Origin of the sequence: Streptomyces tateyamensis (genome assembly GCF_003205575.1) — a bacterium.
Lineage (GTDB): Bacteria > Actinomycetota > Actinomycetes > Streptomycetales > Streptomycetaceae > Kitasatospora > Kitasatospora tateyamensis.
This window is the reverse complement of sequence record NZ_PYBW01000045.1, coordinates 1-56,259: the sequence shown is the minus strand read 5'-3', so window position 1 is coordinate 56,259 and position 56,259 is coordinate 1. Positions and strand designations below refer to the sequence as shown.

At 73.1% G+C, this 56,259-nt stretch carries 51 protein-coding genes and 5 tRNA genes; 11 read left to right on the top strand and 45 right to left on the bottom strand.

The window, feature by feature from the left end; translation table 11 throughout:
- Positions 1 to 75: 75 nt before the first annotated feature.
- The 6 genes from trmD to proS form a co-directional block, all read right to left on the bottom strand.
- On the bottom strand, positions 76 to 906 hold the full coding sequence (trmD, locus tag C7C46_RS14890; RefSeq protein ID WP_110669756.1) for a tRNA (guanosine(37)-N1)-methyltransferase TrmD: 831 nt from the start codon (positions 904 to 906) through the stop codon (positions 76 to 78).
- Positions 903 to 1,451, bottom strand: a complete 549-nt coding sequence (rimM, locus tag C7C46_RS14885) for a ribosome maturation factor RimM (RefSeq protein WP_110669754.1) — start codon at positions 1,449 to 1,451, stop codon at positions 903 to 905. The genes trmD and rimM overlap by 4 nt, the downstream gene beginning before the upstream one ends.
- Before the next feature lie 94 nt (positions 1,452 to 1,545).
- Positions 1,546 to 1,785: an RNA-binding protein gene (locus tag C7C46_RS14880; protein WP_110669752.1), complete on the bottom strand. Its 240-nt coding sequence runs from the start codon at positions 1,783 to 1,785 to the stop codon at positions 1,546 to 1,548.
- Positions 1,786 to 1,787: 2 nt separating this feature from the next.
- On the bottom strand, positions 1,788 to 2,219 hold the full coding sequence (gene rpsP / locus C7C46_RS14875) for a 30S ribosomal protein S16 (RefSeq protein WP_110669750.1): 432 nt from the start codon (positions 2,217 to 2,219) through the stop codon (positions 1,788 to 1,790).
- A gap of 201 nt (positions 2,220 to 2,420) precedes the next feature.
- Positions 2,421 to 3,008, bottom strand: coding sequence for a hypothetical protein (locus C7C46_RS14870; protein WP_110669748.1), 588 nt, complete (start codon positions 3,006 to 3,008; stop codon positions 2,421 to 2,423).
- A gap of 339 nt (positions 3,009 to 3,347) precedes the next feature.
- Positions 3,348 to 4,760 carry a proline--tRNA ligase gene (gene proS, locus C7C46_RS14865; RefSeq protein ID WP_110669746.1) on the bottom strand — a complete coding sequence of 471 codons (1,413 nt, stop codon included), beginning with the start codon at positions 4,758 to 4,760 and terminating at the stop codon, positions 3,348 to 3,350.
- 192 nt (positions 4,761 to 4,952) lie between these two features.
- On the opposite strand from proS, the gene C7C46_RS14860 reads away from it, so the two are divergent.
- The gene (locus C7C46_RS14860; RefSeq protein WP_110669744.1) at positions 4,953 to 5,735 is read left to right on the top strand and encodes a class I SAM-dependent methyltransferase; all 783 of its coding nucleotides are present in this window, start codon (positions 4,953 to 4,955) and stop codon (positions 5,733 to 5,735) included.
- A gap of 31 nt (positions 5,736 to 5,766) precedes the next feature.
- Here the strand turns inward: C7C46_RS14860 and C7C46_RS14855 are convergent, their stop codons facing one another.
- The 6 genes from C7C46_RS14855 to nsdA form a co-directional block, all read right to left on the bottom strand.
- The gene (locus tag C7C46_RS14855) at positions 5,767 to 6,288 is read right to left on the bottom strand and encodes a GNAT family N-acetyltransferase (RefSeq protein WP_110669742.1); all 522 of its coding nucleotides are present in this window, start codon (positions 6,286 to 6,288) and stop codon (positions 5,767 to 5,769) included.
- 84 nt (positions 6,289 to 6,372) lie between these two features.
- Positions 6,373 to 7,926 carry a signal recognition particle protein gene (gene ffh, locus C7C46_RS14850; RefSeq protein ID WP_110669740.1) on the bottom strand — a complete coding sequence of 518 codons (1,554 nt, stop codon included), beginning with the start codon at positions 7,924 to 7,926 and terminating at the stop codon, positions 6,373 to 6,375.
- A gap of 88 nt (positions 7,927 to 8,014) precedes the next feature.
- Positions 8,015 to 10,447 (bottom strand): [protein-PII] uridylyltransferase, encoded by a 2,433-nt coding sequence (locus C7C46_RS14845; protein WP_110669739.1) that lies wholly within the window; start codon positions 10,445 to 10,447, stop codon positions 8,015 to 8,017.
- A gap of 98 nt (positions 10,448 to 10,545) precedes the next feature.
- Complete coding sequence (locus tag C7C46_RS14840) at positions 10,546 to 10,884, bottom strand: P-II family nitrogen regulator (RefSeq protein WP_110669737.1); 339 nt, start codon at positions 10,882 to 10,884, stop codon at positions 10,546 to 10,548.
- Positions 10,884 to 12,218: an ammonium transporter gene (locus C7C46_RS14835; RefSeq protein ID WP_110669735.1), complete on the bottom strand. Its 1,335-nt coding sequence runs from the start codon at positions 12,216 to 12,218 to the stop codon at positions 10,884 to 10,886. The genes C7C46_RS14840 and C7C46_RS14835 overlap by 1 nt, the downstream gene beginning before the upstream one ends.
- A gap of 258 nt (positions 12,219 to 12,476) precedes the next feature.
- Complete coding sequence (gene nsdA, locus C7C46_RS14830; RefSeq protein WP_110669734.1) at positions 12,477 to 13,934, bottom strand: transcriptional repressor NsdA; 1,458 nt, start codon at positions 13,932 to 13,934, stop codon at positions 12,477 to 12,479.
- 320 nt (positions 13,935 to 14,254) lie between these two features.
- Here nsdA and C7C46_RS14825 point away from each other — a divergent pair, with 320 nt between their 5' ends.
- Positions 14,255 to 14,950 (top strand): bifunctional DNA primase/polymerase, encoded by a 696-nt coding sequence (locus C7C46_RS14825; protein WP_110669732.1) that lies wholly within the window; start codon positions 14,255 to 14,257, stop codon positions 14,948 to 14,950.
- Between the two features lie 63 nt (positions 14,951 to 15,013).
- Here C7C46_RS14825 and ftsY read toward each other — a convergent pair whose 3' ends face one another.
- The 5 genes from ftsY to C7C46_RS14800 all read right to left on the bottom strand — a co-directional run bounded on the left by ftsY (position 15,014) and on the right by C7C46_RS14800 (position 22,578).
- Positions 15,014 to 16,183: a signal recognition particle-docking protein FtsY gene (ftsY, locus tag C7C46_RS14820; protein ID WP_110669731.1), complete on the bottom strand. Its 1,170-nt coding sequence runs from the start codon at positions 16,181 to 16,183 to the stop codon at positions 15,014 to 15,016.
- Between the two features lie 238 nt (positions 16,184 to 16,421).
- On the bottom strand, positions 16,422 to 20,042 hold the full coding sequence (smc, locus tag C7C46_RS14815; RefSeq protein ID WP_110669729.1) for a chromosome segregation protein SMC: 3,621 nt from the start codon (positions 20,040 to 20,042) through the stop codon (positions 16,422 to 16,424).
- Between the two features lie 192 nt (positions 20,043 to 20,234).
- Positions 20,235 to 20,438 carry a hypothetical protein gene (locus tag C7C46_RS14810; RefSeq protein ID WP_110669727.1) on the bottom strand — a complete coding sequence of 68 codons (204 nt, stop codon included), beginning with the start codon at positions 20,436 to 20,438 and terminating at the stop codon, positions 20,235 to 20,237.
- 387 nt (positions 20,439 to 20,825) lie between these two features.
- Positions 20,826 to 21,104, bottom strand: coding sequence for an acylphosphatase (locus C7C46_RS14805; RefSeq protein ID WP_110669725.1), 279 nt, complete (start codon positions 21,102 to 21,104; stop codon positions 20,826 to 20,828).
- A gap of 76 nt (positions 21,105 to 21,180) precedes the next feature.
- A complete protein-coding gene (locus C7C46_RS14800) occupies positions 21,181 to 22,578 on the bottom strand; it encodes a transmembrane domain-containing protein (protein ID WP_110669723.1) in 1,398 nt (465 codons plus the stop codon).
- Positions 22,579 to 22,876: 298 nt separating this feature from the next.
- Between C7C46_RS14800 and C7C46_RS14795 the strand changes: the two genes are divergently transcribed.
- The 3 genes from C7C46_RS14795 (at position 22,877) to C7C46_RS14785 (ending at position 26,025) form a co-directional block, all read left to right on the top strand.
- Positions 22,877 to 23,434 carry a DUF6542 domain-containing protein gene (locus tag C7C46_RS14795; RefSeq protein ID WP_110669719.1) on the top strand — a complete coding sequence of 186 codons (558 nt, stop codon included), beginning with the start codon at positions 22,877 to 22,879 and terminating at the stop codon, positions 23,432 to 23,434.
- Entirely contained in the window at positions 23,427 to 25,028 is a 1,602-nt protein-coding gene (locus tag C7C46_RS14790) for an LCP family protein (RefSeq protein ID WP_245984422.1), read from the top strand. The genes C7C46_RS14795 and C7C46_RS14790 overlap by 8 nt, the downstream gene beginning before the upstream one ends.
- Before the next feature lie 82 nt (positions 25,029 to 25,110).
- Entirely contained in the window at positions 25,111 to 26,025 is a 915-nt protein-coding gene (locus C7C46_RS14785; protein ID WP_110669717.1) for a hypothetical protein, read from the top strand.
- A 60-nt stretch (positions 26,026 to 26,085) separates the two neighbouring features.
- Here C7C46_RS14785 and mutM read toward each other — a convergent pair whose 3' ends face one another.
- The 10 genes from mutM to C7C46_RS14735 form a co-directional block, all read right to left on the bottom strand.
- Positions 26,086 to 26,958: a bifunctional DNA-formamidopyrimidine glycosylase/DNA-(apurinic or apyrimidinic site) lyase gene (mutM, locus tag C7C46_RS14780; RefSeq protein ID WP_110669714.1), complete on the bottom strand. Its 873-nt coding sequence runs from the start codon at positions 26,956 to 26,958 to the stop codon at positions 26,086 to 26,088.
- Between the two features lie 11 nt (positions 26,959 to 26,969).
- Entirely contained in the window at positions 26,970 to 27,752 is a 783-nt protein-coding gene (rnc, locus tag C7C46_RS14775) for a ribonuclease III (protein ID WP_110669712.1), read from the bottom strand.
- A 19-nt stretch (positions 27,753 to 27,771) separates the two neighbouring features.
- Positions 27,772 to 27,945: a 50S ribosomal protein L32 gene (rpmF, locus tag C7C46_RS14770; protein WP_030275709.1), complete on the bottom strand. Its 174-nt coding sequence runs from the start codon at positions 27,943 to 27,945 to the stop codon at positions 27,772 to 27,774.
- Between the two features lie 2 nt (positions 27,946 to 27,947).
- Positions 27,948 to 28,685 (bottom strand): YceD family protein, encoded by a 738-nt coding sequence (locus C7C46_RS14765; protein WP_110669710.1) that lies wholly within the window; start codon positions 28,683 to 28,685, stop codon positions 27,948 to 27,950.
- Positions 28,686 to 28,871: 186 nt separating this feature from the next.
- Complete coding sequence (locus C7C46_RS14760) at positions 28,872 to 30,020, bottom strand: cell division initiation protein (RefSeq protein WP_110669708.1); 1,149 nt, start codon at positions 30,018 to 30,020, stop codon at positions 28,872 to 28,874.
- 75 nt (positions 30,021 to 30,095) lie between these two features.
- On the bottom strand, positions 30,096 to 30,584 hold the full coding sequence (gene coaD / locus C7C46_RS14755) for a pantetheine-phosphate adenylyltransferase (RefSeq protein WP_110669706.1): 489 nt from the start codon (positions 30,582 to 30,584) through the stop codon (positions 30,096 to 30,098).
- Positions 30,585 to 30,640: 56 nt separating this feature from the next.
- Positions 30,641 to 31,204, bottom strand: a complete 564-nt coding sequence (rsmD, locus tag C7C46_RS14750) for a 16S rRNA (guanine(966)-N(2))-methyltransferase RsmD (protein ID WP_110669704.1) — start codon at positions 31,202 to 31,204, stop codon at positions 30,641 to 30,643.
- 127 nt (positions 31,205 to 31,331) lie between these two features.
- Positions 31,332 to 31,841 carry a hypothetical protein gene (locus C7C46_RS14745; RefSeq protein WP_110669701.1) on the bottom strand — a complete coding sequence of 170 codons (510 nt, stop codon included), beginning with the start codon at positions 31,839 to 31,841 and terminating at the stop codon, positions 31,332 to 31,334.
- Between the two features lie 93 nt (positions 31,842 to 31,934).
- The gene (gene recG / locus C7C46_RS14740) at positions 31,935 to 34,157 is read right to left on the bottom strand and encodes an ATP-dependent DNA helicase RecG (protein ID WP_110669699.1); all 2,223 of its coding nucleotides are present in this window, start codon (positions 34,155 to 34,157) and stop codon (positions 31,935 to 31,937) included.
- A 51-nt stretch (positions 34,158 to 34,208) separates the two neighbouring features.
- Positions 34,209 to 35,828 carry a DAK2 domain-containing protein gene (locus C7C46_RS14735; protein ID WP_110669697.1) on the bottom strand — a complete coding sequence of 540 codons (1,620 nt, stop codon included), beginning with the start codon at positions 35,826 to 35,828 and terminating at the stop codon, positions 34,209 to 34,211.
- 283 nt (positions 35,829 to 36,111) lie between these two features.
- Here C7C46_RS14735 and rpmB point away from each other — a divergent pair, with 283 nt between their 5' ends.
- Positions 36,112 to 36,297, top strand: coding sequence for a 50S ribosomal protein L28 (rpmB, locus tag C7C46_RS14730; RefSeq protein WP_035846000.1), 186 nt, complete (start codon positions 36,112 to 36,114; stop codon positions 36,295 to 36,297).
- Between the two features lie 117 nt (positions 36,298 to 36,414).
- Here rpmB and thiD read toward each other — a convergent pair whose 3' ends face one another.
- From thiD to C7C46_RS14715, 3 genes are read right to left on the bottom strand one after another with little or no spacing between them, the layout of a single operon-like run.
- A complete protein-coding gene (gene thiD, locus C7C46_RS14725) occupies positions 36,415 to 37,215 on the bottom strand; it encodes a bifunctional hydroxymethylpyrimidine kinase/phosphomethylpyrimidine kinase (RefSeq protein ID WP_110669695.1) in 801 nt (266 codons plus the stop codon).
- Positions 37,216 to 37,238: 23 nt separating this feature from the next.
- Entirely contained in the window at positions 37,239 to 38,264 is a 1,026-nt protein-coding gene (locus C7C46_RS14720) for an ATP-dependent 6-phosphofructokinase (protein ID WP_110669692.1), read from the bottom strand.
- Positions 38,265 to 38,274: 10 nt separating this feature from the next.
- Complete coding sequence (locus C7C46_RS14715; protein WP_110669690.1) at positions 38,275 to 39,240, bottom strand: thiamine-phosphate kinase; 966 nt, start codon at positions 39,238 to 39,240, stop codon at positions 38,275 to 38,277.
- A gap of 233 nt (positions 39,241 to 39,473) precedes the next feature.
- On the opposite strand from C7C46_RS14715, the gene C7C46_RS14710 reads away from it, so the two are divergent.
- Positions 39,474 to 39,707 carry an Lrp/AsnC family transcriptional regulator gene (locus tag C7C46_RS14710; protein WP_110669688.1) on the top strand — a complete coding sequence of 78 codons (234 nt, stop codon included), beginning with the start codon at positions 39,474 to 39,476 and terminating at the stop codon, positions 39,705 to 39,707.
- Positions 39,708 to 39,767: 60 nt separating this feature from the next.
- Here C7C46_RS14710 and C7C46_RS14705 read toward each other — a convergent pair whose 3' ends face one another.
- From C7C46_RS14705 to C7C46_RS14695, 3 genes are all read right to left on the bottom strand, one after another.
- Positions 39,768 to 40,910, bottom strand: coding sequence for a D-alanine--D-alanine ligase family protein (locus C7C46_RS14705; RefSeq protein ID WP_110669686.1), 1,143 nt, complete (start codon positions 40,908 to 40,910; stop codon positions 39,768 to 39,770).
- Between the two features lie 70 nt (positions 40,911 to 40,980).
- Positions 40,981 to 41,982, bottom strand: a complete 1,002-nt coding sequence (locus C7C46_RS14700; protein WP_110669684.1) for an NAD(P)H-dependent glycerol-3-phosphate dehydrogenase — start codon at positions 41,980 to 41,982, stop codon at positions 40,981 to 40,983.
- Complete coding sequence (locus tag C7C46_RS14695; protein ID WP_110669682.1) at positions 41,979 to 42,773, bottom strand: lysophospholipid acyltransferase family protein; 795 nt, start codon at positions 42,771 to 42,773, stop codon at positions 41,979 to 41,981. The genes C7C46_RS14700 and C7C46_RS14695 overlap by 4 nt, the downstream gene beginning before the upstream one ends.
- A gap of 156 nt (positions 42,774 to 42,929) precedes the next feature.
- Between C7C46_RS14695 and cofC the strand changes: the two genes are divergently transcribed.
- Entirely contained in the window at positions 42,930 to 43,583 is a 654-nt protein-coding gene (gene cofC, locus C7C46_RS14690; protein WP_110669680.1) for a 2-phospho-L-lactate guanylyltransferase, read from the top strand.
- A 74-nt stretch (positions 43,584 to 43,657) separates the two neighbouring features.
- Entirely contained in the window at positions 43,658 to 43,879 is a 222-nt protein-coding gene (locus tag C7C46_RS14685; protein WP_110669679.1) for a hypothetical protein, read from the top strand.
- Positions 43,880 to 44,022: 143 nt separating this feature from the next.
- On the opposite strand, the gene C7C46_RS14680 is transcribed toward C7C46_RS14685, so the two are convergent.
- From C7C46_RS14680 to leuC, 4 genes are all read right to left on the bottom strand, one after another.
- On the bottom strand, positions 44,023 to 44,694 hold the full coding sequence (locus C7C46_RS14680) for an HU family DNA-binding protein (protein WP_110669677.1): 672 nt from the start codon (positions 44,692 to 44,694) through the stop codon (positions 44,023 to 44,025).
- Between the two features lie 133 nt (positions 44,695 to 44,827).
- Positions 44,828 to 45,103, bottom strand: coding sequence for an SCO5555 family protein (locus C7C46_RS14675; RefSeq protein ID WP_484421951.1), 276 nt, complete (start codon positions 45,101 to 45,103; stop codon positions 44,828 to 44,830).
- Positions 45,104 to 45,365: 262 nt separating this feature from the next.
- Positions 45,366 to 45,962, bottom strand: a complete 597-nt coding sequence (gene leuD, locus C7C46_RS14670; protein WP_110669810.1) for a 3-isopropylmalate dehydratase small subunit — start codon at positions 45,960 to 45,962, stop codon at positions 45,366 to 45,368.
- Positions 45,963 to 45,965: 3 nt separating this feature from the next.
- Positions 45,966 to 47,390: a 3-isopropylmalate dehydratase large subunit gene (gene leuC / locus C7C46_RS14665; protein WP_110669673.1), complete on the bottom strand. Its 1,425-nt coding sequence runs from the start codon at positions 47,388 to 47,390 to the stop codon at positions 45,966 to 45,968.
- A 152-nt stretch (positions 47,391 to 47,542) separates the two neighbouring features.
- Between leuC and ndgR the strand changes: the two genes are divergently transcribed.
- Complete coding sequence (gene ndgR / locus C7C46_RS14660) at positions 47,543 to 48,256, top strand: IclR family transcriptional regulator NdgR (RefSeq protein ID WP_110669672.1); 714 nt, start codon at positions 47,543 to 47,545, stop codon at positions 48,254 to 48,256.
- A 148-nt stretch (positions 48,257 to 48,404) separates the two neighbouring features.
- On the opposite strand, the gene C7C46_RS14655 is transcribed toward ndgR, so the two are convergent.
- From C7C46_RS14655 to C7C46_RS14620, 8 genes are all read right to left on the bottom strand, one after another.
- Positions 48,405 to 48,479, bottom strand: a tRNA-Gln gene (locus tag C7C46_RS14655).
- A gap of 53 nt (positions 48,480 to 48,532) precedes the next feature.
- Positions 48,533 to 48,605 (bottom strand) — tRNA-Glu (locus C7C46_RS14650).
- A gap of 66 nt (positions 48,606 to 48,671) precedes the next feature.
- A tRNA-Glu gene (locus tag C7C46_RS14645) sits at positions 48,672 to 48,747 on the bottom strand.
- A gap of 42 nt (positions 48,748 to 48,789) precedes the next feature.
- Positions 48,790 to 48,862 (bottom strand) — tRNA-Glu (locus tag C7C46_RS14640).
- 38 nt (positions 48,863 to 48,900) lie between these two features.
- Positions 48,901 to 48,972, bottom strand: a tRNA-Gln gene (locus C7C46_RS14635).
- A gap of 220 nt (positions 48,973 to 49,192) precedes the next feature.
- Entirely contained in the window at positions 49,193 to 50,716 is a 1,524-nt protein-coding gene (gltX, locus tag C7C46_RS14630; RefSeq protein WP_110669670.1) for a glutamate--tRNA ligase, read from the bottom strand.
- Entirely contained in the window at positions 50,709 to 51,506 is a 798-nt protein-coding gene (locus tag C7C46_RS14625) for a fumarylacetoacetate hydrolase family protein (protein ID WP_110669668.1), read from the bottom strand. The genes gltX and C7C46_RS14625 overlap by 8 nt, the downstream gene beginning before the upstream one ends.
- A 123-nt stretch (positions 51,507 to 51,629) precedes the next feature.
- Positions 51,630 to 51,854, bottom strand: a complete 225-nt coding sequence (locus C7C46_RS14620; RefSeq protein WP_110669666.1) for a hypothetical protein — start codon at positions 51,852 to 51,854, stop codon at positions 51,630 to 51,632.
- A gap of 664 nt (positions 51,855 to 52,518) precedes the next feature.
- On the opposite strand from C7C46_RS14620, the gene C7C46_RS37310 reads away from it, so the two are divergent.
- Entirely contained in the window at positions 52,519 to 56,211 is a 3,693-nt protein-coding gene (locus C7C46_RS37310) for a nitrate- and nitrite sensing domain-containing protein (protein WP_281278544.1), read from the top strand.
- Positions 56,212 to 56,259 lie beyond the last annotated feature (48 nt).

The following is a 56,259-nucleotide window of genomic DNA, read 5'->3' as shown; positions in this document are numbered from 1 at the left end:
GGGCGGCTCCCCCGTGGCGGGGACACCGGACCACCGGCTCCCACGGTGGGGAGCCCGGCGACAGACAACAGCCGCCTATTCTTCCACAGCACCGGCTGTCGGACGAAATCGGCCGGCCGCCTCGTCCCAGCTCAGCCCGAGCGCGGCCAGCGCCGCCCGCTCCTTCTTGTCGAAGCCGCCCAGCTGCCAGCGCCCGACCAGGTCGGGCCGGTTGGCCAGGGTGCGGGCGAAGGCCTGCTCGCGGCGCCAGCGGGCGATCAGCCCGTGGTTGCCGCTGAGCAGCACCTCGGGCACCTCGCGGCCGCGCCACTGGGCGGGCTTGGTGTACACCGGGCCCTCCAGCAGGTCGGCCATCGCCCCCGGTGCGAAGGAGTCGTCCCGGTGCGACTCGGCGTTGCCCAGCACCCCGGGCAGCAGCCGGGCGATCGCCTCCACCATCACCAGCACCGCGACCTCGCCGCCGGCCAGCACGTAGTCGCCGATCGAGGTCTCGACCACCGGCATCCGGGTGGCCGCCTCCTCGATCACCCGCCGGTCGATCCCCTCGTACCGGGCCGGCGCGAAGGCCAGCCACGGGCGGGCGGCCAGCTCCTGGGCCAGCTCCTGGGTGAACGGCACGCCGCTCGGGGTGGGCACCACCAGGGTGGGCACCTGGTCGGCGGGCCCGGCCGCGAGCACCGCGTCCAGCGCCTCGCCCCAGGGCTCCGGCTTCATCACCATGCCGGGGCCGCCACCGTAGGGGGTGTCGTCCACCGTGCGGTGCACGTCGTGGGTCCAGGAGCGCAGGTCGTGCAGGTGCACGTCGAGCCGGCCGCGGGCCCGGGCCTTGCCGACCAGCGAGACGTTCAGCGGCTCCAGGTACTCCGGGAAGATGGTGACGACGTCGATCCGCGTGCTCTCGGTCACCGGGGCTGCTCCGGACCGCCGTCGACCACCGCGTCGACCCCGTCCACCAGTCCGGGCGGCGGGGTGATCACGCAGCGCTGCTCGGCCAGGTCGATGGTCGGCACGATCTGCTCGACGAACGGGATCAGCACCTCGGTGCCGTCCGGCCTGGTCACGGTCAGCAGGTCCTGGTACGGCAGGTGGACCACCTCGGTCAGCTCGCCGACCGGAGTGCCGTCGGCCAGCACCACGTCCAGGCCGATCAGCTGGTGGTCGTAGTACTCGTCCTCTTCCTCGGGACGCTCGTCCGGGTCCACCTCGGCGATCAGCATGGTGTTGCGCAGCGCCTCGGCGGCGGTGCGGTCCTTGACCCCGGCGAACCGGATCAGCAGCCGGCCGCTGTGCACCTTGCCGGACTCCACGGTCAGCGGGCCGATCGCGGCCGGGTCGGTGGCCAGCACCGCACCGGGGCCGAGCCGCAGTTCCGGCTCGTCGGTGCGGACCTCCACGAAGACGTCCCCCCTGATGCCGTGGGCACGGCCGATCCGGCCGACGACGAGCTGCACGGTGCACTCCTGAGCACTAGTACGCGAAACGGGACCGGCCGGGACGCATCGAGGCGTCCCGGCCGGTCCACGAGCAGACGACGGTGATCGTTCGTCAGCGGATGTCGTCCACGTCGACCAGGTCGACGCGGACGTTGCGACCGCCGAGCGCTCCCACCACGGTGCGCAGCGCACGCGCGGTGCGGCCGCCACGGCCGATCACCTTGCCGAGGTCATCGGGGTGCACGCGCACCTCGATGGTGTTCCCGCGACGCAGGTTGCGCTGGCGCACCTGCACGTCGTCGGGGTGCTCGACGATGCCCTTCACCAGGTGATCGAGGGCGTCCTCGATCACGGTCAGGCCTCGGTGGAAGCGGCGTCGGCCTCAGCCTCGGCCTTGTCCGACTTCTTGGCCTTCGGGGTGATGGCGACACCGGTGGTGGCGTCCTCGAAGCCGGCGACGGCCTTGGCGAACAGGTGCGAGAAGTCCTCGACCTTGGGCTCGGCAACCAGCAGCGGCGCCGGGGCCGGCAGGCCCTTGAACTTCTGCCAGTCGCCGGTCAGCTTCAGGATCGCGAGCACCGGCTCGGTCGGCTGGGCGCCGACGGACAGCCAGTACTGGGCGCGCTCGCCGTCGACCTGGATCTTCGAGGGGTTGTAGGTCGGCTGGTAGATGCCGATCTCCTCGATGGCGCGACCGTCACGCTTGGTGCGCGAGTCGGCGACCACGATGCGGTAGTGCGGGGAGCGGATCTTGCCGAGACGCTTGAGCTTGATCTTGACTGCCACGGGAGTGGATTCTCCTGAGAGTTGACGTGGGTGAGCGGCCGTACGCCACGTGGGGTTGTGGGGTCGGCCGTTCCGGTGACACGCCAGCCAGGGGAGAGAGGGTCCACAGGCTGTCGGGTATCAGCCATCCATTGTGCCACAGACGCCGCGCTCCCCCCGACCTCGGGCCGGAGGGAGCGAGCGGGGGGACCGCCGGGGCGATCAGGCGATCTTGAAGGGCTGCTGGCAGGCTCCGCACACGATCGAAGCCTGGGCGAGCACCGAGGGGACCACCCGGACGTTGCGGCCGCAGCCGCAGACGGCCTTGACCCGCACGCCGCCGCCGGAGGAGCCGTGCCGGGCCGCCGGGCCGCGGAAGGTGCGCAGCACCCCGCCGTCCGCCGAGCCGGCCACCGCCTGCTGGTGGGCACCGAGCGCCCGCTCCAGACGCTCGATGGTGGCGGCGTACCGCTCCTGCGTCTCGCTGAGCATGGTCACCTGGGAGAAGCCGCTGCTGGCGTGCGGCTCGACCGGGTGGGCCAGCCCCAGCTCGGAGGCGAGCAGCAGGAAGCGGCGGTTGTGGTAGCGCCCCGCCCGGGAGGTGTCCCGGATGTCGCGGGCCGCGGCCAGGCCGTGGGCGGCCTCGTGCAGCAGCCGCTCGAAGCCGAGCCGGGTGCCGCAGGCCGAGGAGGACTCGCCGATCAGCGCCTCGGGAGAGGCGAGGTCGGGCAGGTCACTGTGATGGGCCTGGATGTCGCTCCAGGCGGCGGCCAGTTCGGCCGCGAGGACGAGGGGCTGTGTCGTGCTCACGCTATGCCAACGAGGGAGTCAGGGCCGATGTTCCAGTTCTGCGCGGTTCCCGGGCTTTCCCCGGAAACTCTCAGCAGGGCGTGACAACGCCCGCGCTGAGCAAGCGAATTCTGACGCAAGACCAACCCCCTCGGTGTCTGCACCCAACGATCCTCGCCGGGTCGGCCGATCTGTGGGCACGGCGGACCGCCATGCCGCTGTGTGCGGCCCGCGCCCCCTGTTTTGACAGGGCCACGGGCCGTACACCGTACCGCTACTCGGGCCGCACGGGGAGTTGACTGGCCAGTAGACGAGACGCTGTCACCTACTGGTTACTCAATTGGCGTGGGGCCATGCCAATCAGTACGCCCGCGCGACGATCGCGATGTTGCCCTCCTGGTCGTACGAGCCGGGCACCGAACCGTCGGCGGCGACCAGGCAGCGCACCGAGACGCCCTGCTCGGCCAGCTTCGCCTCGCCCTCCGGGCCGAGCTCGGCCCAGGAGATCCGGCCCCAGCCGGTGGCGGCGGCCTCGACGCACTCCTCCAGGGTCTTGACGTCCACCGTGCGGGCCTCGCGGCGCTCGCGGGACTGGCGCAGCAGCAGCGCCTGGTCCTCCTCCAGCAGGCCCGGCAGCACCGCGGCCAGCGTGTCGATCTGGACCGGCTCCTTGCCGCCGGGGATCCGGCGGGCCAGCATCGCGGTGCCGGCCTCCAGGTCGCGCGGGCCGACCTCGATGCGCACCGGGACGCCCTTGAGCTCCCAGTCCACCGCGCGGCGGCCGAACGGGGTGTCGGTGCGGTCGTCCACCACGGTGCGGATGCCGGCCGCCTCCAGCTTGGCGCCGATCTCGCGGACCTTGGCGATCACCGCCTCGTCGCCCTTGATGGCCAGCACCACGGCCTGCACGGCGGCCAGCCGCGGCGGTACCCGCAGGCCGTTGTCGTCGCCGTGCGACATGATCAGGCCGCCGACCATCCGGGTGGAGACGCCCCAGGAGGTCTGCCAGACGTGCTCGCGCTCGGCGCCCTGCAGCTGGTAGGTGGTGTTGAAGACCTTGGCGAAGTTCTGGCCCAGCTCGTGGCTGGTGCCCAGCTGCAGCGCCTTGCCGTCGCCCATCATGCCCTCCAGGGTGAGGGTGTTGATGGCGCCGGCGAAGCGCTCCCTGACCGTCTTGCGGCCCAGCACCACGTCGATGCCGAGCACGTTGGTCATGAAGTCGCCGTAGACGTCGGTGTGGATCATCGAGGCGTACTCGCGGGCGTCCTCGTAGGTGGCGTGGGCGGTGTGGCCCTCCTGCCAGAGGAACTCGGTGGTGCGCAGGAAGACGCGCGGCCGCAGCTCCCAACGGACCACGTTGGCCCACTGGTTGATCAGCAGCGGCAGGTCGCGGTGGCTCTGCACCCACTTGGAGAAGTACTCGTTGATGATGGTCTCGGAGGTGGGCCGGACCACCACCGGCTCCTCCAGGTCCTTGCCCCCGCCGTGGGTGACCACCGCGAGCTCGGGGGCGAAGCCCTCGACGTGCTCGGCCTCGCGGGTCAGGTAGGACTGCGGGATGAACATCGGGAAGTAGGCGTTCTGCGCGCCCGCCTTCTTGATCCGCGCGTCCATCTCCTGCTGCATCCGCTCCCACAGGCCGTAGCCGTACGGTCGGATGACCATGGTGCCGCGCACCGGACCGTTGTCGGCCAGCTCGGCCTTGTTGATCAGATCCTGGTACCAGCGCGGGAAGTCCTCCGCCTGGGGGGTGAGAATGGGAGCCTTTGCCATGGCCCGAATCGTACGGTGCCGGGCACCGCGAGCGTGAATCGGTTTCGGCCCGCGGAACCGGGGGGCGCACGCCCGGCGGAGTGAATGCTCCGGCGCGCTCCTCTGGACGGCGTGCCCGGGCGGCTGTTGGCTGGAGCAGGGGCGGGAGAGTCAGGCGGATGTTCCGTACCGGACCGATGGGAGGCCCATCAGATGGCTTCAGCGCACGGCACTGCCCCGGATCTGATCCGGTCCCGGAGTATCGACCAGGCCCGCGAGCAGCGCGCCCGGGACTGGGCGGAGATCCAGGAGCGCACCCTGCTGCCGCTCTACCAGGCGGTGCACGAGCGGGTGGGCCTGGGCGGTGCCAGCAGCCTGCTGGACCTCGGCTGCCGCTCCGGGCTGGCACTGCTGCTGGCCCAGGCGCGCGGTGCCCAGGTGGCCGGGGTGGAGCCGGACGGCCCGCTGCGCGAGCGGGCCCGGGCCCGCCGGCTGCCGGTGGTGGCCGACTCGCACGCCACCCGGACGGCGCACCAGGTGGTGACGGTGCTCGAGCCGCTGCGGCTGGGCGAGCAGGTGCACCGCACGCTGCGCGAGGCGGCCCGGCTGACGCTGCCCGGCGGCGTGGTGGTGCTGGCCGGCCCCGGGCCGGCGGCGCAGGACGACTTCGCGGCGGTGCTGGAGGTGGCACACCGGCGCTCGGGCCGCGGTCGCACGCCGGAGCCGCTGCGCGCGGCGGAGTTGGGCGAGAGCGCGGCGGCGGCGGGGCTGCGCACCGTCGGGCGCGGGCGGGTCGCCTGCCCGTTCGGCTACGCCGACCTGGACAGCGCGCTGCGCGGGCTGCTGGCCACCGGTTGGTACGACCGGGCGATCGGCTGTTCGGGTGAGGCGCTGGTGGCCAAGGAGCTGGCCGAGGCCCTGCACCCGTTCGGCCGGGCGGACGGCACGGTCCGGCTGCACGCCGAGTTCCACTACCTGCTGGCCGTCGGCTCCTGACACGACGCCGGGCCGGCCGGGCGGCTCCCGGTCAGGACGTGGGCCACTCCTCCACCGTCAGGGCGAACCGCTCGTGGTCGCGCCAGGCGCCGTCCAGGAAGAGCATCCGGGGGGTGAAGCCCTCGTGCCGGAAGCCGAGCCGGCGGGCCAGCGCGATCGAGCGGTCGTTCTCCGGCTGCACGCTGATCTCCAGCCGGTGCAGGCCGAGCCCGCCCACGCTCGGGTCGGCGAAGCAGCGGTCCACCACCAGCCGCATCCCCTCGGTCATCCGGCCGGTCCCGGCGTAGGGCAGGTAGCTGTCGTAGCCGAGCGCCGCGTTGCAGTACCGGCCCATCACGATGTTGGACACGTTGCACTTGCCGACCAGGCCCCCGTCCTCCCGGTCGACGATCAGGAAGGTCCGCAGGCCCGGTCCCTGACGCTGCATCAGGTCCGGCAGCCCGTCCGGCTCCACCGGGTTCCACCGCCCGATGTGCGCGGCGGAGCGGCGGACCGCGGCGGCGTAGCCGGCGGCGTCGGAGGCCTTCGGGGTGCGGATGGTCACTCGGGTCATCGGACCATCATGGGGCATCCGGAGCGCATGCCAACGGCCCGCCACCTCGGTGGCGGGCCGTCGGTGCGGGGTTCAACCGGCGACCTACAGCAGGTCCTTGATCTCCTTGGGCAGCTCGAACCCGCCCGGCCCCTGGCCCTGGCCCAGCCCGAAGGCGTCGCCGGGGGCGCCCGCCTGCGGGCCGGCCGCCCGGCGGGCCGCGGCGGCCTGCTCCTCCTGCGCGCGCTTGAGCGGGTTGCCGGACTTGCGCTTGCCCTTGGCGGCCGGCGCCTTCTTGGCGTTCTTCTTGCCGCCGCCCATGCCGGGCAGGCCCGGCATGCCGGGGATCCCCTTGCCCGAGGCCATCGCGGTCATCATCTTGCGGGCCTCGAAGAACCGCTCGACCAGGTTGTTGACCTCGCCGACGCCGACCCCGGAACCCTTGGCGATGCGCAGTCGGCGCGAGCCGTTGATGAGCTTCGGGTCGGTCCGCTCGGCCGGGGTCATCGACTTGATGATCGCGCCGACCCGGTTGACGTCCCTGTCGTCGATGTTGTTGATCTGGTCCCGGATCTGGCCCATCCCCGGCAGCATGCCGAGCAGCTTGGAGATCGAGCCCATCTTCTGGACCTGCTCCAGCTGGGACAGGAAGTCGTCGAGGGTGAAGTCCTTGCCGCCGCCCTGCAGCTTGGCGGCCATCTTCTCGGCCTCGGCCTGCGAGAAGGTCTGCTCGGCCCGCTCGATCAGCGACAGCACGTCACCCATGCCCAGGATGCGCGAGGCCATCCGGTCGGGGTGGAAGGCGTCGAACTCGTCGACCTTCTCGCCGTTCGAGGCGAACATGATCTGCCGGCCGGTGACGTGCGCCACCGAGAGCGCGGCGCCACCGCGGGCGTCGCCGTCCAGCTTGGAGAGCACCACGCCGGTGAAGTCGACGCCCTCGAGGAAGGCCTGGGCGGTGGTCACCGCGTCCTGGCCGATCATCGCGTCGACCACGAAGAGGACCTCGTCCGGGTCGACCGCGGCCCGGATGTCGGCGGCCTGCTGCATCAGCTCGGCGTCGATGCCCAGGCGGCCGGCGGTGTCGACGATGACGACGTCGTACTGCTTCTGCTTGGCGTACTCGATCGAGTCCCGGGCCACCTGGACCGGGTCGCCCACGCCGTTGCCCGGCTGCGGGCCGTAGAAGGCCACTCCGGCCCGCTCGGCCACGATGCCGAGCTGGTTGACCGCGTTGGGGCGCTGCAGGTCGCAGGCGACCAGCAGCGGGGTGTGCTTCTGCTTCTTCAGCCAGTGGCCCAGCTTGCCGGCCAGGGTGGTCTTGCCGGCGCCCTGGAGGCCGGCCAGCATGATCACCGTCGGCCCGGTCTTGGCGTACCTCAGCCGGCGGGTCTCGCCACCGAGGATGTTGACGAGCTCCTCGTTGACGATCTTGATGATCTGCTGGGCCGGGTTGAGCGCGCCGGACACCTCGGAACCCAGCGCGCGGTCCTTGACCTGCTTGATGAAGGCCCGCACCACCGGCAGCGCGACATCCGCCTCCAGCAGCGCGATCCGGATCTCCCGGGCGGTGGCGTCGATGTCCGCCTCGCTGAGGCGGCCCTTGCCCCTCAGGTTCTTGAACGTCGCTGCGAGGCGGTCGGAAAGAGTGTCGAACACGTCGGTCGCGGGTCCCTTGCGGCATCGGTATGAGTACGGTCGTCGCCCACCAGGGTATCCGGACGGCCGCCGGACCGGCCCCACCCGGTCAGCGCAACGCCTGCTGCACCTGTTCGGCGACCCGCCGGGCGGCCTGCGGCGCCAGTGGCCGGCCGGCCGGATCGGTGAGGTAGAAGACGTCCACGGCGTCGGCGCCCAGGGTGGAGACCAGGGCCGTGCGTACCCGTACCTCGGTGTCGTCCAGCGCCCGGCCGATCCGGTGCAGCAGCCCGGGCACGTCGTGCGCGCGCACCTCCAGCACGGTGGCGCTGGCCGAGGCGCCGCCCGGGGCCACCGTGACCAGCGGCGGGGGCGGGGCGGTGCCGCGGCGGCGCGGGGCGGCCGCGTCCCGCTCGGCCAGCCGCCGCCCCGGGTCCAGCGAGCCGTCCAGTGCCCGGCGCAGGTCCGCCCGCAGCCGGGCGGCCTCCGGGAGCTCGCCGAACTCGGCCGCCACTCGCCAGGAGAAGAGCAGCACCGGGCCGGCCCCGATCGGGTCCAGCTCCCGCAGGGTCAGCGAACGGACCGTCAGCCGGTTCAGCGCCAGTACCCCGGCCACCGTGCCGAGCAGCCCCGGGCGGTCCGGCAGCGCCAGCGCCAGCTCGACGCCCATCGCCTCGCCCGCCGCCAGGGCGTGGGCCACCTCGGCCCGCAGCAGCAGCGCCGGCTCGCCGCTGCGGGCCGCCTCGACCGCCAGCCGCTCCTCCGCCACCGAGGCCGCCGCCGGCGCCCCGCCGAGCGCCGGGTGCTCCTTCCCCGCGAGCACCGCGGCCACCCGCTCCACCAGCCCCGTCACCAGCGAGGCCCGCCAGGCGCTCCAGGCGGCCGGCCCGGTCGCGGTGGCGTCCGCCTCGGTCAGCGCGTGCAGCAGCTCCAGGTGCCGCACCGTGCCGACCGTCTTGGCGATCAGCTCGACCGTGGCCGGGTCGTCCGGATCGCGCCGGGTGGCGGTGTCCACCAGGGTCAGGTGGTGGCGCACCAGCAGCGCCAGGCTCTCGGTGTCGTCCTGGTCGAAGCCCATCCGGGCGGCCATGTCCCGCACGATCACCTCGCCGGCCTCCGAGTGGTCGCCGGGCCAGCCCTTCCCCATGTCGTGCAGCAGCGCCACCACCAGCAGCAGGTCCGGACGGGCCACCCGGCGGGTCATCGCCGCCGCCCGCACCGCCGTCTCCACCAGGTGCCGGTCCACCGTCCACACGTGCACCGCGTTGCGCTGCGGGCGCCAGCGCACCCGCTCCCAGTCCGGCAGCAGCCGGGTGATCAGCCCCTCCGCCTCCAGCGCCTCCCAGACCGGCACGCAGGCCTCGCCCGCGCCCAGCAGGGTGACCAGCTGCTCGCGCGCCTCGTCCGGCCACGGCACCGGGAGCGCTCTGCTCTCCGCGGCCAGCCGGCGCACCGTGGCGTGAGCCACCGTCAGCCCGGCCTGCGCGGCGGCCGCCGCGGCCCGCAGCCAGAGCACCGGGTCGGCGGCCGGCCGGGCCGACTGGGCCAGCACCGCCTCGCCGTCCTGCTCCACCACGCCCTCGGCCAGCGGGCGGCGCTCCACCACGCCCCGGGCCACCGCACCGGAGCCGCGGCCGAGCCCGGTGAACGGGAAGCCGAAGCCGCGCCGGCTCCGGGACCGGCGGCTCTCCAGCAGCCGGTCCACCGCGCGCCAGGTGACGTCGCCGGCGTAGGCCACGGTCCGCCCGGACCGGTAGACCTGGCGCAGCAGGGTGTCCGCGTCCAGCACGCCGAGCAGCCGGGCCACCTGGTCCTGGTCCTGCAGGCTGAGCCGCTCGGTGGCCCGCCCGGTCACCAGGTGCAGCGCGTCGCGCACGTCGGCGAGCACCTCGCGCGCCTCGGCCAACCCCTCCCTGGGCGCGTCGGCCAGCCAGGAGGCGGCGACGGCGTCCAGCGCCACCAGGTCGCGTAGGCCGCCGCGGGCCTCCTTGAGGTCGGGCTCCAGCAGGAACGCCAGTTCACCGTGGCGCTCGGCCCGCTCGCGGCCCAGCTCGCACAGCTGCGGCAGCCGTTCGGCGGCGCCGGCCCGCCAGTCGCCCAGCACCGCCGAGCGCAGCTGGGCGGTCAGCGCGGCGTTGCCGGCCAGGTGCCGGGCGTCCAGCAGGCCGAGCTGCGCCTTCAGGTCCGCGGCGGCCACCGAGCGCGCCTCGGCGAGCGTGCGGACCGAGTGGTCCAGCGCCACTCCGCTGTCCCAGACGGGGTACCAGATCCGGTCGGCCAGCGCGGCCACCTCGCCGCCCTCGTGCAGCAGCAACAGGTCCAGGTCGCTGCGCGGGGACAGCTCGCCGCGCCCGTACCCGCCGACCGCGACCAGGGCAACCGAGTCGGGCGCGCCGGCCCGGGCGAGCAGCGCGGCCAGCCAGCGGTCGGTGAGCGCGGCGAGCGCGGCGCGGCGGGGCCGGCCGGTCAGCTCCGGGTCGGCGAGCAGGGCGGCGCGGGCCGACTGGTAGGCGGCGGGTTCGGCGGAGTCGATCGTGGTCACTGGGGCTCCCGGGTGGTGAAACGCCGTCAGCGGACCCGCGACTGCTCGCGGGTCCGCTCGAAGGACTCAGTTGGTGGGGGGAGTTTCGGTGGACGGAGCTACAGTGCGTCGGGTCCGCGCTCGCCGGTCCGCACCCGGACCACCGTCTCCACCGGGACGCTCCAGACCTTGCCGTCCCCGATCTTGCCGGTCCGGGCCGCCTTGACCAGGACCTCGATCACTTCCTCGGCGTCGTCGTCGGCGACCACGACCTCTATCCGGATCTTCGGCACCAGGTCGACGGTGTACTCGGCACCGCGGTAGACCTCGGTGTGACCGCGCTGGCGGCCGTAGCCGCTGGCCTCGGTGACGGTCAGTCCGTGCACCCCGAAGGCCTGCAGGGCCTCCTTGACGGAGTCCAGCTGGTGCGGCTTGACGACCGCGGTGATCAGCTTCATCAGGCGTCAACCTCAGTCTTGTGGGCCTTGTCGGCCGCCGCGGAAACCAGCGTGGGGGTGCTCAGCGCCCGGGACAGACTGGCCCCGACGGCGCTGAAGTCGTAGGCGGACTCGGCGTGCTCGGCCTGGTCGATGCCGGCCACCTCGACGTCCTCGGTGACCCGGAAGCCGATCGTCTTCTGGATCGCCTGGCCCAGCAGCCAGGAGATCACGAAGGAGTAGACCGCGACCACCGCGACACCCATCGCCTGCTTGCCCAGCTGACCCCAGCCGCCGCCGTAGAACAGGCCCTGCGCGGTCTGGCCGACGTGGCCGGTGGCGAAGAAGCCGATCAGCAGCGAGCCGACCGCACCGCCGACCGCGTGCACGCCCACCACGTCGAGCGAGTCGTCGAAGCCGAACCGGTACTTGAGCGAGACCGCCGCAGCGCAGACCGCGCCGGCGATCAGGCCGATGGCCACCGCGCCGAGCATCGAGACCGAGCCGCAGGCGGGGGTGATGGCGACCAGGCCGGCCACCGCACCGGAGGCCGCGCCCAGCGAGGTGAAGGCGCCGTGCCGCAGCTTCTCGCAAGCCAGCCAGCCCAGCGTCGCGGCGGCCGTGGCCACCTGGGTGTTCATGAAGGCCATGCCCGCCACGCCGTTGGCGGCCAGCGCCGAGCCGGCGTTGAAGCCGAACCAGCCGAACCAGAGCAGACCGGAGCCGAGCATCACCAGCGGCAGGCTGTGCGGGCGCATCGGGTCCTTCTTGAAGCCGACCCGCTTGCCCAGCACCAGACACAGGGCCAGGCCCGCGACACCGGCGTTGATGTGCACCGCGGTGCCGCCGGCGAAGTCGATCACGCCCTGCCGGTCGCCGAGCCAGCCGCCGTGCCCGCCGTCGAAGAAGAACACCCAGTGCGCGACCGGGAAGTAGACGATGGTCACCCAGAGCGCGATGAACAGCGACCAGGCGGCGAACTTGGCCCGGTCCGCGATCGCGCCGCTGATCAGCGCCGGGGTGATCACCGCGAACATCAGCTGGAAGGCGGCGAAGGCGGTGACCGGGATCGACCCGCTCAGGTCGTTCAGCCCGATGCCGCGCATCCCGAGGTGGTCGAGGTTGCCGATCAGACCGTGGAAGGCGTCGGTCCCGAAGCTGAGGGTGTAGCCGTAGAGCACCCAGAGCACGCTGACGATCGCGAGCGAGATGAAGCTCATGACCAGCATGTTGAGCGTGCTCTTGACCCTGACCATGCCTCCGTAGAAGAAGGCCAGGCCCGGGGTCATCAACATGACCAGGGCCGCACTGATGAGCACAAAGGCGGTATCGCCTGCGCTGAAGCCGTCCGGCATCGGCGTCTCCTCGTGGTGAAAGCCGCTCCACCCGCGGGATCCTGTCCCGTGCCACCCGGGGTGTCGGCGATGAAGAGGAGAGTGCCGGGGGCGGGTTTCGGCCAGTGCGGCTCGGTGTTTCGCCATCGTGACACGGCTGACGTCCCAGTTACGGGTACGTGAACTACGGCCGCGCCATGACAGAAACAGGGGTACCGTGCCCTCGCACGCCACCCGGGGTGTCCGGACGATCACCCCGGGTCCGCGGCGCGGCCCCGGTCAGACCGCCTCGTACTCCGGGATCTGCTCGACCACCAGCTCGGCCAGCCGGCCGACGGCCGGAACCGAGCGGTAGTCCCGGTTGGCCGCCTCGGTGGTCTTGCGCACCCGGGTGTTCAGCCGCTCCGAGCGCACCTTTCCGGCGATCTCCACCGCCTCCTCGGCGATCACCGCCGCCTGCTCCGGTTCACCCTGCAGCAGGTGCACGCTGGCCATCCCGACCAGGTTGAAGGCGTAGGAGCGGGTGTGGTTCTCCATGTCCTGGCGGAACAGGTCGACCGCGGTCTCCATGTGCGGGGCGGCCAGCGAGGCGTACCGCGGGCTGCGGCTGGAGTGGTAGGCCAGGTCGCGGAAGGAGTGCGCGTTCTCCGCGTAGAGCTCGGCCTTGGTGAAGAAGCGCAGCCAGTCCGGGTCCTGCTCGACCGAGCCGGTGTCGCTGAAGGTGTCCTCGGCCAGCCGGACCGCGCGGGCGCACCGGTTCACCTCGCCGGTGTTGGAGTAGGCGCGGGCCTCCATCGCGTAGAGCAGGGCCTGCTGGCGCGGCGGCGCGGTGTCCCGGCTGCCGTACTGGGCCAGGTGGATCAGCTCCAGCGCGTCCTCGCCGCGGTTGAGGTGGATCATCTGGCGGGCCATGTCGGTCAGGATCAGTGCGCCGAACGGGCGGTCGCCGGCCTCCTTGGCCGCGTGCAGCGCCAGCACGTAGTACTTCTGCGCGCTGGGGTGCATGCCCACGTCGTAGGACATCCACCCGGCCAGGTGGGCCAGCTCGGCGGTGAGGCGGAACAGCCGCTGGGTGACCTGGGGCGGGTAGGTCTCCTGCAGCAGGTCGGTCACCTCGTGCAGCTGGCCGACCACCGCCTTGCGGCGCAGGCCGCCGCCGTTCTGCGCGTCCCACTGGCGGAACATCACGGTGGTCTGCTCCAGCAGCTGCAGCTCGGGCTCGGAGAGCCGGCCGGTGTACGGCTCGCCGCCGTTGGCCACGGCCAGGATGCCGACCGGCGCGCCGCTGGGGCCCGGGGTCAGCCAGCGCTGCATCGGCTCGATCAGCGCGGCGCCGGCGGTCAGCGCCAGCGAGGTGCCGAGGAACCCGCGCCGGTTGAGCATCAGGTCGCTGCGCGAGTACTCGCTGATCAGCTGGACCGTCTGCGGGCCGCTCCAGGGCAGGTCCACGCCGTTGGCCGCGACCGTGGAGACCGGGACGGCCACCCGCAGGCCGAGGTCCTCCTCGGAGACCACCGAACCGAAGCGCTCGGAGAACAGGTCTGACATGATCTTGGGGATCGGCTCCCGCGGCTGCTCGCCGTCCAGCCAGCGGCGCACCCGGGAGGTGTCGGTGCTGACGTGGTGGGCGCCCATCTGGCGGGCCTGGCGGTTGACCTGGCGGGCGAACTCGCCCTTGGACCAGCCGCTGCGGGTGAACCAAGCCGTCAGTTTCTCGTTGGGCTGCTTCTCTGCCATCCAGGGTCACCTGTCCCCCCCGACCCCGGCCCCGGGGTCCCCGCCGCTACCCGTCCGCACACCGACAAGTCTCGGTGCGTACGCCGAACGTAACGTGCCGTGAGCCGTCCGGGGGATGGTTCGCTGGGAAACGCCACCATTCGCCACCCCCGCGAGTGAAGCCGCCACAGTCCCAGCAGCGCTTCACTGGTGAACACGGTACCGAGCTGGTGTGCGCCGCCCACCGCGCGCCGTCGCCGTGAAATTTGCGCTTCCGGCCAGAATTTGACACTACGTCACGATCCCGTAACCGCCGGCAACCAAAACCTGTTGGGGGTGGCATGGAGAACCTGTTCGGCGATCTGAGGTTCGGCTCGCGCCGTCGCACCCGCGCCACCGCGTGCCTGGCCGCGGCCGAGTACGTCGGCCGCTGGGGCTGGACGGTCGCCCTGGGCGCCGCCCCGGCCAGGGCGCAGGCCGGCCCCTGCCCGTGCGGCCGCTCGCGCTGCGCCGCCCCCGGGCTGCACCCGCTGCCCGGCCGCCCGGTCCGTGAACTGCCGCCCGGCGCCGCCCTGCAGGAGGTGCGGGCGCTGTGGGACGGCGAGGCCGGGGCCAGCGTGCTGCTGCCCGCCGGCCGCAGCTTCGACGTGCTGGACGTGCCCGAGCCGGCCGGCCTGCGCGCCCTGGTCCGGCTGGAGCGGATGGGCACCCAGGTCGGCCCGGTGCTCGCCGCGCCGGGCGGCCGACTGCTCTTCTTCGTCGCCCTGGGCACCGCCGAGAAGCTGCCCGACCTGCTCTACCGGATGGGCTGGGACGACGCCGCGCTCGACCTCGCCTGCCACGGCGAGGGCGCCTACCTGGCCGCCCCGCCCACCGCACTGCCCGGCCAGGGCCCGGTGCGCTGGCTGCGCCGCCCGTGCCGGGAGGGCGCCGCCCGCCCGCCGCAGGCCCGGCTGCTGCTCGGCACCCTGGCTTACGCCTGCCACCGCGGCCGCGAGCGTGTGGTGGCCGCCGAGCCGGCCTGGCTCGCGTCCTGACACGCCGTCGGGCCGCTCCCCCGTTGCCGGGGGAGCGGCCCGAGGGGCTGCGGTGACGGCGGCTCAGTCGCCGATCAGCGCGTCCACGAAGGCGGCCGGCTCGAACGGTGCCAGGTCGTCGGCCCCCTCGCCCAGCCCGATCAGCTTGACCGGCACGCCCAGCTCGCGCTGCACCTGGACCACGATGCCGCCCTTGGCGGTGCCGTCCAGCTTGGTCAGCACGATGCCGGTGATGTCCACCACCTCGGCGAAGACCCGCGCCTGCACCAGCCCGTTCTGACCGGTGGTGGCGTCCAGCACCAGCAGCACCTCGTCCACCGGGCCGTGCTTCTCCACCACCCGCTTGACCTTGCCGAGCTCGTCCATCAGGCCGGTCTTGGTGTGCAGCCGGCCCGCGGTGTCGATCAGCACGGTGTCCGCGCCCTCGGCGATGCCCTCCTTGACCGCGTCGAAGGCCACCGAGGCCGGGTCGCCGCCCTCCGGGCCGCGCACCGTGCGGGCGCCGACCCGCTCGCCCCAGGTCTGCAGTTGGTCGGCGGCCGCGGCGCGGAAGGTGTCGGCCGCGCCGAGCACCACCTTGCGACCGTCGGCCACCAGCACCCGGCCGAGCTTGCCGGAGGTGGTGGTCTTTCCGACGCCGTTCACGCCGACCACCAGGACCACCGCCGGGCGGCCGTCCTCGTGCTTGGCGGTGTGCAGCGAGCGGTCGGCCTCGGTGCCGATCAGCGCGACCAGCTCCTCGGCCAGCAGGGTGCGCAGCTCCGCCGGGGTCCGGGTGCCCAGCACCTTGACCCGAGTGCGCAGCCGGTCGACCAGCTCCTGGGTGGGGGCCACCCCGATGTCGGCGGTGAGCAGGGTCTCCTCGATCTCCTCCCAGGTGTCCTCGTCCAGCCGGTCCCGGGAGAGCAGGGTGAGCAGGCCCTTGCCGAGCGCGTTCTGCGAGCGGGACAGCCGCGAGCGCAGCCGGACCAGCCGGCCGGCCGTGGGCTCGGGCGCCTCGATCTCGGGAGCCGCGACCGGCAGCTGCACCTCCTCCACGGTCTGCACCGGTGCCTCGCGCGGCGGCGCGGCCTCGTCGCCGACCTGCGGCTCGCGCGGGGTCGGCGGGGCCAGGGTGGCGGGCTCGGCCGGCTTCGGGGGCAGCTCCTTGCGCCGCCTGCCGGTGACCACCAGACCCGCGACCGCGCCGACGGCGATCACGGCGATGACTACCGCAAGGATCACGTATTCCACGAACAAGCTCCTTCGACTGGACCGACTGGTGATCCCCGCGCCGGTGACCTTCCACCGCCCCGCTGCTGCGCCCTGCCGGGCACCGCCGGTGCCGGTCCGGGCACTCCCCGGGCCGCCGTGAGGTCAGCACGGCCCGCGGAGAAGCCCTCCCGGATCCGGGAGGGAGGAGTCACAACAGGAGCCAGTATCCGCGATCGGCGCTCCGCCACGGGCGAGGCCCGGCTCGGGCGGCACCCGGTCAGCTGCCCGGTGTCGCCGCGGTGGCGCTCTCCCGGCGCGGCGGGGCCGGCACCGTGCGGCGCTCCCGGTGCTCCTCCCGCAGCCGCTGGCTGATCACCTGGGAGATGCCGTCGCCCTTCATGGTCACGCCGTACAGCGCGTCGGCGCACTCCATGGTGAGCTTCTGATGGGTGATCACGATCAGCTGGGAGCTGTCCCGCAGCTCCTCCATGATCGCGATCAGCCGGCGCAGGTTGGTCTCGTCCAGCGCCGCCTCCACCTCGTCCATCACGTAGAACGGGCTGGGGCGGGCCTTGAAGATGGAGACCAGCATCGCCACCGCGGTCAGCGAGCGCTCGCCGCCGGAGAGCAGCGACAGGCGCTTGACCTTCTTGCCCGGCGGCCGGGCCTCCACCTCGACCCCGGTGGCGAGCATGTCGTCCGGGTCGGTGAGCACCAACCGGCCCTCACCGCCCGGGAAGAGCCGGGCGAAGACCCCCTCGAACTGGGCCGCGGTGTCGTGGAAGGCGGCGGTGAACAGCTGCTCCACCCGCTGGTCCACGTCCCGCACGATCTCCAGCAGGTCGCGCCGGCTGCGCTTGAGGTCCTCCAACTGCTCGCCGAGGAACTGGTGGCGCTCCTCCAGGGCGGCGAACTCCTCCAGCGCCAGCGGATTGACCTTGCCCAGCTGCAGGTAGGCCTTCTCGGCGGCGCGCAGCCGCTTCTCCTGCTCGGCGCGCAGGTACGGGCGCGGTTCGCCCGGCTCCTGGCCGTCCTCCGGCGGCGCGGGCGGGACAAGCTGGTCCGGGCCGTAGCCGGTCAGCAGCTCCTCCCCCTCGATGCCGAACTCCTCCAGCGCCCGGGACTCCAACTGCTCGATCCGCAGCCGCTTCTCGGCCCGCAGCACCTCGTCCCGGTGGCCCGCGTCCACCAGCTTGTCGAGCTCGTCCTTGAGCGCGCGGCCCTGCTCGCGGGCCGCCCGCAGCTCGGCCTCGCGGGCCGCCCGGGCCTGCTCGACGGTGCTGCGCTCGGCCTCGGCCCGGGCCAGCGACACCTCCAGGCAGGCCAGCAGCTGCCCCGCACCGGCCGCCACCGCGCGGGCCACCGCCGCCTCGTGCGCGGCCCGGCGGCGGCGCTCGGCGGCCCGGGCCCGGGCCTCCCGCTCGGCCCGCGCGGCCCGGTCCAGGCTGTCCGCGCGCCCGGCCAGCGAACGGACCCGCTCCTCGTGGGTGCGCACCGCGAGCCGGGCCTCCAGTTCGGCCTGCCGGGCCGCGCTGCCGGCCTCGGCGAGCCGGTCCCGCTCGGCCGGGTCCGGCTCCTCGCCGCCCTGCTCGGCCAGCTCCTCGGCGGCCTCCAGCCGGGCGGCCAGTTCCTCGGCCGCCTCGGCGGCGGCCCGCCGGCCCTCCTCGGCCCGGCGCACCGCGGCCTCGGCGCGCTCCGCCTCGCCGGCCGCGGCCCGGGCCTGGCCGCCCAGGCGTCCCAGCGAGCCGGCCACCTCGGCGCGCTGCTTCTCGGCCCGGCGCCGCTCACCGGTCAGCCGCTCGACCTCACCGGCCAGTTCGCCGCGGTCCTGCTTGGCCGCCGCCAGCTGCCCGGTCAGTTCGGCGCAGCGCCCGGCCAGCTCGGCGAGCTCGCGGACGGCCGCGTCCACCGCTGCCTGGGTCTCCAGCAGGCTGGGCGCACCGGCCGCGCCGCCCTGGGCCAGGGCGGCGCCCAGCAGGTCACCGTCGGCGGTGACGGCGGTCAGGCCCGGGTGGGCGGCGAGCAGTTCCTCGGCCCGTTCAAGGTCGGCGACCACGACGGTGCCGCCGAGCAGGCGGTGCACCGCGGGAAGCAGTTCGGCCGGGGCGCGCACCAGATCGGCGGCCCAGTGGGCGCCGGCCGGCAGCGTGCCCGCGGTGGCGGGGGTCGGCTCGGGGGCGCCCGCGATCAGCAGGGCGGCCCGGCCGGCGTCCTCGGCCCGCAGCAGGCGCAGCGCCGCGGCGGCGGCCGGGCGGTCGGCCACCGCGACCGCGTCGGCCGCCGCGCCGAGTGCGGCGGCCAGCGCCGTCTCGTGCCCCGGGACCACGGTGATCAGCTCGGCGGCCGGGCCGAGCAGCCCGGCCGACCGGTCGGCGGCGGCCAGCAGCGCGCCGGTGCCGTCCTTGCGCCGCAGGCCCAGCGCAAGGGTCTCGTGACGGGCCGTCAGTGCCGCCCGCTCGCGCTCGGCCGCTCCGGATGCCTCGCGCGCGGCGCTCAGCGCGCGCTCCGCATCGGCCAGCCGCTCGCGCGCCTGTTCGTGCTCGGTCTCCAGCTGCTCGTCGCCGCTCTCCAGGCCGGCCACCCGCTCCTGCAGCAGGTCGAACTCGGCGCGGGCCGCCGCGGCCCGCTGCACCGCCTCGTCCCTGGCCGCCGCCAGCCGGTCGATCTCGGCCTGGGCCCCGGCCGCCCGGGAGGCGGCGGCCGCGGCCTGCCCCTGCAGTCGGGCCAGGCCCTCGCGCCGGTCGGCGGCGGCACGGGCGGCGGCCCGCAGCCGCTGCTCCTCGGCGGCCAGCTCCCGCTCCAGCTCGGCCCGCCGCTCCACCGCCTCGGCCAGCGCGTACTGCGCCTCCTCCAGCGCCTCGACCAGCGCGGCCTCCTCCTCCCGGACCCGCTCGGCCTCGGCCGCCAGCTCCTCCGGGTCGCGCCCGCGCCGCTCCTCGGTGCCGGCCCCGCCGGTGGCGTGCCGGATCCGGGCCTCGGCCAGGCCGATCGTGCCGCGGGTCCGCTCGATCAGTGCGGAGAGCTGGTACCAGGCCTGCCGGCCGGCCTCCAGCCGCGGGCCCAGCTGCTCGACCTGGGCCTCCAGCACCGCCTCGCGCTGGCGGGCACCGAGCAGCTCCTGCTCCACGGTGGCCCGGCGCAGCTTGAGCGCCAGCTCGTCCGCCACCTCGGCCTGCACTGCCTGGCGCAGCGTCAGCAGGTCGTCGGCGAGCAGGCGCAGCCGGGCGTCGCGCAGCTCGGCCTGGATGCCGGCGGCCCGGCGGGCGATCTTGGCCTGGCGGCCCAGCGGGCCGAGCTGGCGGCGCAGCTCGGCGACCAGGTCCTGGACCCGGTTCAGGTTGGCCGCCATCGCGTCCAGCTTCCGCAGCGCCTTCTCCTTGCGCTTGCGGTGCTTGAGCACCCCGGCGGCCTCCTCGATGAAGGCCCGCCGGCCCATCGGGTCGGCGTGCAGCACCGAGTCCAGGCGGCCCTGGCCGACGATCACGTGCATCTCCCGGCCGATGCCGGAGTCGGAGAGCAGCTCCTGGATGTCCAGCAGCCGGCAGGTGTCGCCGTTGATCGCGTACTCGCTGCCGCCGTTGCGGAACATGGTGCGGCTGATCGTCACCTCGGCGTAGTCGATCGGCAGCGCGCCGTCGGTGTTGTCGATGGTCAGACTGACCTCGGCCCGGCCCAGCGGAGCCCGCCCGCTGGTGCCGGTGAAGATGACGTCCTCCATCTTGCCGCCGCGCAGCGACTTGACCCCCTGCTCACCCATCACCCAGGAGAGCGCGTCGACGACGTTCGACTTGCCCGAGCCGTTGGGTCCGACCACGCAGGTGATCCCCGGCTCGAACCGGAGCGTGGTGGCCGAGGCGAAGGACTTGAAGCCGCGCAGCGTCAGACTCTTGAGGTGCACCCGGCCAACTGTATCCGGCGCCCCCGGACCGTTTCGCCCGGCCGGGCCGTGGGAAGCCTCAGGAAAACGTCCGTGGGAACGACGAAGGGACGCCGGTCAAGGCGTCCCAGTGATCGCGTCCCGCGGGGTGTTAGCGTCGGTGCGCGGCAAAACCGGCCGGTCGATGAGGCCCGGTCGATTCGGTTCCGTGGATCAGGTGAGCACGGGCTCCCTGGATCCGAGTTCGATGCTGTCGAGCAGCGAGTGCTCGGCGGCCACAGCGATGAGCACGTCGTTCTCGGCCTGCATCCGAACGAGTTCGGCCTCCAGGTCCTGGACGCGCTGCTGAAGCCGCCGCATCTCGGACAGCATTCGCGGGTCGGGACCGCCGACGTACCCGAGAAGCGCCTTTGCCATGATTGATGGTCCTCCACGCTGAGTGACCGAACCAGAACGGTATGGTCGAGGGGAAGGGATGACGCACGCGCTGCACGACAAGGGGCAGTGCTGGTTGGGCACAACAGGTCAGACACTGTGGTGTGCGGCCACAGGGCATGACCCTGCCCGAAAATCGCCGTCGCGTACGCGGGCTTCCAGCGTCTCACCAAAGACCGTACGGGTCAACACGATCACCGCGCGCTACGACGCCGCTGTCACCTGCATGGCGGTCGACTCACGCCATGGGCAGCGACGATCACCACCGGCATCCGGTGGATCACTGCTCGATGCGGAGTCAACCACGAGATCAGGAACGGCGCAACCGTTCAACGGCCGGGGGTCACCCGGCCGGCGCAACGCGGCGGGTCAGCGGATCTCGAAGGTCGGGTAGCCGGCCCCGGCGGTACCCCAGATCTCGGTCACCCCGGTGACCCGGCCCGGTGTGTCGGGGCCGCGCAGCAGGCCGAGCAGCCGGTCGCAGTCGGCCCGGCTGCCCTCGGCGACCACCTGCACCCGGCCGTCGCCCAGGTTGCTCGCGTAGCCGGTCAGGCCGATCTCCAGCGCGCGGGCCCTGGTCCACCAGCGGAAGCCGACCTGCTGGACCTTGCCGCGCACCCAGGCGGTCACTCGGACGTTCTCGTGCACCGTTCGATTATCTCCCGGGTCACCCGCCCGGCGGGACCGGCCGTCCTGCGGCCGGCCCCGCCGGGCGGTTCGCGGACTACCAGTCCCCGCCACCGCCCCAGTCGCCGCCACCGCCACCGAAGTCGCCGCCACCGCCGAAGTCCCCGCCGCCACCGCCCCAGTCGCCGCCACCGAAGTCGCCGCTGTTGAAGTCGCCGCCGGAGTCGTCTCCGCCCTCGTACCGGTCCTGGCCGCCGCCGTCGTAGCCGTGCTCGTACCCGCCGCCGTAGCCGTAGGCCGGACCGCCGGAGAAGGCCTCGCCGAGCACGGTGCCGATCAGCAGCCCGGGCAGCAGCCCCGAGCCGTAGCCGCCGAAGTAGCCGCCGGCCCACGGGCCGTAGGCCGGGCCGGCGTTCCAGTAGGGCTGCGGGCCGTACTCGGTCTGCACGGTGCGGATCGCCGGGTCCAGGCCGGTGGCCAGCCGCTGCGCGTCCGCCGCGCAGACCGGCACCGAGCGCGCCGCGCCGCCGGCCGGCGCCCAGTCGGCGTCCTGCACCGAGGGGCCGTGCCGCGGGTCGAAGAAGCACGGCGGCCGGCGCTCGGGCAGCGGGCGGCCCTCGCGCCGCGCGGCCAGGGTGGCCAGCGAGAACCGGCCGTCCTCCAGCGCGGTAGTCACCGCCTTGACGTCCTCGGGCTTCTTGGCCGCGTCCATCGTCTTCTTGGCGGTCTCGTAGGCGTCCAGCGCACGGGTGTAGTCGGCCCGCTGGGCCTCGTCCGCACCGGGGGCGCCGGGGCTGAAGTCCAGCCGGTCCAGTTCCTCGCCGAAGGCGGTGATGTCCTCGTCCACCACGGTGCGCAGCTTGTTCAGCTGCTCGGCCTGCTGCGCGGCCTTGCGCCGGCGCGAGCGGCGCACCAGGAGGAAGATGCCGACACCGACCAGGGCCAGCAGCACCAGCGGCACGATGATCACGGCCGCGCTGACCGAGGAGGAGGCCCAGGGGGCCTTCCCCTTGACCTTCGGCGCCGCGTTGGTGACGAAATCGGTCAGTGTGCCGTTGACATCACCGTGGTGCGAATCGAAGGCGGCCTGGCCGTAGTTCCGCACGGTCTGCGCGGCCATCGCGGAGGCGTCGGCGCGGACCGAGAACTCCGGGCCGCGGTAGAAGGCGTAGACGCCGGTGATGCCGGCCTTGGTCCGCAGGTCGGCCATCCAGGTGTTGGCCGGGTACTGGCCGGCGGCCGGCACCACGGCGACCAGGATCGGCTTGCCGGTGTCCTTGATCTTCTTGGTCAGCGCGTCGGCCTGGGCCTGGGAGAACTGGCCGGTCATGGCCGGGTCCACGTAGACCTTGCCCTGCTTGAGGGAGGCGGCGGCGTCGTCGAGTCCGCCGGCCGCGACGGCGGAGCCGGGGACGAGCAGGAGGAGCAGCCCGAGCAGCGTCGCCAGGGCGACGGCGGGGCCGCGCGCCCAGGAACGGCGAAGAACGATTCTCATGAAACAGAAGCTACCTCTCGACGCATCTTCACCTTCGGGGGGCATCCACCCCAGCCGGCCGGGCAGACCGGCCCGCGAGCCGTCAACTCGGCACCGGGGCACGGTGCTTAGGATGTCAACCAAGCTCTCTTCAAAGTCGGATCAAATGTTGTTCTCTTACGCAAGCGTTACAGTCCCGGCCGCGGGAACCGTCCTTCCCCCGTAGTCGTCCCCATGCTTGCTAGATTTCGCAACTGTCATAGCCGGCCCCGGCCGGCTCGACCGCCGGGTCGACCGGCTGACCGGACGAGGTAGGGACATGGCAGGCCAGCGGATGATCCCGAAGGAGGCTGCGGATCAGCGCCGCCCGCGCACCGGCGCGCACGGGCCGGTACCGGCACCCCGCCGCGAGCCGGACCCGGCGGGCCAGGGCCGCCCGGGTCGGGGCGGCAGCCGGACCGCCGGCCGCGCGGCCGACCGGTCCCGCAGCAGGCGCCCGACCGCTGCGGTGGTGGTGACCGCCGCGCTCGGGCTGCCCCTGCTCGGCGCGCTCGGCGGCGAGCTGCTCGGCTCCTCCCCCGGCCCCGGGTTCACCGTGCTGACGGTGCTCGGCTTCGCGCTGGCCGCGCAGCTGGCCCGCCGGGCCGGGTGGTGGTGGGTGCTCAGCTCGGTGGCCCCGGTGGTGCTGGCCTGGTACGCGGGCGCCGAGTACCTGGCGCACCGCGAGAAGTACGCCGGCGGCAGGGAGGTGGCGGCCGACCTCGCCCGGTGGGCCGCCGGCTGCTTCCCCACCATGGCCTGGGCGCTGGGCGCAGCCCTGCTGGTGATCGCGGTGCGCCTGGTCCGCGAGCGCCGCGCGGAGGTCCACCGTGGCTGACCGCTCCGCCGCTCGGCGCCGTCCGGCCCCCGCGCGCGCCGCCGGCCGGCGCCGCCTGGTCGTGGTCGGCCGCACGGTGGCCTGCGCCACCTCGGTGGCCGTGCTGGCCACCTGCGGCGCCACCTGGTACGCGGTGCACGACCTGCGCAGCGGGCTGACCACCTCCAGTGCGCTGGACGACATCAAGAAGAACGCCCCGCCGCGCCTGGACAACTCGGTCAACCTGCTGCTGATCGGCCTGGACAGCCGCAAGGACATGAACGGAAACGACCTGCCCGGCGAGTTCGTCCAGGACGAGTTGCACGCCGGCTCCAGCAGCGAGGTCGGCGGGTACAACACCAACACCCTGATGCTGATGCACATCCCCGCCAACGGCGGCCAGGTCACCGCGCTCTCCGTCCCGCGCGACGACTACGTCCAGACGGTCGCCGCCGACGGGAAGCTGCACAAGATCAAGGAGGCCTACGGCATCGCCAAGTCGATGTTCGAGGCCAGGGCCCCCAAGGGGCTGTCCAAGGCGGAACTGGAGCGGCAGGGCCGGGAGGCCGGCCGCCGGGCCACCCTGGCCACGGTGCAGAACTTCCTCGGCGTGCGGATCGACCACTTCGCCGAGGTCAACCTGGTCGGCTTCTACGACATCGCCAAGGCGGTCGAGCCGGTCACCGTCTGCCTCAACCACGACACCAAGGACCCGGCGATCGAGGGCCAGGGCTCCGGTGCCGACTTCCACCAGGGCCTGAACACCCTCAACGCCTCGCAGGCGCTCTCCTTCGTCCGGCAGCGGCACAACCTGGCCGGTGGCGACTTCGACCGCACCCACCGTCAGCAGGCCTTCATCTCCTCGGTGGTGAAGAACCTCAGGGACAAGGGCGTGATCGGCGACTTCGGGAAGATGCAGCAGCTCTTCGGCGTGGTCAAGAAGGACGTGGTGCTGGACGACCGGTGGGACGTCCTGGACTTCGCCCAGCAGGCCCCGAACCTGTCCGGCGGCCACGTCACGGCCAACACGCTGCCGATCGCCGGCTTCGCCACCATCAACGGCCAGGACGTCAACAAGGTCGACCCGGTGCAGATCAAGCGCATCGTCCAGCAGCTGATCGGCCACGACCCGGCGCCGCCGACCGACGGCGACGCGGTGGAGAACAGCTCCTCCGCACCCGCCCCGCCCAGCGCACCCGCCGCGCCGTCCTCCGCCGCCGCCAAGTCCTCGGCCACGGTGGACGTGACCAACACCTCCGGCGTCCCGGGCGCCGCCGCGGGCGAGCTCAAGGCGCTGGTCGCCCTGGGCTTCGCCGAGGGCCGCATCGGGCAGGGCCCGCACCAGGCCAGGACCACGGTGACTTACGGCGTCGGTGCGAAGGAGGCCGCCGACCAGGTCGCCGCCCGCTACGGGGTCGCCGCCACCGCGAGCCCGCAGGTCAGGGCGGGCCACGTCCAGGTCACCCTGGGCGCCGGCTACGCCCCGCCCGCCGCGAGCCCGAGCGCCCAGAGCGCCCCGGGCAGCTCGGCTCCGGCCGCCCCCGCCGACCCGGCCGCGGGCCTGCCGATGCAGGGCCCGGCCGTGAAGATGGGCGGCATCCCCTGCGTCGACTGACCTCGCGGTGCGGACCGGATGAGCCGCGGCACCCCACGTCAGGGCATAGTGGGAGCCACCCACCCCGCTCAGGAGTCCCTTAGTGATCATCGGCCTGGTGACCGCCGTCGCCGCCTCCACCTGTTACGGCGTCGGCTCGGTGCTGCAGGCCGTCGGCTCACACCGCTCGGCCCGGCTGGAGGCCGAGCGGGCCGAGCCCGACCAGCTGACCGAGCACGGCGGCCCGAGCCTGAGCTCGACCGCCAAGGCCGTGGTCACCTGGGAGTTCCTGCTCGGCACCGTGCTGGACTTCGTCGGCTTCCTGCTCGGCGCGCTCGCCGCCCGGCTGCTGCCGCTCTTCCTCTCCCAGACCGTGGTCAGCGCCAACCTGGTGATCACCGCGGTGTGCAGCATCAAAATGCTCGGGATCCGGCTCAAGCGCTCGGAGTGGGCGGCGATCGGCGTGGTCTGCGGCGCGCTGGTACTGCTCGCGGTGGCCGCGGGCCCGGAGGGGACCGGGACCACCCCGCTGGCCACCCACTGGTGGCTGTTGCTGGTCTCGGTGCTGCTGATCGCCGGCGGGTCGCTGCTCGTGCGCCGGCTCGGCCGCAGCGGGGCGATCGTGGCCGGCCTGCTCTCCGGCCTGGGCTTCGGTGCGCTCGGCATCGGGGTGCGGATCCTGAACGGGGTCGACCCCTTCGACCTGGGCCGCCTGCTCAGCGATCCGGCGCTGTACGCGATCCTGGTCGGCGGCGTGGGCGGGATGTACCTGCACACCGTGGCCCTGCAGATCGGCTCGGTGAACGGGGCCACCGCCGCACTGGTGGTCGGCGAGACGGTGGTGCCGGGCGTGGTCGGGGTGGTCTGGCTGGGGGATGCCACCCGGGCCGGGCTGAGCTGGCTCGGCGTGCTCGGCTTCGTGCTGGCGGTGGCCGGCGCGGTGGCGGTGGCGCACTACGGCGAGGGTGAGGGCGCCCTGCAGTTGGAGGCCGGCTCACCGGAGCCGGCCGCGCACTGACGCCTGGTCAGGCGCCCGCGGCTGGAACGGGCCGGGAGTCAGGCCTCGGACGGCTGCGGCTCACAGGGCGGTGCCGCGCGGCGGTCGCTGGCAACGCGGGCAGAAGTAGCTGGACCGGTTCATCCAGGCGGCCCGCCGGATCGGGGTGCCGCACCGGTAGCAGGGCTGGTCCTCGCGCCCGTAGGCGTCCAGCGAGCGGGAGAAGTAGCCGCTCTCGCCATTCACGTTGACGTAGAGGCTGTCGAAGCTGGTGCCGCCGACCGCGAGCGCGGCGTTCATCACGTCCCGGGCGTGCCCCAGCAGGGCGGCGGCCAGCGGCCGGGACAGCGTGGCGGTCGGCCGGTCGTAGTGCAGCTTGGCGCGCCACAGCGCCTCGTCGGCATAGATGTTGCCGACCCCGCTGATCAGCGACTGGTCGAGCAGCGCGCGCTTGACCGTGGTCCGCTTGGCCCGCAGCGCGGTGAGGAAGGCCTCGTCGTCGAACAACGGGTCCAGCGGGTCCCGGGCGATGTGCGCCAGCGAGAGCGGCAGCCCGTCCGGGTCGCCCGGCGCGAAGGACAGCGGTTCGACCACCAGGTGCCCGAAGGTGCGCTGGTCCACGAAGCGCAGCTCGCGCCCGCCGTCGGTGAACCGCAGCCGCACCCGCAGGTGGGTCTCGTCCGGACCGGCCGGGTCCTGGACCAGCAGCTGACCGCTCATGCCGAGGTGGCCGAGCAGCGCCAGCCCGTCCCCGGCCGGCAGCCACAGGTACTTGCCGCGGCGCACGGCCACCCCGAGGGTGCGGCCGGTCAGCTGGTCGGCGAAGTCGGCACCGCCACCCACCTGCCGGCGCACCGCGCGCGGGTGCAGCACCTGCGCCTCGGCGACCGTGCGGCCGCTCACCCAGGAGGCCAGGCCGCGCCGGACCACCTCGACCTCGGGAAGTTCTGGCACGGCTCGCCCCCTCAGGCGGCGGGCGCGGCGGAGTTGTCCCCGTGCTTGGCCTTGATCGCGCGCCAGGCGCTCTCGGCAGCCTTCTGCTCGGCTTCCTTCTTGGAGCGGCCGGTGCCGCTGCCGAAGGTCTCGCCGGCCACCTTGGCCGCTGCGTTGAAGGTCTTCTCGTGGTCCGGTCCGGACTCCTCGACCACGTACTCCGGCACGCCGATCCCCACCGAGGCGGTGAGCTCCTGGAGGCTGGTCTTCCAGTCCAGGCCGGCACCCAGCTGCGAGGACTCCGCGATCAGCGGGTCGAACAGCCGGTGCACGAACTCCGTCGCCGCATCCAGGCCCTGGTCCAGGTAGATGGCGCCGATCACGGCCTCGACGGTGTCCGCGAGGATGGAGGACTTGTCCCGACCGCCGGTGCCCTCCTCGCCCTTGCCGAGCCGGATGAAGGTACCCAGCTCCAGGCCCCGGCCCACCTCGGCGAGCGCGCGGGAGTTGACCACCGCGGCGCGCAGCTTGGCGAGCGTGCCCTCGGGCACGTCCGGGTGGATCCGGTAGAGCGTGTCGGTGACCACCAGGCCCAGCACCGAGTCGCCGAGGAACTCCAGGCGCTCGTTGGTGGGCAGTCCGCCGTTCTCGTAGGCGAACGAGCGGTGAGTCAACGCACGTACCAGAAGGGCGCGCTCGAGCGTGTACCCGAGGCGCCCTTCCAGGACGTCGTATGCGGTCGAAGCCGGCCCGCCGCCCGGTTCACCCCCACTTCTGCGGGGACCCGACTTGCGGGAGGAGTGAACGTCCGACATCGATCCGTCACCCCGCCGATCAGACCGACAGGACCTGGCGACGGTTGTACGTGCCGCAGCTCGGGCACGCGATGTGCGCCAGCTTCGGCTCGTGGCAGCGGTCGCACGCGACGAGCGCCGGCGCGACAGCCTTCCAGTTGCTACGGCGGTGGCGCGTGTTGCTGCGCGACATCTTCCGCTTCGGAACAGCCACGGCTACTTCTCCTGGTTCTCGGCGAGACCCTCACGGGTGTCGCTGTTCTCGTCACCCTCGTCGCCGTGGCCGGCGGAGAGTCCCTGCAAAGCCGCCCACCGGGGGTCGGCGGCGTCATGGTGGTGGTCCGGGTCCTCGTTGAGCAGTGCCCCGCACTCGGAGCACAGGCCCAGACAGTCTTCCCGGCACACCGGCTGCAGCGGCAGTGCGAGCACCACCGCGTCACGCAGCACCGGTTCGAGGTCGAAGAAATCGCCCTCCAACCGGTAAGTCTCTTCCTCGTCCTCGTCGGACTGTTCGTCCTGGGACGACACCCGGCCGCGCTCGTCGGTCTCGGGGTAGTAGTACAGCTCCTGGAACTCCACGTCGAGGTCGTCCTCGACCGGCTCCAGGCAGCGCACGCACTCCCCGGCCACGTGGGCCTCGGCGGTGCCCGTGACGAGGACGCCCTCGACCACCGACTCCAGCCGCAGCTCCACCACGACCTCGCTGCCGACCGGGACGCCGATCACGTCCTCGATGCCGAACGCCGCCGGTGCCTGGAGGGTCCGCTCCACCTTGCGCATCGAGCCCGGGCGACGGCCGAGCTCGTGCGTGTCGAACACGAGTGGGTCGCGGTGGTCGAGGCGGTTCACGGTTCCTGACTTCCTGGTGGCGGGCGCATCGCTGCGCTGCGCGTTGGTCTGGCGGGTGGTCCGGCGCTCGGAGCGCTGGTGCGCGGGCAGCCGAACAGTCGGCATCCCAAAGGCCGGAGGTGTCAGACTACCCGAGAGCACGCCCAGGCCCAACTTCGGCCCCGGCCGCCACCAGGCGCTGGCTGCGACGGGCATCCTGTGCCTGTCGCGGAGCGGCCCCCGGCCTTCGGCCGGTAAGCCGAGAGTTCATGCCGGGGGCCGCGACGGGGGAAAAGGCTGCCTGACGTCGGCCTATCGGCCGCCGAGCTCCCGCAGCCGGGTCATGTCGATCATGCTGGTGTCGAAGAAGCTGGTCTCGTCCAGGGCCGGCTGCGGAGCGTGCTGCTGGGGGGCGGCGTGCTGCTGGTAGCCGTAGTCCTGCTGCTGGTACTCGGCCTGCTGGGGCACCGGCTGGTAGCCGTGCTGCTGCTCCTGCGGGTAGCTGTAGCCGGCCGCGTACGGGTCGGCCTGCTGCGGCTGCGGGTAGCCCTCGTAGCCGGGGTGGACGGCGTACTGCCCGGTGCCCTGGTCGTAGCCGCCGCCGTAGGCGTCCTGGTAGGCCACCGGCTGCTGCTGGTACTCCTGGCTCTGCTGGTAGCCCTGGACGTAGGCGGCCTCACCGGGCGCGGCCTGCCAGCCGGCCTGCACGGGAGTCTGCTCCGGCCAGGCCTGCTCCTCCTCGCGGTACCAGGGCCGCTCCTCCTCGTCGGAGAAGCCCGCGGCCACCGCCTCGGCCCGGTCCCTGAGCTGCTGGGCCTCGTCGGCGGCGGCCAGGTAGGCGGCCAGCTCGTCGACCGGCTTCTTGCCGAGCAGCTTGTCCCGGCCCCGGCCGACCGCCTCCAGGGTGCCGGAGAGCACCGCCTGCAGGGTGGCCAGCTTGGCGTCGACGTACTCGTCGACCTCGGGGCTGGGACTGGCGTGCGGCTGGAACTCCTCGCCGTCCTCGGCCTCGTAGTTGCCCTCGCCGCGCAGCTTGTCGCGGCCGCGGCCGACCGCGCCCAGCGTCTTGGTGAGCACCACCTCGAAGTTGGCCAGCTTGCTGTCGACGTAGTCGTCGGCCTCCTCGCGCTTGGCCTGCACCTCGCTGCGGGCCTCGGCGAGGATCCGGTCCGCCTCCGCCTTGGCGCGGTGGGCCACTTCGGTGTCGGAGATCAGCGAGCCGCGCTCGGCGTGCGCACCCTGGATGATCCGCTCGGCCTCGTCCCGGGCGCCGGCCACCATCTGCTCGTGGTCGGCCACCACGGACTGGGCCTGGGCGAGCTCGGCCGGCAGCGCCTCACGCAGGTCACGCAGCAGGGCGACCAGCTCGGCGCGGTTGACCACACAGGAGGCCGACATCGGCATCGCTCGGGCGTTCTCGACCACGGCGATGATCTCGTCGACTCTGTTCTGCACGTCCACGGGGCTTCTGTCTTTCCGTGAGTACCGCAAGACGGGGATACAGACTGTACGTCAGAATCCCGACCCTGCCGTCCGCTACCCGGCGGCTCGCTCGGCGAGCCGCTCCATCAGCCGCGGGTGCACCGCCGGCGGGATCAGGTGCGAGACGTCACCGCCGTACGAGGCCACCTCCTTGACCAGCGTCGAGGAGAGGAAGCTGTAGGTCGGCGAGGTCGGCACGAAGAGCGTCTCCACCCCGGTCAGGCCGCGGTTCATCTGGGCCATCTGCAGCTCGTAGTCGAAGTCGCTGACCGCCCGCAGGCCCTTGACGATGGCCGGGATGCCGCGCTCGCGGCAGAAGTCCACCAGCAGGCCCTGGTGCGACTCCACCTGCAGGTTGCCGTACCCGGCGCAGACCTCCTCGATCAGCGCGATCCGCTCCTCGACGGAGAACAGTCCCGCCTTGTTCTTGTTGATCAGCACGGCGACGTGCACCACGTCGTAGAGCTGCGAGGCCCGCTCGATGATGTCGAGGTGCCCGTTGGTGATCGGGTCGAACGAACCCGGGCAGACGGCGCGGCGCATGAGGGTGGGTGTCCCTTTCGGTGTGGGGCCCGGCGGGCAGTGCCGACCGATGAGGGTCAGACGGCCTGTCCGTACCAGAGGGTGCCCTCGCCGTAACGGCGGGAGCGGAGTGCTTCGAAGCCCCCGGGCCAAGCGAATTCGCCGCCCCGGGTGCTGCGTTCCACGGTGACGAGTGCGTCGTCGGTGATCCAGCCTCCGGCCCGGAGTGTGATCAGCATCTCGCGCAGTTCGGCATCCGGCAGCACGTACGGCGGGTCCAGGAAGACCAGGTCGTACGGGGACTGCGGGGGCGCCCCGGCCACCACCCGCTCGGCCCGCTCGGCCCGCACCTCGGCGCCGGGCAGCGCGACCGTCCGCACGTTGGCCAGCACCACCCGGGCCGCCGCCTGGTCCGCCTCCACCAGCAGCACGTGCGCCGCGCCACGGGACAGCGCCTCCAGGCCGACCGCGCCGGAGCCGGCGAACAGGTCCAGCAGCCGGGCCCCGGCGAGCGTGCCGCGCAGCGACTCCAGGGTGGAGAACATCGCCTCGCGGGCCTTGTCGGAGGTGGGACGGGTGCCCCGGCCGGGCGGTACGGCCAGTCGGCGGCCGCCGGCCGCCCCGGCGATCACGCGGGTCATGGTGGGTGGGCCGCCTCTCTCCTGCTCTTCTGCGCTGCCGCTCGTCGCTGCCCGACCACGCTATACGGCAGCGCCCCCTGCCGGTCGGACCGGAGGGGGCGGTGCGGGGTGGGCGGGGCGCCGGGGACTACTCCTGGGCCACCGAGCCGAGCAGGGTGGGCGAGGCGTAGCGGGACCAGGACAGGCAGCCGTCGGGCGGGCAGAATTCGGGGCGGCGCGGGTCGTGGCCGAGTTCGCGCAGCTTGGTCCGGACGGAGTCCGGCGTGCGGCCGAACCGGGCGGCTATCCGGGCGATGGTCTCGCCCTCGTGGAACCGGCGGGTCAGCTCCTCCTCGTGCTGCGGCACCCAGGGGGCGCCGTGGCCGGGGTAGAGCTCACGGAGCACGTCGCGGTCGGGGATCGGCTCGGAGACGTCGGCGACGATGGCCAGCGCGCGCAGCGCCCGGTTCAGCGCGATCCGCAGGTTGGCCACGTCCTCCACCGGCAGGCGCAGCTTGCCGGCGGCGAGCGGGCTGGCCGCGTGGCCCTCGCGCCAGCCGGTCAGGGTGAGGGTGACTTCGCGGTCGTCCTCGCTGGCCAGTTCGACCCGGAAGACCTTGTCGCCCAGCGGGAGCTCGTTGAGGTGACGGAATGCCATGACAGGACCCCCAATTCTCGTGCCAGGAGCGCTCCTTGAGGTGCGCCCTGAACACCTTCATTCTCTCTTGGGGTACTGACAACCGGCGCCGGCTCAGCCCTTCTCCAGGTAGGCCGCCCGGTCCGCGTCGACCAGGCCGGCCAGCTCCGCGCGCAGGTCCTGGTGGTCCGTCAGTTCGGGGTCGGCGGCGACCAGCCGCACGGCCTCCTCGCGGGCGGCCGCGATCACCTCCTCGTCCTCCAGCACCGAGAGCACCTTGAGCGAGGACTTCACCCCGGACTGGGCCTGGCCCAGCACGTCGCCCTCGCGGCGCTGCTCCAGGTCGATCCGGGACAGCTCGAAGCCGTCCAGGGTGGCCGCCACCGCGTCCAGCCGGGCCCGGGCGGCGCTGCCCGCGGGCATCTCGCTGACCAGCAGGCACAGGCCCGGCGCGGCGCCCCGGCCGACCCGGCCGCGCAGCTGGTGCAGCTGGGAGACGCCGAACCGGTCGGCGTCCATGATCACCATGGCGGTGGAGTTGGGCACGTTGACCCCGACCTCGATCACCGTGGTGGCCACCAGCACGTCGACCTGCCCGGCGGTGAACCGGCGCATCACCTCGTCCTTGGCCTCGGGGGCCAGCCGGCCGTGCAGGATCTCCACCCGCAGCCCGGCCAGCGGGCCGCGGGTCAGCTGCTCGGCCGTCTCCACCACGCTCAGCGGCGGCCGGCGCTCCTCGCTGCCGGCGCCCCCGTCCTGGGCCGACTCCCCCGGCTCCTCCGGGTCCGCCTCGGCGGCCCGGCGCTTCTTCGGCTTCTCCGGCTCCTCGTCGCCGATCCGCGGGCAGACCACGTAGGCCTGGTGGCCCTTGCCCACCTCCTCGCGGATCCGCTCCCAGGCCCGGGCCAGGAAGTTGGGCTTCTCCAGGGCCGGCACCACGTGGGTGGAGATCGGCGAGCGGCCGGCCGGCAGCTGGTCCAGCACCGAGGTCTCCAGGTCGCCGAAGACCGTCATGGCCACCGTGCGCGGGATCGGGGTGGCGGTCATCACCAGCAGGTGCGGCGGCTGGCCGCCCTTGGCCCGCAGCGCGTCCCGCTGCTCGACACCGAACCGGTGCTGCTCGTCCACCACCACCAGGCCCAGGTCCTGGAACTGCACCTTGTCCTCGATCAGCGCGTGGGTGCCGATGGCGATCCCGGCGTCGCCGCAGGCCATGTCGAGCAGCACCTGGCGGCGGGCCGCGGTGCCCATCGAGCCGGTCAGCAGCACCACCTTGGTGCCCAGCTCGGAGCCGCCGAGCATGCCGCCCTCGGCCAGCTCGCCCATCATCTCCACGATCGAGCGGTGGTGCTGCTGGGCCAGCACCTCGGTGGGCGCCAGCAGCGCGGCCTGGCCGCCGGCGTCCACCACGGCCAGCATCGCGCGCAGCGCCACCAGGGTCTTGCCGGAGCCGACCTCGCCCTGCAGCAGACGGTGCATCGGGTGCTCGGTGGCCAGATCGGCGAAGAGGTCGGCGCCGACCCGCTGCTGACCGTCCGTCAGGGTGAACGGGAGCTTGGCGTCGAAGGCGTCCAGCAGCCCGCCCGGCACCCGCCGGCGCGGCACGGCCGGCGAGGCCGCGGCGGCCGCCCGGCGCTGGGCCAGCGCGACCTGCAGCACGAACGCCTCGTCCCACCGCAGCCGCTCCTTGGCCCGCTCCAACTCCGCCTGGTTGCGCGGACGGTGGATCAGCTCCAGGGCCTCGGGCAGCGGGATCAGGCCGCGCTCGGCGCGCAGCGCGGCGGGCAGCGGCTCGCCGACATCGCCCAGGTGCTTGTCCAGCGCGGTCTGCACCGCCAGCGCCAGCTTCCAGCTGGGCAGCTGGGCGCTGGCCGGGTAGACCGGGATCAGTCGGCCGGCGAACTGCTCGGCGGCGGTGGAGCCCTCCTCCTCGTCCAGCAGCTGGTAGTCGGGCGAGGCCAGCTGGCGGGTCCGGTTGAAGACGCCCACCTTGCCCGCGAACAGGCCCTGGGCGCCCGGCCGCAGCTCCTTCTGCCGCCAGCCCTGGTTGAAGAAGACCAGCGTGAGCCGGGCCCGCCCGTCGGTGACGACCACCTCCAGCCGGTCGCCCCTGCGGCCGCGGAACGGGATCAGGGTGACCTTCTCGATCCGGGCCAGCACGGTGGCGTGCTCGTCCACCTCCAGCTCGTCCAGGCTGGTCAGCTGGCCGCGTTCGGCGTACCGGCGCGGGTAGTGGTGCAGCAGGTCGGCGACCGTGTGCAGCTTCAGGCCGTCGGCCAGCGCCTTCGCGGTGCGCGGGCCGACCAGCTTGGTCAGGGGTTCGTCGAGAGCAGCCATCGGATCCAATGGAACACCACGGCGGGGACAGCACCTGCCGCGCGACGCCCGCTACTCGACGCCGATGAGCAGCGGGGCGCTCTCCTGGCCGCCGTCGAAGACCAGCGTGTCCACCTCGGGGCGCTGGCGCCGGGCGTGCGCGACCAGGGTGTCGGCCAGTTCCGGGCCCGTCCCCTCGCCCAGCACCAGGGTGACCAGTTCGCCGCCGGCCGCCAGCATCCGGGAGAGCACCTCGGCGCCGGTCTCGGCGATCCCGGGGCCGATCACCGCCACGTCGCCGTCGATCAGCCCGAGCACGTCGCCGGCCTGGCAGACCCCGGCCATGGTCCAGGACTCCCCCTCGGCCACCGCGAGTTCGGCGTACCGGGTGGCGCCGGCCGCGGAGGTCATGGCCACCACGTCCTCGTCGAACCGGCGGCCGGCCTCGTGCACCGCGAGCGCGGCCAGGCCCTGCACCGGCGAGCGGGTGGGCAGCACCGCGATCCGCAGGCCCTCCTCGCGCAGTTGGTCGGCCGCCGCCCCGGCGCCGGCCCGCAGTTCGGGGTCGTTGAGCAGCAGGATCACCTCGCGGGCCGCGCACCGGCGCACGGCCTCGGCCAGTTCGGCACTGGACGGCGGGGCGTCCGGATCGGCGGCCAGCACCGCGGCGCCCGCCTCGCGGCACAGCTCGGCCAGACCCGCGCCGGTGACCACACTGAGCACCACCCGCTCGGCCGGCGCCTGCACCGCCCCGGCCCGATGGCCGGTCCTGGCGGCGGCCTCCGCGAAGTGGGTGATCCGGATCTGGTGCGGGCGCCCGGCCAGCACCCCGGCCTCCACCGCGGCGCCCGCGTCGTCGACGTGCACGTGGACGTTCCACAGCCCGTCGCCGCCGCCGATCACCAGCGAGTCGCCCAGCGCGGCCAGGCTCGCGCGCAATGCGGGCAGCTCGCTCTCCGGCGCGTCCAACAGGTAGATCACCTCGAAGGCCGGGTGGCCGGGCAGCCGCTCGGGCTCCGCGCAGGTGACCTGTGCCGCCGGCAGGTCGGCACCGAGCGCCAGCGGGCCCATCGGCTGCTGCCCGGCCACCGCGTCGGCCAGCGCGCCCAGCACCGCGACCAGCCCGCGCCCGCCGGCGTCCACCACCCCGGCCCGGGCCAGCACCGAGAGCTGCTCGGGGGTGCGCAGCAGCGCGCCGCGGGCACTGCGGTGGGCGCTGGCGGCGACCTCGGCCAGGCCGCCGACGGTCTGCCCCGCGCTCTCGGCGGCCCGCGCGGCCACCGTGAGCAGGGTGCCCTCGACCGGGTCGGCCACCGCCAGGTAGGCGGACTCGGCGCCCCGGGCCAGCGCCGCCTGCAGCGCCTCGGGGCCGCCGCCGCGCTCGGCCAGCACCTCGGCGACCCCGCGCAGCAGTTGGGCCAGGATCACCCCGGAGTTGCCGCGCGCACCCAGCAGCGCGCCCTTGGCCATCGCCCTGGCGGTGGCGGGCAGCGCGGGGTCCGCGCCGGACTCGAAGCAGCGCTCCACGGCGGCGGTGGCGGACTCGACGGTCAGGTAGAGGTTGGTGCCGGTGTCACCGTCCGGCACCGGGTAGACGTTCAGCGCGTCGATCTCCTCGCGCGCCTGGCCGAGGGCGGACAGCGCGAGGCGGCACCAGGTCCGGACGGCGGGGGCGTCGAGCGTCTCCAGCACCGGGTCTCCTCCAGGTGAACGCGACGGAACGGGCGGGGGTCCGCTGGGCAGGCTATCGGGGCCCGGGCAGGTTGTGCGGCCGCCGGGCGAGCCCGGCCGTCGAAGCGATCAACCGCCCGGACATGGTAATTTCGTGAGACCGAAGCGGTCGTTGTATGCTGCTCCGGTTGCCTGGAACAGTCCGGGCTTCCCCCTTGACCCGATCAGGTCCACGCTGAGTGGCCCAGGTTGATCAGCCGGGGTTATTCGAACGTAAATGATCTGAAGTCTTGGAGTGACTCCTGTGGCTGCCAACTGCGACGTCTGCGGCAAGGGGCCGGGCTTCGGCAACAACATCTCCCACTCGCACCGCCGTACCCGCCGTCGTTGGAACCCCAACATTCAGACGGTACGCGCTGTGATCGGGCGTACGCCGAAGCGGCTCAACGTGTGCACCTCGTGCATCAAGGCCGGTAAGGTCTCGCGCTGACGCGCAGACCGGCACGCCGGTCCTCTTGCGAAGAGCCGGTCCACCCCTCGTGGGTGGACCGGCTCTTCGGCTTGCCCCGGCTGCGCCCCGAGCGGGCGCCCGGGGCGGGCCGACGGCTCAGCCGCGGGTGAGCCAGCCGTGGTCCACCGGGCCGATCCCGCCGCCCAGGGCGAAACCGCCGCGGATCGCCCCGGTCACGTACGCCTTGGCCGCCGCCACCGCCTGCGGCATCTCCTGGCCCTTGGCCAGCTCGGCGGCGACCGCGCTGGCCAGCGTGCAGCCGGTGCCGTGGGTGTGCCGGTTGTCGTAGCGCGGGCTGCGGTACCAGTACTCCTCGCCGTCCCGGCCGGCCAGCAGGTCCGCGGCATCGCCGCTCAGGTGGCCGCCCTTGACCAGCACCCAGCGCGGCCCGAGCTCCAGCAGCGCGTCGGCCGCCGGGCGCATCTCGCCCTCCTCCAGCACCGTGATCCCGGTCAGCTGGGCCACCTCGTGCAGGTTGGGGGTGGCCAGGGTGGCCCGCGGCAGCAGTTGCTCGCGCAGCGTGGCGACCGCCTCGGCGGCCAGCAGCGCGTCCCCGTGCTTGGAGACCCCGACCGGGTCCACCACGACCGGCGCGGCGACGCCGGCCAGCAGCTCGGCCACCGTCTCGACCAGCTCGATCGAGGCCAGCATCCCGGTCTTCACCGCCTGCACCCCGATGTCGTCCACCACGCTGGTGAACTGGGCCCGCACCGCCTCGGCGGGCAGCTCCCAGTAGCCCTGGACGCCCAGCGAGTTCTGTGCGGTGACGGCGGTGATCACGCTCATGCCGTGCACGCCGAGCGCGAGCATGGTCTTCAGGTCGGCCTGGATGCCGGCGCCGCCGCCGGAGTCGGAGCCGGCCACGGTGAGGACGCGGGGGGGTGCTTGCTGGGACATGGCCCCAACCTATCGGGCCCCGCTCAGAGCACGGCCTCCGACTCGGCCCAGCGGTCGGCCGGCACGGTCTTCAGCCGGGTCACCGCCTCGGCCACCGGGACCAGCTCGATCTGGCTGCCGCGCAGCGCCGTGAAGTGCCCGAAGGCGCCCTTGTGCACCGCCTCCACCGCGTGCCAGCCGAACCGGGTGGCCAGCACCCGGTCCCGGGCGGTGGGGGTGCCGCCGCGCTGCACGTGGCCCAGGATCACCGGGCGGGCCTCCTTGCCGAGCAGGTCCTCCAGCTCGTGGGCCAGCCGGGTGCCGATCCCGCCGAAGGTCCGGTGGCCGAACTGGTCCACCTCGCCGTGGTCGAAGCGCATGGTGCCGGTGGCCGGCACGGCGCCCTCGGCGACCGCGATGATGGCGAACTTCTTGCCGCGGTCGAAGCGCTCCTCGATCATCCGGGCCACCCGCTCGATGTCGAAGGGCTTCTCCGGGATCAGGATCCCGTGTGCGCCGCCGGCCATCCCCGCGGTCAGCGTGATCCAGCCGGTGTGACGTCCCATCAGCTCGACCACCATCACCCGCTGGTGCGACTCGGCGGTGGTCTTCAGCCGGTCGATCGCCTCGGTGGCCACGTGCACCGCGGTGTCGAAACCGAAGGTGACGTCGGTGGCGTCGATGTCGTTGTCGATGGTCTTGGGCACCCCGACCACCGGCAGCCCGGCGTCGCTGAACAGTTTGGCGGCGCCCAGCGTGCCCTCGCCGCCGATCGCGATCAGCGCGTCGATGCCGATCCGGGCGGCCAGCTCCTCGGCGTGGTCCACCGCCCAGCGGATCTTCTCCCGCTGCACCCGGGCCGAGCCGAGCACCGTGCCGCCCAGGGTGAGCAGGCCGGTCACGTCGTCGTGCCCGATCGGCCGGGCGCGGCTCTCGATCAGTCCGAGGAAGCCGTCCTCGACGCCGACGATCTGGTCCCCGTGCACGTCCAGCCCCCGGTGCACCACCGAGCGGATCACCGCGTTCAGGCCGGGACAGTCGCCACCACTGGTGAGCACGCCGATACGCATGGCGGCAAGGCTACTCGGCGAAGTGGTCCCAGCCGGCCGTGCGCTCCCAGGGCGCGCCGTCCACGGTGACCCGGCCCCTGGCCCCCGGCCGGCTCGCTCCGGTGACCGTGCCGACCACCCGCCAGCGGGCCGGCAGCTGCACCCCGGGCGGGAAGGTGGCCGCGATCGCGTGGTCCTCGCCGCCGGAGAGCACCCAGACCAGCGGGTCCACCCCGACCGCCTGGCCGATGTCGGCCATCTGGGCCGGCACGTCGAAGTCGGCCGCCCGCAGGTCGATGTCCACCGCGCTGGCGGCGGCCACGTGGCCCAGGTCGGCGACCAGCCCGTCGCTCACGTCGATCATCGCGGTGGCGCCCAGCTCGGCGGCGGCCGGGCCGGCGTGGTACGGCGGCTCCGGGCGCCGGTGCGCCTCCACGAAGGCGCGCGGCGAGCGGAAGCCGCGGGCCAGCACGGTCAGCCCGGCGGCCGACCAGCCGAGCCAGCCGGTCACCGCGACCACGTCGCCCGGCTGGGCGCCGGAGCGGGTGACCGGGGCACGGCCCTGCAGGTCGCCGAGCGCGGTGATGGCCAGCGTGATGGTCTCGCCGCGCACCACGTCGCCGCCGACCACCCCGGCGCCCGCCACCTGGCACTCGTCGCGCAGCCCGTCCATCAGTTCGGTGGCCCAGGTGGTGGGCAGGTCGGCCGGGACCACCAGGCCGAGCAGCAGGGCGGTGGGCACCGCGCCCATCGCGGCGATGTCGGCCAGGTTCTGGGCGGCGGACTTGCGGCCCACGTCGTAGGCGGTGGACCAGTCGCGGCGGAAGTGCCGACCCTCGATCAGCACGTCGGTGGTGGCCACCACCCGGCCGTCGGGGGCGGTCACCACGGCGGCGTCGTCGCCCGGACCGAGCTCGACCGCGGGGGTCTTCGGCAGCCTGGCGGTGAGCTCCCGGATCAGACCGAACTCGCCGAGCTCGCCCACGGTCCCCTGCATGTGCCGTCCTCTCCAGAGTCTGCCTAGGCCTGGCCGTGCGGTCCGCGGCGCGCGCGCCGCGTGCGAAGCGTACGCCCACCGGCCCGCCCGGGGTCTCCCCTCCCGGGGCGGGGGCGCGGTAGCGTTGGTGATCCAGTCTTCGCGGCGCGCCCGCGCCGTAACCCGTCCACCCCCGCCCGGGCCGCGCCGACTGCTCGTCAGTACTGCCACCCCCAGCCGCAGGGAGGTCATCAGTGGTACAGGCATACATCCTGATCCAGACCGAGGTCGCCAAGGCCAGCACCGTCGCCGAAACCATCGCCGGGATCAAGGGCGTGATCCAGGCCGAGGACGTCACCGGACCCTACGACGTGATCGTGCGGGCCGAGGCGGAGTCCGTGGACGACCTGGGGCGGCTGGTGGTCGCCCAGATCCAGCAGGTCGAGGGGATCACCCGGACCCTGACCTGTCCGGTGGTGCACCTGTAGGCGGCCGGTCCGGCGCCGCACCCGGCACGGGTGCGGCGCCGCCGGGCTGCCCGGCCGCGCTCAGCGCAGGCCGGTGGAGCGGCGCAGCGCCGCCTGCAGCAGCCGGTCGATCAGCTCGGCGTAGGGCACGCCGGTGGCCTCCCACATCTTCGGGTAGGCCGAGATCGGGGTGAAGCCGGGCATCGTGTTGATCTCGTTGACCACCCAGCGCCCGTCGGTCAGCTGGAAGAAGTCGACCCGGGCCAGGCCCTCGCAGCTGAGCGCCTCGAAGGCGGCGACCGCCTGGCGGCGGATCTCCGCGGTCTCGGCCCCGGTCAGGTCGGCCGGGATCCGCACCTCGGAGGAGTCGATGTACTTGGCCTCGAAGTCGTAGAACTCGAAGCCCTCGCCGACCAGCACCTCGGCCGGCAGGCTGGCCCGCGGGCCGTCCTCGAACTCCAGGACGCCGCACTCGATCTCGCGGCCCTCCAGCATCGCCTCGACGATCACCTTCGGGTCGTGCCGGCGGGCCTCCTCGATCGCCGCGTCCAGCTGGGCCGCGTCCTTGACCTTGGTGATCCCGATGCTGGAGCCGGCCCGGCAGGGCTTGACGAAGACCGGCAGCCCGAGCGCCGCGATCCGCTCCCGGGCCTGCTCGCGCCCGGCCGAGCTCTCCCAGTCCCGCGGACGGACCACGGTGTAGGGGCCGACGCCGAGCCCGAAGGACTCCAGCACCCGCTTGGTGTACTCCTTGTCCATGCCGACCGCGCTGGCCAGCACGCCGGAGCCGACGTACGGCACCCCGGACAGCTCCAGCAGGCCCTGGATCGTGCCGTCCTCGCCCCACGGGCCGTGCAGCAGCGGCAGCACCACGTCCACCTCGCCGAGGGCCTTGGGCGCGGCGCCGGGCTCGCTCCACACCACCTCGCGCGAGGCCGGGCTGGCCGGCAGCGCCAGCTGGCCCTCGACGGAGTCGGCGACCTGGTCGACGTCCGGCATCCGGCCGTCGGTGATCGTCATCCGGTCCGGCTCGTCGCTGACCAGGGCCCAGCGGCCCTCGTGGGTGATGCCGACCGGCAGCACCTCGTACCTGGTCCGGTCGATCGAGCGCAGCACGCTGGCGGCGGTGACGACCGAGACACCGTGCTCGGAGGAGCGGCCGCCGAAGACGATGGCCACGCGCGGCTTGGCCGCCTGGTTCGGGGAGGTCGGTTCGTTGCTCATATCGAGAGGGAGACTACCGTGCGAGCTGTTCGGTTCCATGTAGCTGCGGCTCCCGGCGGGCGCCGGCCGGTCAGCGCCGCTCGGGCTTGGCCGAACGGCCCATCAGGTCCTTGAGCACCGCCTGGGTCGGGCGGCCGTTGTGCACCACGTCCACCACCGCCTCGACGATCGGCATCTCCACCCCGTTGCGCCGGGCCAGGTCGAGCACCGACTCGCAGGACTTCACGCCCTCCGCGGTCTGCTTGGTGGCCGCGATGGTCTGCTCCAGCGTCATGCCCCGGCCCAGGTTGACCCCGAAGGTGTGGTTGCGGGAGAGCGGCGAGGAGCAGGTGGCCACCAGGTCGCCCATGCCGGCCAGGCCCGCGAAGGTCAGCGGATCGGCGCCCAGCGCCACCCCCAGCCGGGTGATCTCGGCCAGCCCACGGGTCATCAGGGTGGCCTTGGTGTTGTCCCCCAGGCCCATCCCGTCGGCCATCCCGACCGCCAAGCCGATCACGTTCTTCACCGCGCCGCCCAGCTCGCAGCCGACCACGTCGGTGTTGGTGTACGGGCGGAAGTACGGGGTGTGGCAGGCCTGCTGCAGTCGGCGGGCGACCTGCTCGTCGGTGCAGGCCACCACGCTGGCGGCCGGCTGCCGCTTGGCGATCTCGGGCGCCAGGTTGGGTCCGGAGACCACCGCGACCCGGTCCTCGCCGACCCCGGCCACCTCGCGGACCACCTCGGTCATCCGCTTGGCGGTGCCCAGTTCGATGCCCTTCATCAACGAGACCAGCACCGTCTGCGGCCCGATCAGCGGCGCCCAGGCGGCCAGGTTCTCGCGCAGCGTCTGCGAGGGCACCGCGAGCACCGCGAAGTCCGCGCCGGCCAGCGCCCGGGCCGCGTCGGTGGTCGGGGTGATGCGGTCGGGCAGCACGATCCCGGGCAGGTACTCGGGGTTGGTGCGGGTGGCGGCGATGGTGTCCACCAACTCCTGGCGGCGGCCCCAGAGTGCCACCTCGCAGCCGGCGTCGGCCAGGATCATGGCGAACGGCGTGCCCCAGGAACCGGTGCCGAACACGGCGCAACGAGTCACCGCGCCTCCTCCTCGCTCTGCTTGGCGGCCGCCCGCTCGGCCCGGGCGCGGCGCAGGTCGTAGCGCTCGGCGGGGGCCTTCTCGCCGCGGATCCCCTCCAGCACCGCGGTGATCGCAGCCATGATCTCCTCGGTGGCCTCCTTGAGCACCTGCGGGGTGATCTCCTGGCCCTGGAACCGGCTCAGGTCGACGGCGGGACCGGCGGCCACCACCACCTTCTTGCGCGGGAACAGGCTCACCTTGGCCGGCTTGCCGCCCAGCCCCCGGCCGTACGGCGGGACGATCTCGTGCGCACCCCAGTGCGCCACCGGGATCACCGGGGCACCGGTGATCAGCGCCACCCGGGCCGCCCCGGTCTTGCCCTCCATCGGCCACAGCTGCGGATCCCGGGTGATCGTCCCCTCCGGGTAGAACTGGACCGCCTGGCCGCCCTCGATGGCGGCGATCGCGGCCCGGAACGCCTGCGCGGCGTCGGTGGAGTCGCGGTAGACCGGGATCTGGCCGGTCTTGCGCAGCATGAATCCGATGAACGGCACACTGAAGAGCGAGGACTTGCCCAGGATCCGCGGCGGCCGCCCGCTGTTGTACTGCCAGTGGGCGTACAGCACCGGGTCGATCACCGAGTTGTGGTTCACCGCCACCAGGAAGCCGCCCTCCTTGGGCAGGTGCTCCCAGCCGTGCCACTCGGGCTTGGCCAGGGCGGCGTTCACCGGCTTCACCAACACGGCGGCGAAGCGGTACCAGATCCCGTAGTCGGCGTTGCCGAATCTGGCGTACGAGCGGCGGGCCACCCCAGGTCCTCCTCGTGTGCTGCGGCACGTGGGGTGCCGCGGTGTGGGCGCGGAATTCGCACGGCGCGAGCGCGGTGTGCGGAGAAGCGGTCGCGGGTCATCCTCGCACGGGGGCACCCTGGCGGAGCGGGACGGCCCGGCGGAAGAATGTCGCCGATGACCCAGCACACCGTACGCCCACCGCGTGACGCCTGGAGCCTGGTGCTGCCGGTGAAACCGCTGGACCGGGCCAAGAGCCGACTGGCGCCCTTCGCCGGTGCCCGGCGCGGCGAGTTGGCGCTGGCCTTCGCGCTGGACACGGTCGCCGCGGCCCTGGCCAGCCCGCTGGTGGCACAGGTGCTGGTGGTCTCGCAGGATCCGCGGGCGAGCGAGCGGTTGGCCGCACTGGGCGCCGTGGTGGTCGCCGACGAGCCGGGCGGCGGACTCAACCCCGCGCTGTCGCACGGCGCCGCGCACGCGCGGCGGCTGCGCCCCGGCACGCCCTTGGCCGCCCTGTCCGCCGACCTGCCGGCGCTGCGCCCGGCCGAACTGACCCGGGTGCTGGCGGCGGCCGCGGGCGCCGGGCGGGCTTTCCTGGCCGATGCGCCGGGGGCCGGCACCACGCTGCTGGCCTGCGACGGCCACCGGCTGCTCGCGCCCGCCTTCGGGGGTGCCTCGCGCGCCCGGCACGCGGCCGGCGGAGCCCGCGAACTCACCCTGGCCGACGTGCCTTCGGTGCGCCGCGACGTGGACACCGGCGCGGACCTGGCCGCCGCCCTCGCCCTCGGGGTCGGCCCGCACACCCGGGCGGCGGCGGCCGCGCTCGTCTAGCGCCGGTCGGGGCGCGGGGCCCGCCCGGGGGCGCGGGGCCTGTCGGCGCGGGTCGGCCACTTATGCTGAGGCCCATGCAGGCCACCGCTTTCACCTTCGATGCCGCCACCCACGAGGGCTCGGTCCTCCTCGACGACGGCACTCCGGTGCCCTTCGACGCGGCCGCCTTCGACGCCGGGGGCCTGCGGCTGCTCCGTCCGGGCCAGCGGGTGCGGATCCGGTTGGCCGAACAGGACGGAGTGCGCCGGGTGGTCTTCCTCACCCTGGCCACCTTCCCGGACCCGACCGAGGCCTGAATCCCCCTCAACCGACGCCCCGTGAGTCGGCCCCGCAGTCATGCAGACGCCGCGGCGGCCCGCCCCCGAATCCGGGGAGCGGGCCGCCGCGGCGATGCGTTCCGGTCCTGACGGACCGACAGTGGACCCCAGGGGCCGCGCGATTACTTCGCGGCGGTCTTGCGGGCCGTGGTCTTGCGGGTGGCGGTCTTCTTCGCCGGGGCGGTCTTCTTGGCCGCCGTGGTCTTGGCAGCGGTCGCCTTGGCCGTGGTGGTCTTCTTGGCCGCCGTCGTCTTGGCGGTGGTCGTCTTCTTGGCGGCGGCGGTGGTGGTCTTCTTGGCCGCGGCCGTCTTGGCGGTGGTGGCCTTCTTCGCCACGGCCGTCTTGGCGGTGGTCGCCTTCTTCGCAGCGGTCTTCTTCGCGGGGGCCTCGGCCGCGGCAGCGGCGGCCCGCTTGGTGGCGGCCCGCTTGGCGGCGGCGGTGGCGGCGACACCCGACTTGCCCGGGGTGAGCGAGCCCTTGGGGGCCTTCTTCACCGAGGGGCCGTCCTTCGGCAGCTTCTTGCTGCCGCTGACCAGGTCCTTGAAGCCCTGGCCGGGACGGAAGCGGGGCACCGCGGTCTTCTTGACCTTGACCCGCTCACCGGTCTGCGGGTTGCGGGCGAAGCGCGCGGAGCGCTCCACCTTCTCGAAGGTGCCGAACCCGGTGACCGAGACCCGGTCACCGGCCACGACGGCACGCACCATGGTGTCGAGCACTGCGTCGACGGCCTCTGCGGCAGCCTTGCGACCACCCAGCTGCTCGGCCACCGCTTCGACAAGCTGAGCCTTGTTCACGTCTTCCCCTTCAGAAACGGGCGCCGGATGATTCCATCCGTTCAATTCGCACGTTAGGCATGTATTTGCGGACTTTCAATTACCAAACGCGCGAATCACCCTAGTGTCGCAATGGATTTGCGCGTCTGCGACCTCAGCCGAGCGGCGGATGCCCCTCGTCGAGCTCCTGCACAAAGCGACTCAACCGCCGCGCCGCCGCCGGGAGATCGCGCTTGGCGGTCTCGGTGACGATCAACAGCTGCCGGGTGAGAGCGGTCTTTGCTTCCGCCGACGCGTGCAGCGCGCGCACGCGGGCATGAGCCTGCTTCAACCGCTCTGCGACAAGGGCATAGAGCGCCGCGACTTCCGGGTCGTCGGTTCCCGCGCCGACCGGGCCGGCCTCGGGATCGACAGTCGGCCGATCGTCAATTCGACTCTCGGCTTCCCGGTCCGTGAACTCCGACGACGCGGGATCGCCACCCGCGTACGGAGGTTCATGGTGCCGGTGCATGCCTTGATTGTGCCATCTACTCAGAGTTGCGACGCGCGGGGCCCGTCTTACGACAAATCCAGGACTCCTTGTCCACCACAGCTGACGGCAGATCCTCACACCCAGTCAGGAGTGAACTCCCCCCCGCAACGGATGAAGGCCCGTCCCCCGACGGGGAACGGGCCTTCGGAATGTGCCAGAGTCAGGCGACCGGCTGGGTCCGGGGCTTGTAGGAGGGGCGCCGGGCTTCGAACGCGGTGATGTCGTCAGCGTTCTGCAGCGTGATGCTGATGTCGTCCAACCCGTTCAGCAGCCGCCAGCGCACGTTCTCGTCCAACTCGAACGCCGCCGTGATCCCCTCGGCCCGCACCTCGCGCGCCTCCAGGTCAACCGTGATCTCAGCGCTCGGGTCGGCCTCGGTCAGCTCCCACAGCTGATCCACCGTCGACTGCGGCAGCACCACCGTCAGCAGACCGTTCTTCAGCGAGTTCCCCCGGAAGATATCCGCGAACCGCGAGGAGATCACCGCCTGGAACCCGTAGTTCTGCAGCGCCCACACCGCATGCTCACGCGACGATCCGGTACCGAACTCAGGGCCGGCCACCAGCACACTGGCCCCCCGCCGCTCCGGCCGGTTCAGAACGAACGACTCGTCCTTGCGCCACGCCTCGAACAGCCCGTCCTCGAAACCCGACCGGGTGACCTTCTTCAGCCAATGAGCCGGGATGATCTGGTCCGTGTCCACATTGCTGCGCCGCAGCGGCACCGCCCGACCCGTGTGGGTGGTGAACTTCTCCATCACTCAGACCTCCACAACAACGTCGACACTCGACAGGTCGGCCGGCGCGGCCAACCGCCCCAGCACCGCGGTGGCGGCAGCCACCTGCGGCGACACCAGATGGGTACGCCCGCCCTTGCCCTGACGTCCCTCGAAGTTGCGGTTCGACGTCGACGCACACCGCTCGCCCGGCGCCAACTGGTCCGGATTCATCCCCAGGCACATCGAACACCCCGCATGCCGCCACTCCGCGCCGGCGGCGGTGAACACCTTGTCCAGGCCCTCCTCGACCGCCTGCAGCGCCACCCGCACCGAACCCGGCACGACCAGCATCCGCACCCCGTCCGCGATCCGGCGCCCCTGCACCACCGCCGCGGCCGCCCGCAGGTCCTCGATCCGCCCGTTCGTGCAGGACCCCACGAACACCGCGTCCACCTGCACCTCGCGCAGCGGCGTGCCGGCCGTCAGGCCCATGTACGCCAGCGCGTTCTCCGCCGCCACCCGCTCCTGAGGATCCTCGAAGCTCGCCGGGTCCGGCACCGCCGCCCCCAGCGGCGCACCCTGGCCCGGGTTGGTGCCCCAGGTCACGAACGGCGTCAGCGCACTCGCGTCGATGAACACCTCCGCGTCGAACACCGCGTCGTCGTCCGTGCCCAGCGTCGACCAGTACGCCACCGCGGCATCCCAGTCCGCGCCCTGCGGCGCGTGCGCACGCCCCTTCAGGTACTCGAACGTGGTCTCGTCCGGGGCGATCATGCCCGCCCGCGCGCCCGCCTCGATCGACATGTTGCAGATCGTCATCCGCGCTTCCATCGACAGCGCGCGGATCGCCGAGCCCCGGTACTCCAGCACGTAGCCCTGGCCGCCACCGGTCCCGATCTTCGTGATCACCGCCAGGATCAGGTCCTTCGCCGTCACGCCCTCGGGCAGCTCGCCCTCCACCGTGATCGCCATCGTGCGGAACGGCGCCAGCGGCAGCGTCTGCGTCGCCAGCACGTGCTCGACCTGGCTGGTCCCGATCCCGAACGCCAGCGCCCCGAACGCCCCGTGGGTCGAGGTGTGCGAGTCACCGCACACCACCGTCATCCCCGGCTGGGTCAGCCCCAGCTGCGGACCCACCACATGGACCACGCCCTGCTCCACATCGCCCAGCGAGTGGATCCGCACCCCGAACTCCGCCGCATTGCGGCGCAGCGTCTCCAACTGCACCCGCGACACCGGATCCGCGATCGGCTTGTCGATGTCCAGCGTCGGAGTGTTGTGGTCCTCCGTCGCGATCGTCAGATCCGTGCGACGCACCGGCCGCCCCGCCAACCGCAGACCGTCGAAAGCCTGCGGACTGGTCACCTCGTGCAACAGGTGCAGGTCGATGTAGAGCAGGTCGGGCTCGCCCTCGGCGCGCCGGACGACATGGTCGTCCCAGACCTTCTCCGCCAGTGTCCGTCCCATCGGGTTCCCTCCAGCCGGCCGCTCTGCCGGCCTGATCGTGGTCGTGGGGTGTGCCTGTCGTCCGGGGTTCTCCCGGGCTTCTCCATCCAGGGTGCCGGGTTCCTGCGAAGATTGAACTTGCGTCTCGCCCACTGAGACTGCAGTATCGGCGTATGGACAACTCTAGCGGCGTCGGCGTTCTCGACAAGGCCGCTCTGGTGCTCAGCGCACTGGAGTCGGGCCCCGCCACGTTGGCGGGGCTGGTCGCCGCCACCGGTCTGGCGCGGCCCACCGCCCACCGACTCGCCGTCGCACTCGAACACCACCGCCTGGTCACCAGGGACATGCAGGGCCGGTTCATTCTCGGCCCCCGGCTCGCCGAACTTTCCGCCGCGGCGGGCGAGGACCGGCTGCTCGCCACCGCGGGCCCGGTCCTGACCCACCTGCGCGACGTCACCGGCGAGAGCGCGCAGCTCTACCGCCGCCAGGGCGAGATGCGGATCTGCGTGGCCGCCGCCGAGCGGCTCTCCGGCCTGCGGGACACCGTCCCGGTGGGCTCCACGCTGCCGATGAAGGCCGGTTCGGCCGCCCAGGTGCTGCTCGCCTGGGAGGAGCCCGAGCGGCTGCACCGCGGCCTGCAGGGCGCCCGGTTCACCGCCACCGCGCTCAGCGGCGTGCGGCGGCGCGGCTGGGCCCAGTCGATCGGCGAGCGGGAGCCGGGCGTGGCCTCGGTCTCCGCGCCCGTGCGCGGGCCCTCCAACCGCGTGGTGGCGGCCGTCTCGGTCTCCGGCCCGATCGAGCGCCTGACCCGCCACCCGGGCCGGCTGCACGCCCAGGCCATCATCGAGGCCGCCAACCGCCTGACCGACGCACTGCGCCGGGCCTGAGCACCGACAGCAGAAAGGGCCGCGCACCCCGGTGCGCGGCCCTTCCGACCTGCGCCGGGCCAATTGTTCGGAGGCCGCACCAATGGCCCGGGAAAAGCGCACCGGAAAAGCGAAAAGCCCCCGAACTCTCGGGGGCTTGCCCCACATCTGGCTGGGGTACCAGGACTCGAACCTAGACTAAGTGAACCAGAATCACTCGTGCTGCCAATTACACCATACCCCACAGCAACCAGCCGATGGCTACAGTCTCCTGAGCTCCACCGGCTGACCTGCTAGTACCCCCGACCGGATTCGAACCGGCGCTACTGCCGTGAGAGGGCAGCGTGCTAGGCCGCTACACAACGGGGGCAAACTTGGTGATCCAGCTTCGTCGCCTCCGGGTAAAGCCCGTCCGGATGGTGACTGATGAAGGATCTGGTACCCCCGACCGGATTCGAACCGGCGCTACTGCCGTGAGAGGGCAGCGTGCTAGGCCGCTACACAACGGGGGCTCCTGCTATGCAGTTCGATGCTTCTCAACACCCTGCACTGCGTACCCCCGACCGGATTCGAACCGGCGCTACTGCCGTGAGAGGGCAGCGTGCTAGGCCGCTACACAACGGGGGCTTGCGGTAATGCTCGTCCTGCTGAACTACCGTACTGCGCTGGGGTACCAGGACTCGAACCTAGACTAAATGAACCAGAATCACTCGTGCTGCCAATTACACCATACCCCATCAGAACGCAACCCCCTGCGGGGTCTTGCTCGATGTTCGCGCCGACTCCGTTCGGTGGATCTCGGTGAGGCTTCTGGTTCCTCTCCGGTCCCTCCCGGGCGGCGCAGAAAGAACATTACCCGACGCGTGGCCCCGCTCCAAAATCGATAACCGCAGGCAGGCCGCGCGCGCCCGTCGGGCCTGGTCCCGCAGCGGTGCGGCGGCCAGGCCCGACGGCGGCTCAGGCGCCCGGCAGGGCGTCCAGGGCCAGGGTGAGGCGGCGCAGCGTCTCGGGGCGGCCGAGCAGCTCCATCGACTCGAAGAGCGGCGGCGAGATCCGGCGGCCGGTGACCGCGACCCGCAGCGGGGTGAAGGCGAACTTGGGCTTGATGCCCAGGCCCTCGACCAGCGCCTCGCGCAGGGCGGCCTGGATCGGCTCCGGGGTGAAGTCCGCCAGCTCCTCCAGCGCCTTGATGCTGGCCTGCAGCACCGGGCGGGCGTCGGCGGTCAGCACCTTGGCCGCGTCCTCGGCGTTCACCGCGAAGGCGGCCGGGTCGACGAAGAGGAAGCCGAGCATGTCGACCGCCTCGGAGAGCACCACCATCCGCTCCTGGGTGAGCGGGGCGGCCTTGCGCAGCAGCTCCAACTGCTCGGCGCCCGGCTCGGCCGGCAGCAGCCCGGGGGCCTGCAGGTAGGGCACCAGGCGCTGGACGAAGTCCTCCGGTGCCAGCATCCGCAGGTGGTCGGCGTTGATCGACTCGCACTTCTTCAGGTCGAAGCGGGCCGGGTTCGCGTTCACCTTGCTGATGTCGAAGGCGGCCACCAGCTCCGCCATGGAGAACCGGTCCCGGTCCTCGGCGAGCGACCAGCCCAGCAGGGCGAGGTAGTTGAGCAGCCCCTCGGGCAGGAAGCCGCGCTCGCGGTAGAGGTTGAGGCTGGCCTGCGGGTCGCGCTTGGAGAGCTTCTTGTTGCCCTCGCCCATCACGTACGGCAGGTGGCCGAACTGCGGGGTGGCGCCGGAGCCGACCCCGATCTCGGCCAGCGCGGCGTACAGCGCGATCTGACGCGGCGTCGAGGAGAGCAGGTCCTCGCCGCGCAGCACGTGGGTGATGCCCATCAGGGCGTCGTCCACCGGGTTGACCAGGGTGTAGAGCGGGGCGCCGTTGGCCCGGACCAGGCCGTAGTCCGGCACGTCCTTGGGCTCGAAGCTGAGGGTGCCGCGGACCAGGTCCTCGAAGACGATCGTGTAGTCGGGCATCCGGAAGCGCAGGATCGGCTGCCGGCCCTCGGCCCGGTAGATCGCCTGCTGCTCCGCGGTCAGCGTGCGGCACAGGCCGTCGTAGCCGGAGGGCAGGCCGTTGGCGCGGGCCGCCTCGCGGCGGGCGTCCAGCTCCTCGGTGGTGCAGAAGCACTCGTAGGCGTGACCGGCCTCGTGCAGCCGGCGGGCCACGTCCGCGTAGATGTCCATCCGCTGGGACTGGCGGTAGGGCTCGTGCGGGCCGCCGACCTCGGGGCCCTCGTCCCAGTCGAAGCCGAGCCAGCGCATCGCGTCCAGCAGCTGCTGGTACGACTCCTCGGAGTCGCGGGCCGCGTCGGTGTCCTCGATCCGGAACACCAGGGTGCCGCCGTTGTGCCGGGCGAAGGCCCAGTTGAACAGGGCGGTGCGGACCAGACCGACGTGCGGGTTGCCGGTCGGGGAGGGGCAGAAGCGAACCCGTACAGCCGGGTCCGCGGCCGAGCCGCCGGTGGGGTGTGCGTTAGCCACGCTTGATCACCTTGTTGGTGAGAGTGCCGATGCCTTCGATGGAGACGGCGACCTCGTCGCCGACGTTCAGGGGTCCGACACCCGCGGGGGTGCCGGTGAGGATGACGTCGCCCGGGAGCAGCGTCATGGCCTCGGAGATGTGCGCGACGAGCTCCGGGATGCCGCGGAGCATGAGCGAGGTGCGCCCGGTCTGGCGCAGCTCGCCGTTGACCGTGCAGGTGATCGCCAGGTCGGCCGGGTCCAGCTCGGTCTCGATCCACGGACCGAGCGGGCAGGCGGTGTCGAAGCCCTTGGCGCGGGCCCACTGGCCCTCGCGCTGCTGCACGTCCCGGGCGGTCACGTCGTTGCCGCAGGTGTAGCCGAAGACCACCTCGGACACCCGGTCCACCGGGACCTCGCGGCACATCCGGCCGATCACCACGGCCAGCTCCGCCTCGTGCTGCACGTCGCCGGAGAACGGCGGGTAGGCGATGGCCTCGGTCGGGCCGATCACCGAGGTGGAGGGCTTGAAGAAGGTCAGCGGGACCTCGGGCACCTCGTGGCCCAGCTCGGCGGCGTGGGCGGCGTAGTTGCGGCCGACCGCGACGATCTTCGAGGGGAGCATCGGGGTGAGCAGGCGCACCTGGTCCCAGCGGTGGCTCTCGCCGGTCAGCTGGGGGGTGCCGAAGGGGTGGCCCGCCATGGCGTGCAGCACCAGCGACTCGGGCTGGGCCGCGTCGCCCTCGACGACGCCGAAGGAGACGCTGCCCGCGGCGCTCCCCTCACGGACTGAGAACCTGGCAATACGCACGCTGCGCGACCTTTCCGGTACGGGGTCGATTGGGCTCCAGGCTATCGCCCGCCCCCACGCACGAGGGCGCCGCCACCAGTGGTGACGGCGCCCTCGGAGCGCGGACGGCAGGCCGGGGGCCGCTCAGCCCCGGTGCTGCTGCTGCGGCAGCGTCATCAGCTTGGTGCGCCGCGGGTTGGCGGTGCTGCGCGGCAGCTCGGTGGGGTACTCGACCGGCTCGAGGGCGGTACGGGCACCGGGCAGCTGGCTGAAGTCCTCCAGCGAGGCCAGGGTCGTGCGGCGCGGGTTCGCGGTCGAACGGGAGCCGAGCGTGGACCTGGTGGCGGTCGCGGCCGGGGACTGGGACATCGCTTCTACACCTCGGTGTCGTCGTGAAAAGGGGCGCTGTACAACGAGTCAGGGTAGGGACCGCATTTCACAGAGACCGTGACCAAAGCTACACATAGACCTGTGAGTTTGCTCACAATTTCCTGAGTAGAGGCCGCAATCCGGATATTTCACCCAAGAAGTAAATTCCGACAAAGCGCCCACAGCCGCCCATACCGGGAACGCACCAAGGGGGTCGGTTCCGGACGCTCAGTGGTCAAGTGTCCGAAAAGCGCCGTATTCGCGCCCCGGGTCGCACCGTCCGTGAAGTGCTGCGCGCGGTCGGTAGCCCCGTACCGCCAAGAGCCCCGCCCCTTGTTGGAGTTCTTCCGCTGTGCTGGAATGCCACGAACCGCCGGAGGAGAACCCTCCTCGGCATCGCAGCCGCCCAACACCGCGTCGAACGACCGCTCGGGCAACAGTGCGGTGCACAGGGGCTACCCACGGCGGCACGCGTGCATTCCCGGATCAGCCGGGTCTGCCGAAATCGAACTCGACACCGCTCCGTCCGCGGCGACGCGGAGGGGCGCCCGGTCCAGAGGTTGCGACGCCAGTGCAGGGACGTTTCAAAAGGGGTAGCGGCGCCGCAGGCAGCGCTTCGGCGCCCGAGCCCCTCGGTGCCCCCCACCAGTCGGAGCCGGACCCGGTGACGGGCGATCGGCTCAACCAAGGCCGGCTCGGCAACGAGGAGCCGCAGGTCGACGCCGCCGGTTCGGAACAGGACGAGGCGAGCCGCCGCGCCCGGTTGCGGACCTCGCTGACCCGCCGCCGGGCCACCGGTCTGGGCCGGCTGCGGATGCGCAACTGGCGCATCCGCACCCGCCTGATCGCGCTGCTGCTGCTCCCGGTGGTGGTCGCGCTGGTCTTCGGCGGCCTGCGCATCAACACCTCGATGCAGAGCTCGCAGCAGCTGGCCCAGATGGCCAACCTGAGCGACCTCGCGGTCCGGGCCACCACGCTGGCCGACGCGCTGGAGACCGAGCGCGACATCAGCGCCGGCCCGCTGACCTCGCACCCGGGGCAGCAGGACGACGACGTCACCGCCGCGCGCAAGAACACCGACGAGGTCAGCAAGGCCTACAACGCCCGCGCCGACTCCTTCGACAACCTGGACCTGTCCGGCGGGAACTCGCTGCTGATGCAGGTGCGCAAGGACATGGAGCTGCTCTCGCAGTTCCGCAACAACGCGTACACCCAGCCGGACAACATCGAGGCCACGGTCGCGTCCTACGACACGATCATCAAGGACCTGCTGTCCATCAGCCAGGACATCGCGCTGGCCTCCTCCAACCCGGACCTGGTCAAGTCGACCCGCGCCCTGCAGCAGTTCTCCACCGAGAAGGAGAGCAGCTCGATGCAGCGCGCGCTGATCAGCGCCGCGCTGGCCCGCCCGGGCGGCGCCGACCTGAGCCCCTCGGACCAGAGCTTCGGTTTCCGTCTGCGCACCGCGTTCGAGAACGCCTCCACCAACTTCAACTCGATCTACGGCACCGCCGACGCGACGAAGCTGCTGGCCCGGCTCCAGTACAACCCGCAGATCAACCTCTCCGACCGGTTCGCCACCCAGGTGCTGCAGGCCAACGGCATCAAGCAGGCCGACGTGCGGTCCTACAAGGACTGGTACGACCAGGCCAGCGTCCGGATCACCAACCAGCGGGCGATCGAGACCCAGCTGCTGGACGAGCTCAAGGGCAAGGCGCAGTCGCTGCAGGCGGCCGCCGACAACGACGCCATCGGCAACGGTGTCGTGGTCGCGCTGGTGCTGCTGTTCGCCGTGCTCGGCGCCGCCCTGGTGGCCCGCTCGATGGTGCGCTCGCTGACCAAGCTGCAGACCGCGGCCGAGGACGTCGCCGAGCGGCGGCTGCCCGAGCTGGTCAAGACGCTCTCCGAGGCCGATCCGCACGACGTCGACGTCACGGTCGAGCCGGTCGGCGTCAACTCCACCGACGAGATCGGCCACGTGGCGCACGCCTTCGACATGGTGCACAGCGAGGCGGTCCGGCTGGCCGCCGAGCAGGCACTGCTGCGCGGCAACATCAACTCGATGTTCACCAACCTCTCGCGCCGCAGCCAGGGCCTGATCCAGCGCCAGCTGTCGCTGATCTCCGAGCTGGAGAGCCGCGAGGCCGACCCGGACCAGCTGGCCAGCCTGTTCAAGCTGGACCACCTGGCCACCCGCATGCGCCGCAACGGTGAGAACCTGCTGGTCCTCGCGGGTGAGGACCCGGGCCGCCGGTGGACCCGCCCGGTCCCGCTGGTCGACGTGCTGCGCGCCGCCGCCTCCGAGGTGGAGCAGTACGAGCGCATCGAACTGGCCTCCGTGCCCTCGGCCGAGGTGGCCGGCCGGGTGGTCAACGACCTCGTCCACCTGCTCGCCGAGCTGCTGGAGAACGCGACCTCGTTCTCCAGCCCGCAGACCCGGGTCCGGGTCACCGGCCACGCGCTGCCGGACGGCCGGGTGCTGATCGAGATCCACGACACCGGCATCGGCCTGAGCCCCGACGACCTGGCGGAGATCAACGAGCGGCTGGCCAACCCGCCGACCGTGGACGTCTCGGTCTCGCGCCGGATGGGCCTGTTCGTGGTCGGCCGCCTGTCGCTGCGCCACGGCATCCGGATCCAGCTGCGCCCCAGCGACTCCGGCGGCACCACCGCGCTGGTCATGCTCCCGGTGGACGTCACCAACTCCGCCGACCGGCGCGCCCAGCGCCCCGGCGGCACGCCGAGCAAGGCCCCGCGCGGGGTCGGACCGACGCCGCGTCAGCAGCGTCCGCTGCCGGACGGGCTGCCCGGCCGCGGCGCCCCGGCCCTCGGCCAGGCCCCGCAGTCCGGCCCGGCCCGCCCGCAGCTCGGCCAGGCTCCGCAGGGCCCGCAGGCGCCCGCTCCGGCGGGCCAGGGCGCGCCGAGCGGCGGCCTGCCGACCCGCGAGGTCGGCCAGGCGCTGCGCGAGACCCCGACCGCGTCCGGTGCCCCGCAGCAGCAGGGTGCCCGTCGTCCCGGTGCCCCGACCGGCGGCCCCGGTGCTCCGGCCGGCGGCCCCGGCCTGCCGCGCCGCGGTGCGCCGCAGGAGCCCGGCCGGCGACCGGCCCCGCAGCCCGCTGCCGCCGCCGGCCCCGCGCCCGCCGAGCAGCAGGCTCAGCACGGCTGGGCGGACGCCCGGCCGCAGGGCCCGAACGTGCGCACCGACGTGGGCCCGGGCGGACGTCCCGGCCAGCTGCCGCAGCGTCCGCCCGGCCAGGGTCAGCCGCCGCAGGGGCAGCCGCCGTTCGCCCAGCAGCAGTCCGCCGGCCGGCCCGCACAGGGCCAGCCGCCGCAGCAGCGCCGCCAGCCGCAGCCTGCCGGTGACCCGCAGGGTCCGCCGACCCTGCAGCAGCCGGTGCTCGGCCCGCAGACCGGGGACCCGGCCGACACCGGTGCCTTCGCCCGGCCGCGCTTCGAGGCCAGCGACATCGACCCGCGCGACCCGCTGGGTCTGGGTCTGGTCGAGCCGGTGCTGCCCAGCGTGGGCGCCCAGCGACCGGTCGAGCAGCGGGGCGGCGAGGCCCGCGGCCAGGCCGCGCCCGCCGAGGCGCCGTACGGCCAGCAGCAGCAGTTCGCCGCCCGGCCGGCCCAGGCGGCGCCGCAGCAGCCGGCCGGCGGGCAGCAGTTCGGGCAGCAGCCCGCGCTGCCGCCGCGCCGCTCGCCGGAGCACGGTGCGCCGCAGGGCGGCCGCCCGGACGAGAGCCAGCAGGGCTTCCGCACCGGCGGTGCCAACCGGATGGCCTCGGTCCAGGTGAACCAGCCGTCGGCCGCCGAGCACGAGCAGCCGCAGCAGCAGGGCCGCCCGCAGACGTACCAGCCGCAGCGGCCGGGCACCTCGGCGCCGGGCTACACCCCGCAGCCGCAGTCGCCCGCCCCGCATTCGGCTGCCCCGCAGCCGGGTGGCGAGCAGGCACCGTGGCGTCCGTCGGCCAACGACGAGCGCTGGCGCCGGGCGGAGCAGCTGCGCGAGCCCTCCTCGGACGGGGTCACCCTGTCCGGGCTGCCGCGCCGCACCCCGCAGGCCAACCTGATGGCCGGCACCGCCGAGGCGGCGCCGCTGACCGGGCCCCAGGTCTCCCGGGCGCCCGAGGAGGTGCGCGGCCGGCTGACCAACCTGCGCCGCGGCATCCAGCAGGGCCGCCGGGCCGGTGCGGAGTCGACCCAGGGCATCCCCGTCCAGACCCCGCCGCCGGCCGACCGCCAGCAGCAGGGCCAGCCGTTCGACGGTTTCGGCCGCCCCGGTGCGACCGGCCGCGGCCCGCAGGGCTACCGTTCTGCGGCACCGGACGCCTTCGGCACTGAGAACCAGGAGCGTTGAGTTGAGTCAGATGAGTCAGGCTGCCAGCAACCTGAACTGGCTGATCAC

Excerpts from the sequence above, each read along its gene's own strand:
- C7C46_RS14720 (WP_110669692.1), bottom strand. The coding sequence starts at position 38,264 with ATGCGTATCGGCGTGCTCACCAGTGGTGGCGACTGTCCCGGCCTGAAC.
- C7C46_RS14800 (WP_110669723.1), bottom strand. The coding sequence starts at position 22,578 with ATGAGAATCGTTCTTCGCCGTTCCTGGGCGCGCGGCCCCGCCGTCGCC.
- C7C46_RS14685 (WP_110669679.1), top strand. The coding sequence starts at position 43,658 with ATGCAGGCCACCGCTTTCACCTTCGATGCCGCCACCCACGAGGGCTCG.
- recG (WP_110669699.1), bottom strand. The coding sequence starts at position 34,157 with ATGGCTGCTCTCGACGAACCCCTGACCAAGCTGGTCGGCCCGCGCACC.
- C7C46_RS14745 (WP_110669701.1), bottom strand. The coding sequence starts at position 31,841 with ATGGCATTCCGTCACCTCAACGAGCTCCCGCTGGGCGACAAGGTCTTC.
- nsdA (WP_110669734.1), bottom strand. The coding sequence starts at position 13,934 with ATGGCAGAGAAGCAGCCCAACGAGAAACTGACGGCTTGGTTCACCCGC.
- leuD (WP_110669810.1), bottom strand. The coding sequence starts at position 45,962 with ATGGAGAAGTTCACCACCCACACGGGTCGGGCGGTGCCGCTGCGGCGC.
- C7C46_RS14810 (WP_110669727.1), bottom strand. The coding sequence starts at position 20,438 with ATGGCAAAGGCGCTTCTCGGGTACGTCGGCGGTCCCGACCCGCGAATG.
- C7C46_RS14715 (WP_110669690.1), bottom strand. The coding sequence starts at position 39,240 with ATGCAGGGGACCGTGGGCGAGCTCGGCGAGTTCGGTCTGATCCGGGAG.
- rnc (WP_110669712.1), bottom strand. The coding sequence starts at position 27,752 with ATGTCGGACGTTCACTCCTCCCGCAAGTCGGGTCCCCGCAGAAGTGGG.
- C7C46_RS14705 (WP_110669686.1), bottom strand. The coding sequence starts at position 40,910 with ATGAGCAACGAACCGACCTCCCCGAACCAGGCGGCCAAGCCGCGCGTG.
- C7C46_RS14860 (WP_110669744.1), top strand. The coding sequence starts at position 4,953 with ATGGCTTCAGCGCACGGCACTGCCCCGGATCTGATCCGGTCCCGGAGT.
- C7C46_RS14835 (WP_110669735.1), bottom strand. The coding sequence starts at position 12,218 with ATGCCGGACGGCTTCAGCGCAGGCGATACCGCCTTTGTGCTCATCAGT.
- C7C46_RS14795 (WP_110669719.1), top strand. The coding sequence starts at position 22,877 with ATGGCAGGCCAGCGGATGATCCCGAAGGAGGCTGCGGATCAGCGCCGC.
- C7C46_RS14825 (WP_110669732.1), top strand. The coding sequence starts at position 14,255 with ATGGAGAACCTGTTCGGCGATCTGAGGTTCGGCTCGCGCCGTCGCACC.
- C7C46_RS14840 (WP_110669737.1), bottom strand. The coding sequence starts at position 10,884 with ATGAAGCTGATCACCGCGGTCGTCAAGCCGCACCAGCTGGACTCCGTC.
- rsmD (WP_110669704.1), bottom strand. The coding sequence starts at position 31,204 with ATGACCCGCGTGATCGCCGGGGCGGCCGGCGGCCGCCGACTGGCCGTA.
- C7C46_RS14855 (WP_110669742.1), bottom strand. The coding sequence starts at position 6,288 with ATGACCCGAGTGACCATCCGCACCCCGAAGGCCTCCGACGCCGCCGGC.
- proS (WP_110669746.1), bottom strand. The coding sequence starts at position 4,760 with ATGGCAAAGGCTCCCATTCTCACCCCCCAGGCGGAGGACTTCCCGCGC.
- thiD (WP_110669695.1), bottom strand. The coding sequence starts at position 37,215 with ATGTCCCAGCAAGCACCCCCCCGCGTCCTCACCGTGGCCGGCTCCGAC.
- leuC (WP_110669673.1), bottom strand. The coding sequence starts at position 47,390 with ATGGGACGGACACTGGCGGAGAAGGTCTGGGACGACCATGTCGTCCGG.
- coaD (WP_110669706.1), bottom strand. The coding sequence starts at position 30,584 with ATGCGCCGCGCCGTCTGCCCGGGTTCGTTCGACCCGATCACCAACGGG.
- ndgR (WP_110669672.1), top strand. The coding sequence starts at position 47,543 with ATGGACAACTCTAGCGGCGTCGGCGTTCTCGACAAGGCCGCTCTGGTG.
- C7C46_RS14620 (WP_110669666.1), bottom strand. The coding sequence starts at position 51,854 with ATGTCCCAGTCCCCGGCCGCGACCGCCACCAGGTCCACGCTCGGCTCC.
- C7C46_RS14765 (WP_110669710.1), bottom strand. The coding sequence starts at position 28,685 with ATGCCGACTGTTCGGCTGCCCGCGCACCAGCGCTCCGAGCGCCGGACC.
- cofC (WP_110669680.1), top strand. The coding sequence starts at position 42,930 with ATGACCCAGCACACCGTACGCCCACCGCGTGACGCCTGGAGCCTGGTG.